At 74.5% G+C, this 57,671-nt stretch carries 39 protein-coding genes (1 of these 39 only partly in view); 17 read left to right on the forward strand and 22 right to left on the reverse strand.

What is annotated here, in order from left to right; genetic code table 11:
* The 4 genes from WME98_RS30225 to WME98_RS30240 form a co-directional block, all read right to left on the reverse strand.
* Positions 1 to 70, reverse strand: partial view of a tetratricopeptide repeat protein gene (locus WME98_RS30225; protein WP_437945188.1) — the 5' end (the start) only. The gene continues 551 nt to the left of window position 1, outside the view; only the first 70 of its 621 coding nucleotides appear in the window; the start codon lies at positions 68 to 70; its stop codon lies beyond the left edge, outside the window.
* A complete protein-coding gene (locus tag WME98_RS30230) occupies positions 70 to 1,449 on the reverse strand; it encodes a serine/threonine-protein kinase (RefSeq protein ID WP_437945189.1) in 1,380 nt (459 codons plus the stop codon). Before WME98_RS30230 ends, WME98_RS30225 begins: the two co-directional genes overlap by 1 nt.
* 199 nt (positions 1,450 to 1,648) lie before the next feature.
* Complete coding sequence (locus WME98_RS30235) at positions 1,649 to 3,019, reverse strand: GDSL-type esterase/lipase family protein (RefSeq protein ID WP_437945190.1); 1,371 nt, start codon at positions 3,017 to 3,019, stop codon at positions 1,649 to 1,651.
* Entirely contained in the window at positions 3,016 to 4,158 is a 1,143-nt protein-coding gene (locus WME98_RS30240; protein ID WP_437945191.1) for an SDR family oxidoreductase, read from the reverse strand. The genes WME98_RS30235 and WME98_RS30240 overlap by 4 nt, the downstream gene beginning before the upstream one ends.
* Before the next feature lie 187 nt (positions 4,159 to 4,345).
* Here WME98_RS30240 and WME98_RS30245 point away from each other — a divergent pair, with 187 nt between their 5' ends.
* The 3 genes from WME98_RS30245 (at position 4,346) to WME98_RS30255 (ending at position 10,781) form a co-directional block, all read left to right on the forward strand.
* Positions 4,346 to 7,978 carry a protein kinase domain-containing protein gene (locus tag WME98_RS30245; protein ID WP_437945192.1) on the forward strand — a complete coding sequence of 1,211 codons (3,633 nt, stop codon included), beginning with the start codon at positions 4,346 to 4,348 and terminating at the stop codon, positions 7,976 to 7,978.
* Positions 7,979 to 8,094: 116 nt separating this feature from the next.
* Entirely contained in the window at positions 8,095 to 9,831 is a 1,737-nt protein-coding gene (locus WME98_RS30250) for a hypothetical protein (protein WP_437945193.1), read from the forward strand.
* On the forward strand, positions 9,828 to 10,781 hold the full coding sequence (locus WME98_RS30255; protein ID WP_437945194.1) for a 3D domain-containing protein: 954 nt from the start codon (positions 9,828 to 9,830) through the stop codon (positions 10,779 to 10,781). The genes WME98_RS30250 and WME98_RS30255 overlap by 4 nt, the downstream gene beginning before the upstream one ends.
* Positions 10,782 to 11,171: 390 nt before the next feature.
* Here WME98_RS30255 and WME98_RS30260 read toward each other — a convergent pair whose 3' ends face one another.
* From WME98_RS30260 to WME98_RS30300, 9 genes are all read right to left on the reverse strand, one after another.
* Positions 11,172 to 11,891 carry a PEGA domain-containing protein gene (locus tag WME98_RS30260; RefSeq protein WP_437945195.1) on the reverse strand — a complete coding sequence of 240 codons (720 nt, stop codon included), beginning with the start codon at positions 11,889 to 11,891 and terminating at the stop codon, positions 11,172 to 11,174.
* 618 nt (positions 11,892 to 12,509) lie between these two features.
* On the reverse strand, positions 12,510 to 13,286 hold the full coding sequence (locus WME98_RS30265; RefSeq protein WP_437945196.1) for a PP2C family protein-serine/threonine phosphatase: 777 nt from the start codon (positions 13,284 to 13,286) through the stop codon (positions 12,510 to 12,512).
* A gap of 188 nt (positions 13,287 to 13,474) precedes the next feature.
* Positions 13,475 to 13,828, reverse strand: coding sequence for a hypothetical protein (locus WME98_RS30270; protein WP_437945197.1), 354 nt, complete (start codon positions 13,826 to 13,828; stop codon positions 13,475 to 13,477).
* Positions 13,829 to 13,966: 138 nt separating this feature from the next.
* The gene (locus WME98_RS30275; protein WP_437945198.1) at positions 13,967 to 15,550 is read right to left on the reverse strand and encodes a hypothetical protein; all 1,584 of its coding nucleotides are present in this window, start codon (positions 15,548 to 15,550) and stop codon (positions 13,967 to 13,969) included.
* A 30-nt stretch (positions 15,551 to 15,580) separates the two neighbouring features.
* Positions 15,581 to 16,648, reverse strand: coding sequence for a PEGA domain-containing protein (locus WME98_RS30280; RefSeq protein WP_437945199.1), 1,068 nt, complete (start codon positions 16,646 to 16,648; stop codon positions 15,581 to 15,583).
* 2 nt (positions 16,649 to 16,650) lie between these two features.
* On the reverse strand, positions 16,651 to 17,766 hold the full coding sequence (locus WME98_RS30285) for a hypothetical protein (RefSeq protein WP_437945200.1): 1,116 nt from the start codon (positions 17,764 to 17,766) through the stop codon (positions 16,651 to 16,653).
* Between the two features lie 89 nt (positions 17,767 to 17,855).
* The gene (locus tag WME98_RS30290) at positions 17,856 to 18,563 is read right to left on the reverse strand and encodes a sigma-70 family RNA polymerase sigma factor (RefSeq protein WP_437945201.1); all 708 of its coding nucleotides are present in this window, start codon (positions 18,561 to 18,563) and stop codon (positions 17,856 to 17,858) included.
* Entirely contained in the window at positions 18,556 to 18,819 is a 264-nt protein-coding gene (locus tag WME98_RS30295; RefSeq protein ID WP_437945202.1) for a hypothetical protein, read from the reverse strand. The genes WME98_RS30290 and WME98_RS30295 overlap by 8 nt, the downstream gene beginning before the upstream one ends.
* A gap of 35 nt (positions 18,820 to 18,854) precedes the next feature.
* Entirely contained in the window at positions 18,855 to 20,921 is a 2,067-nt protein-coding gene (locus WME98_RS30300) for a protein kinase domain-containing protein (RefSeq protein ID WP_437945203.1), read from the reverse strand.
* Positions 20,922 to 21,974: 1,053 nt separating this feature from the next.
* Between WME98_RS30300 and WME98_RS30305 the strand changes: the two genes are divergently transcribed.
* The 3 genes from WME98_RS30305 to WME98_RS30315 all read left to right on the forward strand — a co-directional run bounded on the left by WME98_RS30305 (position 21,975) and on the right by WME98_RS30315 (position 30,110).
* Positions 21,975 to 22,877 carry a hypothetical protein gene (locus WME98_RS30305; RefSeq protein ID WP_437945204.1) on the forward strand — a complete coding sequence of 301 codons (903 nt, stop codon included), beginning with the start codon at positions 21,975 to 21,977 and terminating at the stop codon, positions 22,875 to 22,877.
* Between the two features lie 199 nt (positions 22,878 to 23,076).
* On the forward strand, positions 23,077 to 25,902 hold the full coding sequence (locus tag WME98_RS30310) for a protein kinase domain-containing protein (protein ID WP_437945205.1): 2,826 nt from the start codon (positions 23,077 to 23,079) through the stop codon (positions 25,900 to 25,902).
* On the forward strand, positions 25,899 to 30,110 hold the full coding sequence (locus WME98_RS30315) for a DnaJ domain-containing protein (RefSeq protein ID WP_437945206.1): 4,212 nt from the start codon (positions 25,899 to 25,901) through the stop codon (positions 30,108 to 30,110). The genes WME98_RS30310 and WME98_RS30315 overlap by 4 nt, the downstream gene beginning before the upstream one ends.
* A gap of 6 nt (positions 30,111 to 30,116) precedes the next feature.
* Here the strand turns inward: WME98_RS30315 and WME98_RS30320 are convergent, their stop codons facing one another.
* Positions 30,117 to 32,000, reverse strand: a complete 1,884-nt coding sequence (locus WME98_RS30320; RefSeq protein ID WP_437945207.1) for a S41 family peptidase — start codon at positions 31,998 to 32,000, stop codon at positions 30,117 to 30,119.
* A 479-nt stretch (positions 32,001 to 32,479) separates the two neighbouring features.
* Here WME98_RS30320 and WME98_RS30325 point away from each other — a divergent pair, with 479 nt between their 5' ends.
* Positions 32,480 to 33,307: a sigma-70 family RNA polymerase sigma factor gene (locus WME98_RS30325; RefSeq protein WP_061621450.1), complete on the forward strand. Its 828-nt coding sequence runs from the start codon at positions 32,480 to 32,482 to the stop codon at positions 33,305 to 33,307.
* Positions 33,308 to 33,399: 92 nt separating this feature from the next.
* Here WME98_RS30325 and WME98_RS30330 read toward each other — a convergent pair whose 3' ends face one another.
* On the reverse strand, positions 33,400 to 34,221 hold the full coding sequence (locus WME98_RS30330; RefSeq protein ID WP_236644465.1) for an MBL fold metallo-hydrolase: 822 nt from the start codon (positions 34,219 to 34,221) through the stop codon (positions 33,400 to 33,402).
* Between the two features lie 465 nt (positions 34,222 to 34,686).
* On the opposite strand from WME98_RS30330, the gene WME98_RS30335 reads away from it, so the two are divergent.
* From WME98_RS30335 to WME98_RS30345, 3 genes are all read left to right on the forward strand, one after another.
* Positions 34,687 to 35,232, forward strand: coding sequence for a YdcF family protein (locus WME98_RS30335; protein WP_437336297.1), 546 nt, complete (start codon positions 34,687 to 34,689; stop codon positions 35,230 to 35,232).
* Between the two features lie 2 nt (positions 35,233 to 35,234).
* On the forward strand, positions 35,235 to 37,691 hold the full coding sequence (locus tag WME98_RS30340) for a peptidylprolyl isomerase (protein ID WP_437945208.1): 2,457 nt from the start codon (positions 35,235 to 35,237) through the stop codon (positions 37,689 to 37,691).
* A gap of 181 nt (positions 37,692 to 37,872) precedes the next feature.
* Entirely contained in the window at positions 37,873 to 38,997 is a 1,125-nt protein-coding gene (locus tag WME98_RS30345) for a glycosyltransferase family 2 protein (protein ID WP_437945209.1), read from the forward strand.
* Between the two features lie 55 nt (positions 38,998 to 39,052).
* Here WME98_RS30345 and WME98_RS30350 read toward each other — a convergent pair whose 3' ends face one another.
* The 3 genes from WME98_RS30350 to WME98_RS30360 form a co-directional block, all read right to left on the reverse strand.
* Positions 39,053 to 39,814 carry a YdcF family protein gene (locus WME98_RS30350; RefSeq protein ID WP_437945210.1) on the reverse strand — a complete coding sequence of 254 codons (762 nt, stop codon included), beginning with the start codon at positions 39,812 to 39,814 and terminating at the stop codon, positions 39,053 to 39,055.
* Between the two features lie 144 nt (positions 39,815 to 39,958).
* Positions 39,959 to 41,791 (reverse strand): MYXO-CTERM sorting domain-containing protein, encoded by a 1,833-nt coding sequence (locus WME98_RS30355; protein WP_437945211.1) that lies wholly within the window; start codon positions 41,789 to 41,791, stop codon positions 39,959 to 39,961.
* A gap of 100 nt (positions 41,792 to 41,891) precedes the next feature.
* A complete protein-coding gene (locus WME98_RS30360; protein WP_437945212.1) occupies positions 41,892 to 43,367 on the reverse strand; it encodes a PQQ-dependent sugar dehydrogenase in 1,476 nt (491 codons plus the stop codon).
* Positions 43,368 to 43,418: 51 nt separating this feature from the next.
* Between WME98_RS30360 and WME98_RS30365 the strand changes: the two genes are divergently transcribed.
* Genes WME98_RS30365 through WME98_RS30375 form a run of 3 tightly spaced genes read left to right on the forward strand, consistent with a single transcriptional unit; the run spans position 43,419 to position 46,554 of the window.
* Positions 43,419 to 44,261 carry an EboA domain-containing protein gene (locus tag WME98_RS30365; protein ID WP_437945213.1) on the forward strand — a complete coding sequence of 281 codons (843 nt, stop codon included), beginning with the start codon at positions 43,419 to 43,421 and terminating at the stop codon, positions 44,259 to 44,261.
* Between the two features lie 49 nt (positions 44,262 to 44,310).
* Complete coding sequence (locus tag WME98_RS30370) at positions 44,311 to 45,168, forward strand: TatD family hydrolase (protein WP_061622201.1); 858 nt, start codon at positions 44,311 to 44,313, stop codon at positions 45,166 to 45,168.
* A 12-nt stretch (positions 45,169 to 45,180) separates the two neighbouring features.
* Positions 45,181 to 46,554: an alkaline phosphatase family protein gene (locus WME98_RS30375; RefSeq protein WP_437945214.1), complete on the forward strand. Its 1,374-nt coding sequence runs from the start codon at positions 45,181 to 45,183 to the stop codon at positions 46,552 to 46,554.
* Positions 46,555 to 46,588: 34 nt separating this feature from the next.
* Here WME98_RS30375 and WME98_RS30380 read toward each other — a convergent pair whose 3' ends face one another.
* The 3 genes from WME98_RS30380 to WME98_RS30390 are packed head-to-tail and all read right to left on the reverse strand — an operon-like array spanning position 46,589 to position 50,027.
* Positions 46,589 to 47,470 (reverse strand): UbiA family prenyltransferase, encoded by an 882-nt coding sequence (locus tag WME98_RS30380; RefSeq protein WP_437945215.1) that lies wholly within the window; start codon positions 47,468 to 47,470, stop codon positions 46,589 to 46,591.
* Between the two features lie 2 nt (positions 47,471 to 47,472).
* The gene (gene eboE, locus WME98_RS30385) at positions 47,473 to 48,810 is read right to left on the reverse strand and encodes a metabolite traffic protein EboE (protein WP_437945216.1); all 1,338 of its coding nucleotides are present in this window, start codon (positions 48,808 to 48,810) and stop codon (positions 47,473 to 47,475) included.
* The gene (locus WME98_RS30390) at positions 48,807 to 50,027 is read right to left on the reverse strand and encodes a 3-dehydroquinate synthase (RefSeq protein WP_437945217.1); all 1,221 of its coding nucleotides are present in this window, start codon (positions 50,025 to 50,027) and stop codon (positions 48,807 to 48,809) included. The genes eboE and WME98_RS30390 overlap by 4 nt, the downstream gene beginning before the upstream one ends.
* A 254-nt stretch (positions 50,028 to 50,281) precedes the next feature.
* On the opposite strand from WME98_RS30390, the gene WME98_RS30395 reads away from it, so the two are divergent.
* The 4 genes from WME98_RS30395 (at position 50,282) to WME98_RS30410 (ending at position 55,897) form a co-directional block, all read left to right on the forward strand.
* Positions 50,282 to 50,875, forward strand: a complete 594-nt coding sequence (locus WME98_RS30395) for a polysaccharide biosynthesis/export family protein (RefSeq protein ID WP_437954037.1) — start codon at positions 50,282 to 50,284, stop codon at positions 50,873 to 50,875.
* Between the two features lie 2 nt (positions 50,876 to 50,877).
* A complete protein-coding gene (locus WME98_RS30400; protein WP_437945218.1) occupies positions 50,878 to 52,359 on the forward strand; it encodes an oligosaccharide flippase family protein in 1,482 nt (493 codons plus the stop codon).
* Positions 52,360 to 52,551: 192 nt separating this feature from the next.
* Positions 52,552 to 53,886 (forward strand): nucleotide sugar dehydrogenase, encoded by a 1,335-nt coding sequence (locus WME98_RS30405; RefSeq protein ID WP_437939120.1) that lies wholly within the window; start codon positions 52,552 to 52,554, stop codon positions 53,884 to 53,886.
* Positions 53,887 to 54,202: 316 nt separating this feature from the next.
* Positions 54,203 to 55,897: a SpoIIE family protein phosphatase gene (locus WME98_RS30410; RefSeq protein ID WP_020733221.1), complete on the forward strand. Its 1,695-nt coding sequence runs from the start codon at positions 54,203 to 54,205 to the stop codon at positions 55,895 to 55,897.
* A gap of 268 nt (positions 55,898 to 56,165) precedes the next feature.
* Here WME98_RS30410 and WME98_RS30415 read toward each other — a convergent pair whose 3' ends face one another.
* Positions 56,166 to 57,563, reverse strand: a complete 1,398-nt coding sequence (locus tag WME98_RS30415; protein ID WP_437945219.1) for a hypothetical protein — start codon at positions 57,561 to 57,563, stop codon at positions 56,166 to 56,168.
* Positions 57,564 to 57,671: the final 108 nt, after the last annotated feature.

The following is a 57,671-nucleotide window of genomic DNA, read 5'->3' on the forward strand; positions in this document are numbered from 1 at the left end:
CGAGCCCGAGCGCGGCGGCGCGCCGGCGGGGGCGCGCGCGCAGAGCGGGGATCCATGCGGCGCCGCTCATCAGAACCCGGGGCTCGTGATGCGGGATCTCGAGGCGCCGCGCGGCGCCTGCGAGCGCGGGGGCTTGTCCTCGGGCGCCGCCGTGATCTCGGGGCCGCCCGGGTCCGCCGAGGCGAGCTCGGGCGAGCCCATCGCGCCGCCGCGGCCCGCCGCCTTGACGGCGGGCGCGCCCGGCGCGTGCGGCGCGTCGCCCCCCGCCGCCCCGGTCGCGCCCGCGCCGCGCCGCCACGCGCCGCTCTCGGCGAAGGCCGCGGCCAGCACGGGGCGGAGGCTCTCGCGCGCCGCGCTCCCGGCCTCCTCGTCCGTCGGCGCGCGCAGCGCGGCCGAGCTGAGCGCCGCCGCCGCGAGCACCGCCGCGCCCGCGACCCGGAGCGCCGTGATCGCCCGCGCGCGCCGCGGCGCGTCCGGCGGCGCGGCGCGCGGCGCGCTCCCGAGCGTCGTCGCCTCGCGCCACCGGGGCGCCCGCGCGCCCGAGGTCCAGAGCCGCCCGAGGGCGCGGAGGGCGAGCCGCGGGGGCGCGGCGAGCGCGCCGCGGGGGCGCGTCGTCTCGAGCGACCGCCGGCCCACGGACGCCGGCGAGAGGATCACGATCGGCGCGGGCGCGCTCGCGCCGAGGTCGTCGAGCGCGGCCGTCAGATCGGCGCGCAGCGAGGCCGCGTCCGGGTAGCGCCGCGCCGGGTCCTTCTCGAGGCAGCGGGCGGCGATCTTCCGGAGCCGCTGCGGGACGGAGGGCGGGAGCGGCGCGGGATCGGTCTCGAGGATGCGCCGCAGGACCGCGTGGTGGTTGCCCCCCCGGAACGGCTGCGCGCCGCTGAGCGCCTCGTACAGCATCACGCCGACCGCCCAGATGTCGGCGCGCGCGTCGATGGTGCGCTTGCCCAGGGCCTGCTCCGGGCTCATGTACGAGGGCGTCCCGAGCAGCTGCCCGTCGACGGTGATCGCGTCGCCCGCGTCCGTGAGCTGGCTGATGCCGAAGTCGACGATCTTCGGCACGATCCCCTCGCCGGGGACCATGGCCATCACGATGTTCTCCGGCTTGATGTCGCGGTGCACGACGCCCTCGGCGTGGGCGGCCGAGAGCCCGCAGCAGACCTCGATGAGGACGGGCACGACCTCCTCGGGCGGCAGCGGCCGGCTCGGGACGAGGCGATCCGCGAACGGCGAGCCCCGCAGGAGCTCCAGGGCGAGGAAGAGGTAGCCCTCGTCCGGGAGCTCCCCGGCGTCGACCACGCCGACGATGTTCCGGTGCTGGAACTTGCCGATGATCTTCGCCTCGCGGATGAACCGCGCGACGACCTGGTCGTCCCGGAGCGCCGGGGACAGCTTGAGCGCGACGTCCCGGCCGATGAGCTCGTGGCGCGCCCACCAGACGCTCGCCATCCCGCCCGAGCCGATCGGCCGAATCAGTCGGAAGCGACCTCCTGCGACGTCCCCGGCATGCAGCATGTGCCCCCTTCGCCCATCGCGCGTGAGAAGCCTTCACGCCGATCGGGCACCGAGAGCCGAAAGGCACGAGCAAGGCCACGGGCCCCTCGATCCGCCGTCGCCGTCGGACGGCGCCGCCCCGCGGACGCGCGCGTCAGGGGCGGTAGCGCTCGAGGATCTCGTTCGAGAGCTTCACGCCGAGCTCGCGGTAGCCGCGGAAGGTCAGGTGGACGCCGTCGCGCGACGCGCGCGGCGGGCGCTCGCGGTACCAGGTCTCGATCGAGCCCCGCCCGCCCATCGCCTCGTAGGTGTCCCAGAACGCGCAGCCGCCCTCCCGGGCGGCGTCGCGCAGCACGTCCCGGACGACGGGCGTGCGCTCGGGCGTGTCCCTCCGGTCCGTGGGCGCGAGGACGAGGCAGTCTGCGTCCGGCTCGACCCTGCGCGTGCGCGCGAGCAGCTCGGCGAGCTGCTTTGCGTAGAGGGACGGATCCGTGGTGACATCGCCCGCCTCGTTCGTGCCGTACTCCAGCACCACGAGCTCCGGCGAGCGCCGCCCGAGCTCCGCGGCCCAGGCGAGCTCGTTCCACCGCAGCGGCGTCGCCAGGCGGGCGCCGTTGATGCCGAGCGTGTCGAGCACCACCCCGGGCTTCGCCTCCGGATCGGCCTCGACGACGAGCCCGCACAGCTCGGGCGCGCCCGACGGCACGACGCCGAGCTTCGTCGCGCCGACGCTCGCGAGCTTCGCGTGCTGCAGCGCCCCGGGGTCGTCGCCCGCGGCGCCGCGGAGGATCTCGCTCGGGCCGCCCTCGATCGTCACCGCGAGCTCGTCGGTCGGCGCGCTGGACCGGAAGCACACGTCCCAGAGCAGCCGCGTGGACGGCCCGGCCCCGGTCACCGTGATCTCCGCCCGCGCCGGGCCCTGATGCGCGCTGAAGAGGATCCCCCCGAGCCCGAAGACGCCGTCGTCGACCGGCGTGGAGCCGCCCGGCGCCTTCGGGCGGGTCCGCCACTTGCCGTCGGCCGTGAGCCGCGCGCCGTCGTGGCGGTAGGCGGCGTAGCCGAGGTGCACGAAGCCGACGCCGCCGTCGCCGAAGCGCCGCTGGAGCGCCGTGCGGACCGCGCCGCTCCAGAAGTCCGCCGCGGCGTGCGAGTCGCCGAGCCAGGCGACGCGCACGTGGTCCTTGCGGCGCCCCTGCTCGAGGGCGCGGAGCGCCGCGAAGAAGTGGGCGTAGGGCCCGTCCTCCGGGCGCAGGAGCTCCAGCTCCGGCGGGCGCGCCAGCGGGGCGTCGCCGACGCGCGGCGCGGCGGGCGCGGGGGCGGCGGCCTCCGCCGGGCGGGGCGGGAGCGCCGCGGGCGTGGGCGGCGCGGCCCCCACCTCGGGCGACGGCGGCGCGACGTGCTCGCGCGTCGAGCTGCAGCCGAGCGCCGCGGCCGCGAGCAGCGCCGCGGCGAGGCGGCGCGGCGGCGCGACGAGGCTGCGCTCCGGGACGTCCGCGCGGGCCGCGGCGCAGGCTGCGCCGCTCACGACAGCGGATCCTCGATGTCGAGCTCGGCGTCCGCGCTGGCCTCGATCTCCTGGCGCTCGCGCCGCTCGCGGACGCGCTCCTGCACGGCGCCGACGAGCACGTCGACGTACGACTCGAAGGGGGGGCAGGCGATCCCGGCGCCGCCGAGCGCGAGGTCGGCGTTCCGGGCGTCGTAGCGCACCGGGGTCATCAGCTGCTCGACGAAGGCGCGCGGGCTGCGGACGAAGCGCTCGATCCCGGGCGTGCGGAGCAGCGCCTTGGCGAGGTTCGACGGGATGTGGCCGCGCGCGGCGCGGCGGCCGCTCGCCCGCGCGATGAGGTCGAAGACCCGCCGCGCCGACAGCGGGTGCGGGTCGGCGATGTGGAACGTGCGGCGCGGCGCGAGCCGATGCAGGCCGATCGCGTGCGTCGCGCGGACCACGAAGTCGATGGGGACGATGTTGAGCGCCACGTCCCCGCGGCCGGGCATCGGGATCGCCATGTCGGCCGGCGCCGCCATGATGAGCAGCACGAGGAGGTACAGCCCGTCGAGCCGGTCGATCTCCCCGGTCGCCGAGTCGCCCACCACCGTGGTCGGCCGGACCACCGCCGCCGGCACGTGGCGCATCGCCCGCCGCACGAGCACCTCCGCGCGCATCCGCGTCTCCTCCACGGGGTTGCGGAACGCCTGACCCGCCTCGAGATCATCCTCGTACACCGTACCGGTGCGATCTCCGGCCACGAACGCGGTCGACTGGTGCACGAGGCACTGGAGCGAGGTGCAGGCCCGGGCGAGCTCGAGCACCTCGGCGGTCCCGACGACGTTCTGGGCGTGGGCGGTGCTCCGGTCGGCGCCGGCGTGGCCCACGTGCGCGAGGTGGTGGATCCGGTCGACCTCGCGCGCGAGCTGCCGGAACTCGGCGCCCGACAGCCCGAGATCCATCGCCGCGACGTCCCCCTCGATCAGCACGACGCGCTCGCGATCCGCCGGCGCGAGCGCGTCGCGCTCCGCGCTCGCCTGCGCCGACGACTTCGCGAGCACCACGGCATACACGAGCGCGCGCGGCTCCGCCGCGAGGACGTGCTGCAGCATCTTCCGCGCGATGAACGAGGGGAAGCCGGTGATGAGCACCACGCTGTCGTAGCCGGGGCGAGGCATCGACCAGAGCTTACCGCAGCGGTGCGCCTGCTCCGCAGCTTTCCGCTGACGCCGCCTCGGACGCGCGCGGAGCGACGGGGGCATATGGCGGCGGCGCGCGCCGGGCGCCGGCCGGGGTCGCGCGCCGCCGCGGCGCCGAGGGCTGCCCCTATCCCCGACCGCGGCCCCACGTATAATCGCCCGGTTGATGCGCCCGGGAGTCACGGTCGCGGACCGTTTCAGGATCGAGGGCCTGGCGGGATCGGGCGGGATGGGCTCGGTGTACCGGGCCACCGACCTGACCGACGACAGCCCGGTCGCGCTGAAGATCCCGCACCGCGGGGACGAGCATCAGGAGCGGCGGCTCGAGCGCGAGGCGCAGCTGCTCGCCGGGCTGCGCCATCCGGGGATCGTCCGCTACGTCGCGCACGGGGTCACCGCGGATCAGCAGCGGTACCTCGCGCTCGAGTGGCTCGACGGCGAGGATCTCGCCGCGCGCGTGGCGCGCGCGCGGCTCAGCGTGGACGGCGCGGTGACGCTGCTGGAGCGCCTCGCGGGCGCGCTCGGCGCGGCGCACGAGCGGGGCATCGTCCACCGCGACGTCACGCCCGGGAACATCTTCCTGCCGGGCGGCGCGCTGGAGGGCGCCAAGATCGTCGATTTCGGCATCGCCCGCGCCGGCGCGGGCGCGGGGGCCTCCGCGGGGCTGCCCGCGCGCGGGCACGACGGCGGCGTCCTCCGGGAAGGCGAGGGCGGGCGCAACGGGGTGACGCTCGGGACGCCGGGGTACATGGCGCCCGAGCAGGCGCGCGGCGACGCGCACGTGGACGCCCGCGCGGACGTGTTCTCGCTCGGGTGCGTGATCTGGAACTGCCTCACCGGCCGGCCGCCGTTCGCCGGGGACCAGGTGATGGCGATCCTGGCCAAGGCCGCCCTCGTGGGCCCGCGCCGGCTCTCGGAGCTGCGACCCGACGTGCCCGCCGCGCTCGACGAGCTGGTCGCGTGGATGCTCGAGAAGGACCCGGACGGCCGCCCGCGGGACGGGAACGAGGTGCTCGCGAGCGCGGCGCAGCTCCGCGTCGCCCGCGAGCAGGCCAGGGATCCCGGCGAGAGCGGCACGCCGAGCACGAGGCCCCGGGCGCTGGCCGAGAGCGCCGCGGGCGAGCCGCGGCTCATCAGCGTGGTGCTCATCCACGGCGCGCTCCCGGGCGATGGCGCGGGCGCCGGGCCCGGCGCGCCGGGCGCCGCTCGGCCGCCGCCGCAGCTCCAGGAGCCCGCGCCGAGGGCCGCGACCGAGGCGGCGGTCCGGGCCGCGGTCGCGCCGTTCGGGGGGCGCGTCGACCGGCTCGCCGCCAGGTGGCTCCTCGTCACGATCCCGGGCGAGGCGGATCTGCTGGCGGAGCCGCCGCGCCCCGCCGGGGCGCAGGCGAGGGCGCCGACGGACCAGGCGGCGCACGCGGCGCGCTGCGCGCTCGCGCTGCGCGCGCTGCTGCCCGCGGACGTCTCCATCGCGCTCGCGACGGGCCAGGACGTCGCCTCCGGCCGCTGGCCGGCGCGGCAGGTGATCGATCGCGCCGCGGCGCTGCTCGGCGCCCGCCCGCGCGCCGGGGGCGAGCGCGCGGCGGCCGGCGGGAGCGACGGGAGCGGCGGCGTGCTGATCGACGACGTGACGGCCGGCCTGCTCGCGCTCGGCCGCGGCGAGATGGAGCGCCTCTTCCCGGAGCTCTGCGCCGGCGCTGGCCCCGCCGAGCCTCGGCCCGGCGAGCGCTCTCCCGGCGCCCCGGGGCAGCTCGCCCGCGAGGCGCTCGGGCCGGGCGCCGCGGCGGAGGCGCGCGCCGACGGCCGCGCGCCGGTGCGCGCGTTCTACCTCGAGGAGCTGATCCGGTCGGTCGCCCGCGGCGACGCCGAGGGCTCGCCCGAGACGGTGCTCGCGATGGCGCACGCCCGCCTCGACGATCTGCACCCGGCGGTGCGCCGCATCCTCCGCGCGGCGAGCATCTTCGGCGAGGCGTTCTGGCGCGGCGGCGTGGCCGCCCTGCTCGGCGGGGCGCAGGGCGCGCAGGACCTGGACAGGTGGCTCCTCGAGCTCGCCGCGCGCGCGCTCATCGAGCGGCGGCCCGCGTGCAGGTTCCCGGGCGAGGAGGAGTACGCGTTCCGGCACGCGCGCCTCCGCGAGGCCGCCTACGCGACGCTCACCCGGGGCGACCGGCTCCTCGGCCACCGGCTCGCGGGCGCGTGGCTCGAGGAGGCCGGGGAGCGCGACGCGCTCGCGCTCGCGGAGCACTTCGACCACGGCGGAGAGCACGGCCGGGCGATGCAGTGGTTCCTGCGCGGCGCCGAGCAGGCGCTCGAGCGCGGCGATCTCGCCGCGGCGATCGCGCTCGCGGAGCGGGGGGCGCGGCACGGCGACCTCTGCGATCGACTCGCGGGCGAGGAGCCGGCCGGGGACCAGGGCGCCCCGGCCGGCCCGAGCGGCGCGCGCGAAGGCGACACGCTGAGCGCGCTGCGCCTGGTCCAGGCGGAGGCGCACCGCTGGCGCGGCGAGTTCGAGCAGGCCCAGCGCTGCGCGGCCCAGGCGGCGCGGCGCCTGCCCCGCGGCGCGCCGCTCTGGTTCCGCGCCGCCGACGAGCTGATGAGCGCGAGCGGCCGGAGGGGCGACTACGTGCTCACGACCTCCTGGGCGAAGGAGGTCGCCGCGTGCGGCGGCGCCGCGGCCGCGGAGGGCGCCCCCGGCGACGCGGGGGTGCCGGGGAGCGCGCCGGCCGGGAGCGCGCCGACCGGGAGCGCGCCGCCTGGAAGCGCGCCGCCCGGGAGCGCGTCACCTGGAAGCGCGCCGGCCGGGGCCCGCATCGCCGCGGACATCCGATCGGCGCGCGTCATCGCCCTGTGCTCGGCGGCGCGCCAGCTCTTCCCCGCGGGGCGCTACGCCGAGGCCGACGCGCTGATCGCGCGGGTCCGCGCCCTCGCGGGGGATCTCGCGACCCTCGCGCCGCGCGCCGCGGCCGAGGTGCACCGGCTGCGCGGCGCGCGGGCGCGGCACCTCGGCGATCCCGCGGGCGACGTGGCGGGCTACGCCGCCGCCATCGACGCGTTCGAGCGGGCCGGCGACGTCCGCGACGCGTGCAACGCGCGCGTCAGCCTCGGCTTCGCGCTCCTCGAGCTCGGCGACTTCGAGCGGGCCGGCGAGGAGCTCACCGCCGCGCTCGCGGCGGCCGAGCGCATGGGGCTGCGCACCGTCGCCACGCGCGCCCGGCAGAACCTCGGCCGCGTGCTCGCGGCCAGCGGCCGGCTCGACGACGCGCTCGCGCTCTCGCGGCAGGTCATCCTGGAGGCCCGCGCGCAGGGCAACCTGCGCTTCGAGGGCGGCTCCCGCATCTACGCCGCCCTCATCGCCCACGCCGCCGGGGACTTCGCCGCGGCCGAGTCCGACGCCCGCGACGCCGCGGAGCTCCTCCAGGTCGTGCCCCCCGCCCGCGCCGGCGCGCTCGCCGCGCTCGCGCGCGCCCTCTCCGCCCAGGGGCGCGCCGACGCCGCGCTCTCGTCGGCGCGCGAGGCCGAGGGCATCCTCGCGCGCTACGGCGGCATCGAGGAGTTCGAGTCGCTCGTCCTCGTGGCCGTCGTCGAGGCGGCGCGCGCCGCGGGCGACGCCGAGGGCGCCCGCGCCGCCGCGGCCCGGGGCCGCGACCGGCTCCTCGCCCGGGCCGCGGAGATCCCGGAGCCCGCCCTGCGCGAGAGCTTCCTGCACCGCGTCCGCGAGAACGCGATGCTGCTCTCGCTCGCGCGCATCTGCCTCGGGGAGTCCGCGGGGGTCGCCGCGGCCCGCCGCCCCTCGAGGCCCTGAGAGGCCCTGACGCGCCCCCGCGCCGCGCCGCAGCGCGCGGCGGTTTTGCAGGTTCGTGGTCGACCGCGGCAGGAAGGCGCTACGGTTCGGGCGTGAGCGTACGATCGACCTCCGCCATGTCCCGGCGCGCCGCCGCGCTCCTGGCCCTCGTCCTCGGCCTGAGCGCGGGCGCCCTCGGCTGCAAATCGCGGGGCGCGCCGGACGACGCCGGCGTCCAGGGCCCGAGCCCCGTGCCCGCGCCGGCCGGGCTCATCGCCGAGGCGTTCCTGCCGACGCCCGACGCCACCTGGGCCAAGGTGCGCGCCCTCCTCGGCGGCTCGGCGGCGCTCCTCCCGGGCAGCGTCGGCGCCCTCGCCGCGTCGCTGCTCGGCCTGCCCATCGCCGTCGCGTCCGAGATCGACGGCAACGTCCCGGCGCTCGGCGTGGCCGTGGACGCCCCCGACCGGCCGCGCCCCCGGGCCGCGCTCGGCCTCCACGTGAAGGACGGCGCGCGCCTGATCGATCAGCTCACGCGGGGCGAGGGGGCGCGCTTCCGCGCGACGCCCGACGCGGCGACCTCGATCGCGCTGCTCGAGCCGCTGCAGGGGGCGAGCCCTGTGGCCCTCGGCGTCCTCGGCAACTACCTGCTCGTCGCGGAGACCCCGGGCGACCTGACCGCCCTGGGCCCCTACGTCGCGCGGACGATGCCGCAGGCGCAGGTGCCGAAGGAGGATCTCGCGATCGAGCTCCCGCGGCACGCGCTCGAGGGCCCGGTGCTCAGGGCGGCGCGGAGCGCCTGGGACAGGGCGCGCGGGCCGGACGGCGCGCCGGCCGCCACCGCGGTCCCGCTCGCCCCGATGGTCGAGGGCGCGCTCGCGGTGCTCGGCGATCTCGAGCGCGCTCGCCTCACGCTCACGCTGGACGAGAGCGCGCACCTGCGCGCCTCCGGGACGCCGAAGCCCGGGGGCGGCCCGGCGTCCAAGGCGTCGGCCGATCTCGCGGTCGGCGACGTGACGCCGCTGCTCGATCTGCCCGCCGACGCGCTCGTCGGGATCCTGGTCCGCGACCGGGCCGCGTCGCGCGCCGAGAACGTGCCCAAGCTCGTCGACGCCGTCTCGGGGCTCGTCGAGGGCGGCCTCCCCCCCGCCGAGCGGGAGCGGATCGGCGCCGCGATCCGCGCGGCGTCGGACGCGCGCGGCGAGTGGTTCGCCGGCGGGGTCCGCTTCGACGGCGCGGGCCCCACGGCGTTCGTGCGCGCCGCGGTGGCCGACCGGGCCAAGCTCGAGACCGCGATCCAGGACCTCGTCGGGACCGCCGAGCTCCCGCCGATCCAGGCGGCGCTCAAGCGGGAGGGGTTCCGGGTCTCCGCGGGCAAGGCCGAGGTCGCGCCGCAGGGCGGCGAGGTGCGGCGCGTGCGCATCGAGCAGACCGCCGCGGCCGGCCAGCCCGGCGGCGCGGGCGCGCCGCCGGCGCGGCCGGCGCGGAAGGGCGCGCCGGGCGCGGGGCCGCCGCCCGCGATCGAGCTGCACTACCTGATCCGCGACGACGGCCTCTTCGCGTCGGTCGGCAACGATCCGAGCGCGGGGCTCCGCAGCGCCGTCGCCGCGATCCAGGGGGAGAGCCTCGGCGACGTCCCGGCCATGAAGGCCGCGCTGGCCCCGCTCGGCGCGGACATCGCGTTCGCGCTGGTGCTCGAGCCGCTGCGGCTCGTCGCGAACCGCCTCGGCCAGCCGGGCGCGGGCGATCCGGCGCCCGTGGTGATCGCCGCCGGCGCCGCGCCGGCCGGCGCCGGCGCCCCCGCCGCGCTCTGGGCGCGCGCCGACGTCGCCGCCGCGGCGATCCGGGAGCTCGCGCGTTTCGGAGCCGCCTTTTGACGAGCGCGGCGCCCGCCGTGCGCGGGCTCGGCGCGCTGCTCCTCGCGCTCGCCGCGGGGTGCGCGGCGAAGGGCGGCGCGGACTGGGTCCAGGACGGCGCGAGCGATCCGCGGATCGCGCGCGGCGGCGGCGGCTGGCTCCACGCGCCGCCGCCGGGCGAAGGCGATCGCGCCCCGGGCGCCGGCGCCGTGGGCCGCGACGCCGCCGCGCCGGGCGAGGCGGCCGACGCGGCGCGCGCCGACCCGCGCGGCGCCGCGGGCGCGGCTCCCGCGGAGGACGAGCCCGCGATCCTCGTCCGCGAGCACGGCCGGCCCGCGCGCGCCGCACCGTCCCCGCGCGCGGCGCGCGCGGCCGCGGCGCCGGGGCTCGCGCCCGGGCTGTTCCGGAACACCTACTACGACTTCCCGACCGAGGGCGGCGGGCCGAAGGACGCGGTGCTCTACGACGCCGCGTGCGCGCCGCTCGCGAGCGTCCCGCGCGCGTTCCACGACCAGGTCTGCGTCCAGGGGAGCGGCCGGCTCGCGTCGGGCGACACGGTGAGCTTCGCGCGGCGCGGGTGCGCGTGCGCCGACGTCTGCCCGCGCACCGACCAGCAGGTCTGCTTCGAGCGGCTCGACCCGCGGCGCTTCCCGTACGGCCGCGGCGCGACCGGGCGCCCCATCACGCCGCTGCGCACGGTCGCGGTCGACTCGAGCGTCATTCCGCTCGGCACGGCCCTCTACGTGCCCGAGCTCGTCGGCCTGCCGCTCCCTGGCGGGGGCCGCCACGACGGCTGCTTCGTCGCCGAGGATCGCGGCATCAAGGTCGTCGGGCGGCAGATCGACGTCTTCACCGGCGACCCGGCGGTCACGGAGCGCCTGAACGCGATCTTTCCTTCCAACCGCGGCGTGCGTGTGGTGCTCCACGACGCCCGGTGCCGCGCGCTCGGGGGCGCCACGGGGCCGTCCTAGCCCTGCTGCGGGAAGTCGCGCTGCGAAGCCGACCGCCATGACGTCAAGGGCACCAAGAAACCACGGGAACAGGAGGGCGAAATCCAACGATCGCGTCCACGTTGACGCGAACGGGAGGCGAAGCTCGGTCTCGTCCCGCGGATCCGGCACGCTCGATCCGGATTCGAAGAGGAGGGACAGGAAATTCATGGATGCCCTCCCCCCGGCGGTGCTCGGCGCTTCGCGCCTCCGCGCCGCCGGCCCCTCCCAGGTCCCGCGCTCCGCGCGGGACGGGAGGGGTGCGTCTCTCGTCACCACCTCTCACACCTCGATCACCTGTCGCGCTCGATCGGCTCCGCGCGAGGTCGCGATGCCTCACGCGCGCCGCCTCGGCGTCTCGAGGCTGCGCGCTCATTTCATCAACGGTCCGACTCCGCGGCGACATGGCTCGTCGCAGGTGACGCCTCCTTTGCCGGTGCATCCATCGTGGGGGGGCACCTCCGTGCGCGACGGACGCAGGTGCACCGTCAGTCCAAGCGTCTCCCCCGCCGTCATCTCGATGACATGCCGTGTCGGCATGTAGCCCGCGAGGTCCGTACGGATCTCATGCCGACCCGGCTCCAGGAACACCGTATACAAGAGCGGGCTCCGCCCCCTCACGCATCCATCGACCGTCACCTGCGCGCCTTCCGGCTCTGTCACCAGGTTGAGGGTCACGATCCTGGCCAGCACTTCGTTCAGCCTCACCGAGGCCTGCTCCAGCAGCGCCGTCTCCTCGGGCGTCGGCTCCGGGGACGAGGACTGCTGCGCTGGCTCGGTGCTGTCCGCTCTCGAGTAGCTCGTGCGCTCCTCCGCCTGCGTCGTCCGCTCCGCGGGCGTTTCCTGCAGCGACAATGACGGGTGGATCGGCGTTGTCGTGGCATCCCCGGACCGAACGGCGCATCCGGCGAGGGAAGCTCCGGCGGCCATCACGAGGATGCCGAGCCGTGGCGTGGAGAGATGAGAGATGCCCGCGCCCCGGCGGTGCTCGGCGCGTTGCGCCTGTGCGCCGCCAGCGCCTCGCGCGTCCCGCACTCCGCCGGCTACGAGAGTGGATGCTTTGCTCGCTACCTTGATGATCCATGTTCTCATCGCTGCTCTCATCCCACGCGTTGCCTTCGATACACCGCGCTCTGCAGCATGCCGCACCTCGTTCCCTGCGGAAACCGAGATCGCGCGCTCCACACGGCGCTCGGCATGGCCGCACCGGAGCGCTCCCGCAGCCGCGCGGCCGTGCTCGGCTTGTCCGCGTGGTCCACGCGGACGCTCACGCGCGGCTCTCGCGGCGGGGGCCCTTGCCTGGTCCTCTCCCAGGCGGCGTACGCCTGCCAGTATGCCTGTACCTCGTCGCGCAGCTCGGGTTCGACGTACACCACGCCCGTCTGGGAGGCGGGGTGACCCGCGGGCGGGCTCGCTCCTGGCGCCGGGCTCGCCGGCGCGCCCGCGCCCGCCTCTCGGCCTCCGCGCTCGTCCTGGTCGGTGAGCTGGATTGATCCTGAGAAGAGAGAGAAGAGAGAGAAGAGGAAGAGGAGCAGGGGAATGACAGATGCCCACCCCCGGCCCGTGCTCGGCCCTTCGGGCCTGCGCGCGGTCCGCCCCTCCCAAGTCCCGCGCTCCGCGCGGGACGGGAGGGGTGCGTCCATCGCCGCCGTCTCGGTTGTCCACGCGAGCGACAGCTCCAGCCGCAGCATCGTGTCGCTGTCGCGCACCTCACCCACCTCCGAGGCGCGCCAGCACGCACGTCACGTTGTCCGGCCCGCCGTGCTCGTTGGCGAGGTCGACGAGCAAGCTCGCCGCCAGGCCCAGGTCGCGATGCGCCTCGAGAATGCCGGCGATCTGCCCCTCCGGCACCGGCCCCCAGAGCCCGTCCGAGCAGACGAGGAAGATGTCGCCCGGCGCGGTCGCCTCCACGCGCGACTCGATGGCCACGCTCTCGTCGCACCCGAGCGCCCGAGTCACCGCGTTGGCCCGGTCGCTCAGCGCCTCGATGGCCGCGAGCGCGCCGTCGCCGTCGCGGAGCAGCTCCTCCAGCAGCGTGTGATCCCGCGTGAGCCGCTCCAGCCTGCCGCCCCGCATCCGGTAGACGCGCGAGTCGCCCACGTGGGCAATGTACGCCATGCCCGCCCCCAGCAGCACGCCCGCGAAGGTCGTGGCCATGCCGCGCATCTCGTCCTGTTGCTGGCTCGTCTCGTAGATCGCCCGGTTGGCGCGCCGCACGCTCATCACCAGGCGCACCTCATCCCGGTTATGCGGCCTCGCCGTGCCGTAGGGCCACGTGTCCTCGAGATCGCCGTCCTCCTCGATGCAGCTCTTGACCACTTCGATGGCCATGCGTGATGCGACCTCGCCGGCCGCGTTGCCCCCGAGTCCATCGGCCACCATGAACAGCCCGAGGCATGGCAGCGCCGCGAAGCTGTCCTCGTTGTGGCTGCGGCGGCGGCCCACGTCCGACTGTGCTGCTGCCTCGATGGCGAGCTGCGGATACACGATCGTCCTCCTCGCGCGCTCGTCGCCAGGACGAGCCGAGCCAAGGCGCGCTGCGCTGCGCAGCGCGCCGGGTCATTTCTCCGGGGCAGCGCACCGCGGCGCTGCCCCGGGTCGTCAGCGCACGCGAGCCGTGCTCGTGGCGCTCGCGTGCTCTCCTGAAAGGGCGCCGCTCGTGCGGCGCCCCTCGATCACGTCTCTTCGGGCTCGGCCCGCGGCGGTCGCACGAGCTTCAGGGGTCGCGGCATGCCGCCGCTTCCGCTGAGGCTCCGTGGCGGGCTGCCGGACGGCGTGGCGTGCTCGCCATCGTCCCGCACGCACACCTTCGGCCGCGTCTTCGAGGGCGGCGCGAGGGCCTCGACGGCCTCTCCGCGGGCGGCGCGCTCCGCCATGCAGCAAACGCAGTAGCGCGCCGGGTCCCAGTCGACGTCCTCGAGGCCCATCTTCCGCACCCACGACAGCTCCCACATCAGCGTCGGGCTGACGTGGATCACGTTTCCCGAGCGACGCATGCCGCTGCTGTGGAACCACCGACGCTTCGACATGGGCGCACCTTTCGCGCTGAGGGCGCCCATGTTGCCGCCGATGAAGCTGCTCGCCAAGCGGTGTCCCGGTGAAACCCGTGGGGTGCTGCTGACTTACGTCTGGCCTCGTGAAATCGTCACGAAAAAACATGATGGCTCTCACTGCCCGCAGCTCTTGCCGGTGGCGAAGTCCCAGCAGCTCCCAGCGCTCCCCGACGCGCCGGCGCTCGTCGGTGGGCCGCCGGGCGCGGCGCTGCCGCGGTCACCGGGCGTGCCAGGGGTGAACTGCACCGCCGGCGCGTCGCTCGGTGTCACGGCATAGGCGATGCCTACGGCGTGGCCGCCCCGGCCGCCGGCGCCGGGGCCGCCGGCTCCGCCTCGGCCGCCTCGACCGCCGTCGCAGCCGGGGATGGAGGGGGGCTTTGCCGATGCCGTTCCACCGGAGGCACCGGCGCCGCCGTTGGCCCCGTTCTGCCCGTCAGCTCCATCTCCGCCCTTGCCCGCCTTGCCCACGGCGACGGTCACGTCGGTCAGCACCAGCGTCGTGCCCAGGCTGAGGATGCCGATGCTCGACCCGCCGGCCTTGCCGCCACCCCCTCCTTTCCCGCCGCACCCGCCAGCACCGCCGCCGCCGCCGCTGGCGCCGGGGCCCTCCACGATGTCCGCGCCTGGCTGGCAGAACAGCCCCGCCTTCGCGCCGCCGCCGCCACCTCCCCCTTGACCTCGGGTGCCGCTGATGCCGTTGCCCCCGTCGCCGCCCGCGATGCCGTCCAGCGTCAGCGTCGTGCCGCTGTCGGCGAGGCCGGCGACACCGGCTGCACCTGGCACGCCATCTTCGCCGCGCCTGCAATTGCCCGCTGCGTCCGTCTGTCCCACGCCGCCGAGCCCGTACTCCTCGGGGTTCTCCTCTGGCAACGGCGCGCCGTCCTTCCCGGGCTGCCCGTTCCCATCATCCATCCCCGGGCTTCCGCCGCGCCCGCCTCGGCCGCCGCTCGTCTCGCCGTCCTCGCACGTCGTCACGCCGGCCTCGCCGCCGAGGACGAGCTCGCACGCGTTCGACACTGCGCCCGCCGGTGCTCCCGCCTGCGGCGCCTCCGCCGGCGTCTCTCCCTTCGCGCCGTCCATCCCGTCGCCCGCGATCACATCCACCTGCGCGAGCTCCGCCTCCACATCCGCCACGGCCACGCCGATCGACGACCCGCCTGCCACCGTCGCGCTCGCCGCGCGCACCGCGAAGCTCCGCACCTTGGCCCCGCTCGCGCCCTCCGACAGCGTGAGCGCGATCTCGTCCGCGGGCGCCTCGATCGCGCTCCGCGCTGTCTTGCTCCACGTCCATCTCGCGCCGCAGTCGAAGCCCCCGATCACCTCGACCCCCGCGCTGATCGTCACGCTCTCCGCGAACGCCCCGCTCGCGCACGCCAGCACCCGCTTGCCGTTCGCGTTGGCGATCGCCTCCGCGAGCGACGCGTACGGCTTCTCCCTGGTGCCGTCGCCGCCCTGCGCCGCGCTCGCGCTCGCGAACACCGCGCACTCCTCCGTCACCGTGCTCGCATCTCGCGTCGGGTCCGCTTCGCACGCCGGGCTCACGTCGCCTCCACCGCCTCCGGCGCCACCGAGGGCGCATTGGGTAAGCGTGTGCTCGCAATCGTCGAACAGGGGGAAGGGGAAGCAACCCGCCAGGGCTGCGCTCGCGACGAGCGATCCCACGACGAGCACCGATGCATAACGAGCAGTACGACGCATGATTCTCTCTCCTCGATCCACGGCGTCCGCTCAGAGCGTTCCGGCCACCGAAATCCCGACGCTGTCAGCCCCCACGAGCGGCGTCACCCGCACGCGCCCATGTGGCGCCGACGGTTTGGTCGAGAGCCCGTAAATCAGCGTCCCAGCGCCGGCCGCCCCGGCGCCCACGAAGCTCCAGAACGCCGCGTTGGTCCAGCGTCGATGCACCGCGAACGCGTCTTTCAAGTCAGCGCATGCTCCGCTTGGCGGGTTCGCACGCGAGCACGCAGCTGCCCCATGGTCGCGGACAACGGCGTCGCGCAGTTCCTCGGCATCGCTGCCCGTCGCGTTCGCTACCAACGTGAACACCACGCCCGCGACCGCCGCCGCCCCCGCCGTCGCTGCGCCGCCGATCAGCAGCGCCGTCCTCGGTCCGCGGGCGTGCTCCTCCGGGTCGCGGGCCAGCGGCGCGACGGTCGTCGCCGGCAGCTTCGGCGGCGGCGCGCTCCCCGCCCTCTTCGTGAGCTCCAGCCCGTTCTCGATCGTGCCGCCGGCGCTGAGCTGCACCGTCATATCCTTCGTCTCGTAGTCCTCGTGCCTCACCGAGATCGTGTGCGTCCCCGGCTCGACGAACAGCGGATCCGCGAGCGGCGTCTGCCCTCGCAACGCGCCGTCCACGAACACCTGCGCCCCGTCCACGTCCGTGCGCACCACCAGCGTGCCCACCTTCGCCTGCGCCTCCGCGTACATCGCCGCGCCACGCCGCCGCTCCGCCGCCGTGCTCGTCGCGTCCTCCGCCATCTCGCGCACGTACCTCGCGAGGTGCTCGGCGGCGTCGCGGTACCGGCCCAACTTGAGCTCGGAGGCGCCCAGGTTCCCGCGGATCGTGTAATGGGGGTTTAGCGACAGCGCCGCCAGGAACGCGGCCCGCGCTTCGGCCCAGCGGTCTCGCGCGAAGGCGTCGACGCCCTCCTTGAACAGCTTCCGAGCCTGCTGGGTCATCGCGGCGACCTCCGCCTCGTGGGGCGCAGCGTTCGGCTGTGCCCTGCCGGGCGCGGTCCACGAGAGCAGGGCGAGAAAGCCGGCGACGGAAGCGATGCGTCGAATGTGCCTGCGCATGATCAGAACTTCGGCTCCGTGTGGGGGGCGCTCTTGGCCGGTAGATCGAGGGACTCGTTGGTGCTGGCCGCAGGCGTCGGTGATGGTATCTCGGCCGACGAGTTGGGCGCCGCTGCGGAGGCGAGGGGTGCCTGGGGCGGCGTGTCGGCCGTCGTCACGGGTGAAGGCTGCCGCCTCGGCGGCGGCGCCTCGGGCGCCCTCGGTGCCGGCGCGTGCGTCTCGGGAGCGGGCCTCCGGCGCGCACTGCCCACGGCTCCAACGCGATCCGGCACGCCGCCAGGCGCGGCGCGTTCGGCGGCCGACTCGTGCGCAGTGCCCGCTGGAGCGCTCTCCGCGATGGCGGCCGCCGCGCTCTCCGCGCGCGGGTCGCTCGTCGCCGCGTCGCCTGCCGCTGCGCCGCTCGCCGCTGCCGCGCCGCTCGCCGCCGGGTTGCTCATCGCTCGCTCGCCGCTCGCTTCCGCCGCGCCGCTCTCCGCGCCCCGCGCCGCCGCGCTCTGCGCCGGCGCCTTCTCCTTCACGCCGCACATCGCCGCGGCCCCGATCCCCGCCACCAGCGCCAGCGCTGCCACGGCCGTCGCGGCGCGCCGCGCTTTCCCCGGCCCGGCCGCCGCCTCGTCCTTCTCCTCGGCCGCCGCGCTCCCCGGCCGGCGCGCCGGCGGCAGCGCGTTCTTGTCGATCACCGCCGCCGCCGCCTCGTCCCCCGCGCAGCTGCTCCCGCCTGCGCTCTTCTCCGCGGCGCTCTTCTCCGCGGCGCTCTTCTCCGCGGCGCTCTTCCCGCCGGCGCTCTTCCCGCCGGCCCCGCGCGCCGCGTCCTCAGGCGCCATCGCCTCCCGCAGCCGCGCGGCCGTGCTCGGCTTGTCCGCGTGGTCCACGCGCACGCTCACGCGCGGCTCTCGCGGCGGGGGCCCTTGCCTCGTCCTCTCCCAGGCGGCGTACGCCTGCCAGTACGCCTGTACCTCGTCGCGCAGCTCGGGCTCGACGTACACCACGCCCGTCTGGAAGGCGGGGTGACCCGCGGGCGGGCTCGCTCCTGGCGCGGGGCTCGCCGGCGCGCCCGCGCCCGCCTCTCGGCCTCCGCGCTCGTCCCGGTCCTCGTCCTTCACAGCCTCGCCTCCCATCCGTGCCGCCGGCCCTTCACGGCGTTTCATCGCCCCTGCGCGTCCGAATTCTCATCTTTCTCATCGCTCATCGAGCCGCGCCCGCCCGCTCACAGCTCGTCCTCGCGCGGCGGCGCCTCGGTCACCCCGGCCGCATGCAGCAGCTTGCCGAGCCGCACGATCGCGCGGTCGTGGACGCGGTACACGCCCGGGTGCGGGAGCCGGAGCGCGCCGCCGACCTCCTTGAGCGGCTGCCCCTCCACGTAATGCATCGACAGCACCTCGGCCTCGCGCGGCGTCAGCCTCTCCAGGGTGCTCCGGAGCAGCGCGTGGGCCCGCTCGTGGCGCTCGCGCCGCGACAGCGCCTCCTCGCCGGTCGCCGGCTTCGCCACCCCGGCGGCCGTCGCGAAGACGCTCGCCGCCACCCCGTCGACATGGTCGAGGAGCCGCTCCTCCGCCTTGCCGTCGACGTCGGTCATCACGTCGCCGTACCGCCGCTTCCGCGCGATGTAGTCGTACCCGCCCTGCAGGCAGAGCGCGATCACCCGGTCCTGCTCCCGCGCCTCCCGGAGGTACCCGTCGAGCATCGCGCCCCGGATGCGGTGCCGCGCGAAGCGCGGGAAGCTGTCGTTCTGCGCCGGATCGTAGGCGAGCGCCGCCTCGATGAGCCCCGTCCGGCCGAGCGACATCAGCTCGTCGAACGAGAGGTGCTTGCGCAGCCTCGGCGAGAGCCGGCGCGCAACGCCGCTCACCTCGTGCAGCGCCGACGCCGCGAGCGCCTGCTGCGCCGGCGTGAGCTTCTCCCTGAGCTCATCCATCCTCGCCGCCCCCCGCCTTGCGCCGGGGCTCCCCGGCGCCGTCGCGCGCCTCCACGCCGCTCCCGAGCGGCGCCGCGCGAGGCCGCGCCCGCTCCAGGAGGTCCCGCCCGACCTCGTCCTCGGTGAGCGCCTCGACGAGCAGCTCGCGCATGGCCTCGATCACGTCGCGCGGCGCGATCCCGCGGTAGGGCGCGAGCGTCCGCTCGACGACCTCGTCGAGGTAGGGATCGGTCGCGCTGGGTTCGTCGGTCGGCATCTCGTCGCTCCTTGGTCGTGGCGCTGCACGCACCCTCAGAAATTCGGCTTGTCGCCGAACGGCATCTTTTCCCCGTTCCGGGGCGGGGCCGGCCTGGCGGGCGCGGGGGCGCGCCCGCGCGAGGGCATCGGGTAGATGTCCTCCTCCTCGTCCGGGTAGACGCCCCTCTCCTCGTCGCGCCCCTTCGACTTCGACGTGAACAGCCAGTCCCACGGGCGCCGCGCGGGCGCCTGCGCCGCCCCCGCGACCGGACGCGCCCGTGTCGCCGGCGCGCTCGCCCGCGGCGGCGCGCTCGCCCGCGGCGGCGCGCTCGCCCGCGGCGGCGCGCTCGCCTGCGGCGGCGCGCTCGCCTGCGGCGCCGCGCTCGGTCCGGACGCCATCCCCCCGGAGTCTGCGCCGGGGGACGGTGCGGTCTCGGGCGCCTCGACCTCGGGGGGGTCGGCCGCGCGCGCGGGCGCGCCGGTCTCGGCCGCGCGCGCGGGCGCGCCGGTCTCGACCGGGCGCGCGGGCGCGCCGGCCTGCGCCGTGCGTGCGTCGCGTCCGTCCGGCGATGTCCCGGTCCCGCGCGCGCCGCTGGGCGAGGGCTCCGCCGGCACCGTCCCGGCGGCCGCGCTCGAGGTGGGGCGCGCGGGCGCCGCCGGCGCAAACCTGCCCGCGGCCGCGCCCCCGCCGGCGGGCGCCGCCTCCGCGGGGCGCTCGCGGCGCGCATGGAGGTACAGCGCGGTCACGGCGCCCGAGATCGGCATCGCCAGCACCGCCGCGGCGACGCAGCGGCGCAGGAGCTGCGCTCGCCAGCGCCGGTCGGCGACGCGGTCCGTCAACGGCAGCCCGGCCGTCGAGCCGCTCGCCCCCTGACCGCCCGGCGACGATCGCACCGTGAGAGGCCCGGGGGTCACGAGCAGCGGCCAGCCCGGGTCGCCCGCCGGCGCCGCGCTCGGCGGCGGATGCGACGGAGGCGCCGGAGGCTGCGCCGGCCGCGCCGCCGGCGTCGCGCCCTCCTCGCGCGCCCCGCCCCCGCCGAGCTCGGCCGAGGCCGCCGGCCCATGGAGGATCACCCGGCTCTCGTCGGGCCTCGGCGCCGTGAGCAGCCGCTCGGGCGACTGCGGCGCGTGATGCTCCCGCCGGGACCCCGGCTGCCCCGGCTGCGCCGTGTCCGGGCCCCCGGCGAGCCGGCCGGCGCGCACGTCCGACTGGTAGCGCTCCCGGAGCTCGCGGAGCGCGCTCGCCGCGGCGCCGGCGTGCCGGAAGCGCGCGGCCGGGTCCTTCGCCATCCCGAGCTGGAACACCGGCCAGAAGTACGCCGGGATCCACGGCGCGACCTCGTGCAGCGGCCTGGGCAGCCACAGGAGGTGCGCCGTCACGAGCTGCTTCTCGTTGGGGAATTCCGAGAGGCCGCGGCCCGCCGCGAACACGTAGCGCCCGGCCAGGATCTCGTAGAGAACGAGCATCAGCGCGTACACGTCGCTCGCCGGCGTGCACGGATCGCCGTAGCACTCCTCCGGCGCCATGTACGCCGTCGTGCCGAACCGCTGGCCCGGCTGCGTGCTCGGCAGGCCGTCGACATGGACCTTCGCGATGTTCAGGTCGAGCAGCTTGACGTCGCCGTGCCGGTCGACGAACACGTTCTCCGGTTTCACGTCGCGGTGCACGATCCCGAGGTCGTGCGCCGCCGCGAGGCCGTCGGCGATCTCAATCCCGATGTGGAGCGCCCGCGCGATCGGCAGCGGCGACTCCACCTGGCAGAGCCGGCGGAGCGACTGGCCCTCGAGCAGCTCCATGGCGATCCAGACCGTGCCGTCAGGCAGCATGTTGGCGCTGTGCACGGCGACGATGTTCTTGTGCCGCAGCCGGCAGAGCGCGATGGCCTCCTTGCGGGCGCGCTCGCGCACCTGCTCGGAGCCGGCGTGGTGGGGGAGCAGCAGCTTGAGCGCGACCCGCCGCTGGGTGAACTCGTCGACCGCCTCGTAGACGGCGCCGAGGCCGCCCCAGCCGAGCATCCGCACGAGCCTGTGGCCCGCGACGACGCTGCCCGGAAGATAGGGAGCCGGGGGCGAAGGCGTCCCGGCAGGGTCGTCCGCTGCGCTGTGCTCGCCCTGACTCATCCCACCCACCACCGCATCAGGAGTGCGGCGACCATACCAAAGAACGCCGCAATCGACGCGACGATGAGCCAGCTCACCGCCAGCTGACGGGGGCGCGGGGCGACCGCCCGCGCGCGCGGCGGCGACTCCGCCCTCGAGGGGCGCGGCGCCCGGCGGACCGGCGGACAAAGCACCTCGATCACGATGGGTTGCGTGGCGACCTGCGGCGCGATCGGAGCGGGCGGCAACGGAGCGGTCGCCACCGGAGCGGTCGCCACGAGAGCGGTCGCCACGAGAGCGGTCGCCACGGGAGCGGTCGCCACGGGAGCGGTCGCCACCGGAGCGGTCGCCGGCCGAGGCGGCGGCCAGGGAAGCGCCGATCGCGGCGTGAAACCGGCGAACAGCGGCTCGGTGACCAGCGGGGCTGGAGGCGCGGCGCCGCGAGCCACCGGCTCGGTGACGCGGTCGTCGGCCGGGGCGCGCCCGTCGACCGGCACGGTCGCGAGGTGGTGTTCGATCGAGCTGCGGGCGGCTGTCACGACCATGTTCCTCGTCGGAGCACGCGCGGACACGACGGCAGCCGAAGCACCTCGGGCCCAGGCACGGGCGAAGGCGGTGGCCGTCCTCCTGGCGTTCGCGCGGATCTATCGACGTGGAGGCGTGGCTTTCTCAAGAAATGGATCGATCGCTGGAACCATCGGCGACCAGGCGCCGGGCGCTCGGACGCCATCCGGACACGCGGCCCGTCATCCGGACACGCGGCCCGTCATCCGGACATGCCCCCCGGCCATCCGGACGCGGCCCCCGGCCATCCGGACGCGCCCCCCGGCCATCCGGACGCGCCCCCCGGCCATCCGGACACGCGGCCCGTCATCCGGACACGCGGCCCGCCATCCGGACGCGCCCCCCGGCGTTCCGCATACCGCCGCTCTACCTCATCGCTCCGGATGTCCCCCGCGCGCGTCCGGACCAGCCCCTTTCGTGCTGGATGCTGGACATCGCCGCGAGCGAGCTCATCCTTGCCGCGCCGCGCCGGAGAGGCGCGGACGCAGGAGGAGGGAACAAGCAATCGCCATGGCAAAGCAGGGAAAGGACTACGATCGCTGGGTCAAGGCCGCCGCCGAGACGGGGCGGACCGACAACCCGCTGAAGGTGCCGTACGACGTCGCCGTGCGCGAGGCGGTCGCCGCCGCGGCGTTCGTGGAGAAGTACTGGGAGCCCGACGGCGATCGCCCCGGCCTCAAGCGGGTCAAGAACCGGCTGCCCGCGTCGACCAGCGAGGATCTGCTCTCCATCGTCCACGCCGTGCAGGAGGCGCAGACGCGGCTGCTCCTCATCGTCGATCCCGCGGTCACCGATGTCGGAGAGCGCGCCCGGTTCGTCGTCGATGAGCTCGAGTCGGCGCTCGAGTTCCTGCTGGACGACGACGTCGACGAGCCCGCCGACGCGCAGCTCGCGCGCATCAAGGAGTTCCACGCGCAGGACGGCCAGCGCTCCAGCGCCCTCTCGCAGGCGCTCCGCGATTACGCAGGGCTCGCGGAGGCGCTCAAGGACCGCCTGGTCGAGGCGGACGAGGAGTTCGACGTGCGCCTCATCGCCGAGGCCAGGAAGCTCGCGGAGGATCTGCAGCGGCGAGCGATGGAAACGGTCCCCGAAGGCGTCGCCTCGGCCGCCGCGGCCACGATCCGCAACCAGATGTTGCACCTCATGGTGGACCGCGTTGCCGCCATCCGGAAGACCGCAGCGCACGTCTTCCGGCGTCACCCCGAGATCGTCCGCGAGGTCACCAGCGCCTACGAGCGGCGCCGGCGCGTGGCGGCGCGGCGCGAGAAGGCCCGCAAGGCCGCCGAGGCCGGACCGGCCGACGGCAAGCCTGCGACGGCGCCGGCGCCCGCGACCCCCGCGCCCGCGGCGCCCTCGCCCGCGGCGCCCGCGCCCGCGCCCCCCTCGCCATCGGCCGGCGCTCGCCCCTCGTAATCCCGGCCGGCTCGACGCCCGCGCGGCACCTCGTCGCATCCCCGGCCGGACTTCCGGCGGGCGGAACGAGCTCCCGTGCCAGGGCTCGCCCTGCTCCCGCCCGGCGCCAGGAAACGGTAAGGCGCACTGCCTGCCCCCCGAAATCCGGAACCTGGCGAGGGCGCGGAGGTGATACGATTTCCCGCCTTCCGGTGGCCGAATGACCTCACGTGGCGTCATCCCCGAGTCCGTCATCCCTCCTCCCTCGGAGGTCTCGGACGCCCCGGACGAGAAGCAGCGGGCGCGCGCCCGCGTCGGGATGACCCTCAAGAACAAGTGGCGGATCGACGCCCTCCTCGGCGTGGGCGGCATGGCGTCGGTGTACGCCGCCACCCACCGGAACGGCTCGCGCGCCGCGCTGAAGATCCTGCACGCCGAGTTCGCGCGGGACGTCGGCATCCGCGACCGCTTTTTGCGCGAGGGGTACGTCGCCAACAAGATCGATCACCCCGGCCGGGTCGCGATCCTCGACGACGACATCACCGAGCAGGACGAGCCGTTCCTCGTCATGGAGCTGCTCGACGGCGAGACCGTGCAGCAGCTCTGGAAGCGCAAGAGCCGGAAGCTCCCCGTCGCCGAGGCGCTCTGGATCGCCGGGGAGGTGCTCAAGACGCTGGAGAGCTTCCACGCCGAGGGCATCGTCCACCGCGACCTGAAGCCCGCGAACATCTTCATCACGAAGGACAACGTGGTGAAGCTGCTCGACTTCGGCGTGGCCAGGCTGCGCGGCGCGCCCGGCGACAAGACCAAGGCGGGCACGGCGCTCGGGACCCCGTCGTTCATGGCGCCGGAGCAGGCGATGGGGCTGACCGAGGGGGTCGACGGGCGGGCGGACCTCTTCTCGATCGGCGCGACCCTGTACGCCGTGCTCAGCGGGCAGCGCCTGCACCAGGGCCGCTCGGACAACGAGGCGTTCATCCTCGCCGCGACGACGCCGGCCCCGTCGCTCGCGCGGATCGCGCCCGAGCTGCCCGCCTCGGTCATCGGCCTCGTCGACAAGGCGCTCGCCTGGGATCGGCGCAACCGCTTCGACTCGGCCGCGCAGATGCGGCAGGAGGTGCTGCGCGTCCTCGAGGAGCTCGGCGCGTCCGTCCCGCGCCGCCCCGCGCCGCCGAGCACGGGGCGCCCCCCGCCGGACGAGTCCCCCACGGCCGTCGGGATGCGACCGCCGGCGGAGCCCGCGCCCCAGGAAGAGCCGGGGGACGCGGAGCCGGACGACCCCGCGGTCACGCGCCTCACGGAGGTGTTCCGCCGCATGGAGCGGCTGCTCCCGGCGGTGCGCCACTACGGCTGGACCCACCCGGACGCCGACAACAAGCTCCGCGCGACCTTCCAGGCGATCGTGGAGGCGCTGCGCGCGGACGGGGGCCTCGTCCACTGGGCGCTCTCGCCGTACGCCTTCGAGCACCGCCGGCGGACCGTCTGGGAGCCGCAGCACCCGCTCGATCTCGTCCCGTACAACCTCTTCGCGGCCGGCGTGCGGCGCGTGCAGCTGCTCCCGGGCATCACCGAGGAAGAGCTGCGCGCCTTCTGCGAGGTGCTGCTGCTCGATCCGCTGCGCGACCTCGCCCCCGAGGACGACGTCGCGGCGGCCCTGTGGGAGCGCCGCCTCGAGCACGTGCGCTACGACGTCGTGAGCGTCTTCGCCGAGGGGGACGCCGCCGATCGCGAGCAGTTCTGGCACGAGGCCGACGACGTCGAGAGCATGGCCCGGCGCGCCGCCGAGGAGCGGGCGAACCGCGCCGAGGCGGCCGCGATGGTGATCGACACCGACGCGGCCGCGCTGCGGGCGGCGCGCCGCGCCGCGAGCGCGCTCGCGCTCGACCCGGTCGCGCAGCGCGCGCTCGGCACGCAGCTCGTGCTCAGCCCGGATCGCTGGAGCGAGCGCTTCGTCGAGATCGTGGCGGACGCCTTCCTGAACGCGAAGCGCTACCAGGACGTCGAGCTCGTCACCGAGCCGATGGCCGCCTCGGCGCGCGATCTCATCCTCGCGCGCCGCTTCGACGTGCTCTTCGGCATGCACGACGCGCTGGAGAAGGCGCTCGACGCGCTCGCGCCGAGGCAGCAGGGCGGCGCGCTCGCGACGGAGCTCGCCCGGGGCATGTTCCCGCCGGACACGATGCGGCTGCTCCTCCGCGAGGCGACGCGCGTCGTCGCGCCGGGCGCCCCCGGCGCCGCGGCGCCGCCCGCGCCCGTGGACCTCGATCTCGTCGCGCAGCGCCTCGCGCCCATCCTGCACAAGCTCGGCAGCGAGACCCTGCCGGTCGCCATGGAGGTCGTCGGGCACGTCGGCCACGAGCCCCTGCGCCGCGCGCTCCTCGGCCACCTCGAGCGCACGCTGCCCGGGCACGAGGAGGGGGTCGTCGACGCGCTCATGACCCTGGATCTCGACGTCGCTCGCCCGATCCTCAAGATGTTCGCCGCGTCGCGGACGCAGGGCGCCCTCGGCGCGCTGAAGCGCCTCTCCGGGTGCGCGAACGCGGCGCTCCGCTGCGAGGCGATCGCCCACCTCGCGACGAGCCCCGAGCAGATCCGGGACGAGCTGCTCTCGCTCGCCGAGTCGGCGCCCCCGGAGGTGCGCGTCGCGGCGCTCCGCACGCTGGCGCACCACCAGGTCCGCGCGGCCGGCCCGCTGCTCGTCCGCCGCGTGCAGGACAGCTCGTTCCACCAGCTCACGCTCGACGAGCGGCGCGAGTTCCTCGGCGCGCTCTACACGCTGAACCCGGCGCGCGGCGAGTCGGTCGCCGTCGAGCTGCTCCAGCGGCACGGCCTGCTCGCGGACGACGCCGCGGAGCAGACCCGCTGCCTCTCGGCCGAGCTGCTCGGCCGCGAGGCGCGCTCCCAGGAGGCGCTCGACGCCGCGCTCGCGGCCTCGAAGCGGCGACCCTGGAACAGCCAGGCGCTGCGCGACGCCGCGAGCGCCGCCGCCGAGGCGATCGCCGGCCGCCTCGGCAAGCGGATCTCGACGGTCGGAGATCTCCCGTGACGGCTCCCCAGGTCGACGTCATCAGCCAGAACGTGTCCGAGAACATCCGGCGCGAGCAGGCGCGCGATCTCGCCGCCAGCGTCGTGCAGGCGCTCTTCCGGCTGGTGAAGCTCTCGACGCTGCACGCCATCGACAACCAGGCCATGGTGCGGCAGGTCGAGGAGACGGTCTCGCTGGTCCAGGACTTCGGCCAGCGCTCCGGCCACAACGTCTCCATCCTGTTCACCCGCGGCTCGGTCTTCGTCTCCGGGCAGCTCCTCAAGGCGAACCGCGCCGTCTACGAGGGCGCGCTCGAGCTCGGCGACATCCTGGGCCGCTGCGGCTACTCCGAGATCGGGATCGCGAAGGACGTCCGCGCGAGCGACCTCTACGCGCTCGCCTCCGCGCTCGCGGAGGCCCTCCGGAGCGCGAGGCCGGCGCTCGCGGACCGCCCGGCGCCGCGCGTCCGCCTGCGCGCCGTGGACGAGGAGGTGCTCCGCCGCGAGGTGGCGGTCGATCGCGAGGGCGACGAGACGTCGGCGATCGTGCGGACCTACGCGACGGCGATCGTGATCCTCCGCCGGTTCTACGACGACCTGCGGCAGGGCCGCTACGCCCTGCGGCAGGGCGTCAAGCGCATCACGCAGCGCCTCGTCGATCTCTCCGCGAACGAGACGCCGGCGTTCCTCGGCGTCACCGCGCTCCGCAACCAGAACCACGACGACGCCGGGCGCGCGGTGAACACCGCGATCCTGAGCCTCGCCATGGCCCGGCAGATCACGGGCGACGTCGTGCTCCTGCAGCGGCTCTCGATGGCGGCGCTGCTCTTCGACATCGCGCGGCCGCGGCTCACCGGCGTCGCGCGGAGCGGCGGCGGCGGGCTCGTCCCGCAGCTGAGCGAGCAGCAGGACGCGGACGTCCCGGCCGGCACGGCGGTCGTGCTGACCGCGCTCGGCCTCGTCAACGAGCCCAGCGTCACGCGCACCGTGGTCGCCTACGAGGCGCACTGGGTGCGCCGCCAGGCCGCGCTCGGCCCGGTCTACCGCGGCCTCCGCCAGCCGACGCTGCAGGCGCGCATCCTCGCGACCGCCCGCGCCTTCAACGACCTCCTGACGCCCGCGCCGGGCGAGGCGCCGCTCTCCGCCGACGAGGCGATCGCCAAGCTCGAGCAGGAGGCGACCGATCCGGCGGACCGCGCGGTGCTGCGGCTGCTCGTCGGCGCGCTCGGCATCTTTCCGACCGGCACGCTCGTGGAGCTCTCGACCGGCGAGGTCGCGCTGGTGGTGCAGACGCCGGCGCACCCGGCCCGCTACTCGCAGCCGCGCGTGCGGCTGGTCCTCGACGCCTCCGGCGGGCCGATCGGGCGCGCGCTCGAGGTCGATCTCGCCGAGCGGCCTCGCCAGGGCGAGCCGACGCGGCACATCCGCCGGATCGTCGCGACCAGCGACGACCCCGCCGCCGCGTCGATGCGCGCCCACGCGGCCGTCCAGGAGGCGCCGCAGGTGTCGCTGAGGACGCCGACGATCCCTGCAGAGCCGCCCGTCCGCTCGGCGCAGGCGCCGGCGTCGCCGCTCGCCAGCCTGCGCATGCCGCCGCCGCAGCCGATCACGCGGCCCTCGTCGCCGACGCTGCCGATGACCAGCTCGCCGGCGAGCCGGAGGACGCAGCCGCGGCCCGGCGACGCCGGCCGCGGGCCCGCCTCGCCGCCCGAGGCCGCGCCGCCGGTGCCGGTCGACGACGGCGGCGCGGAGGCCAGGATGCTCGCGGATCTGCCGCCGGCCCCGTCCGGCAGGCTCTCGCCCACGTTGCGGCCCGGGCGCACCACCGCGCGCTGGCCGGATCCACCGCAGCCGCAGGAGCCCGCCGCGCCGGCGGACCCGTACCCGCCCCCGAAGGGCGCTCACGGAGAGGAGTCGTGGTCGGTGCAGACAGACAGCGATCATCCGGACGAGGTCCCCGAGGAGAGCGCGCGGCCGGCCGCGCTGCGCGCCCGCGGCTGGGGAGAGCAGCCATCGCGGCGCGAGCGCGATCCGGTGTCGGAGCTGCCGCCCTCGGCGATGGCCGGCCCCATCGCCGTGCTGTCGCTGCCGGGCGAGCCGCCGACCGCGGAGGGCGCGCTCGCGCGCACGCCGCTCGTCCACCTGCTCGTGTACATGCTCGACCGGCGCCTCACCGGCACCGCGTGCTTCATCGACCCCCAGGGCGTCCGCCACGGCATCTTCTTCAGCGACGGCGTGCCGGCGAAGATCTGGACCGGGACGATCGTCGCCCCGCTCGACCGGGTGATCCTCGAGCTCGGCCTCCTCGACGAGGCGACCCTCCGGGAGACGCTCCGGGACATCACGAAGCGGCGGGTGCTGCACGGCCGGCTGCTCGTCTCCCGGGGCCTGCTCGACCGGGAGACGGTCTTCGGCGTGCTGCGCGAGCAGCTCGTGCGCAAGCTCGTCGCGCTCTACGATCTCCCGCCCGAGACGCGCTACGCCTACTACGACGGCCAGAACCTGCTGTCGTCCTACGGCGGCCCGGAGCTCATCGGGTGCGAGCCGCTCGCGGTGATCATGGCGGGCGTTCGGCTCCACGCCGACGATCCGCTGATCGACGCGACCCTCGACCGGATCCAGAGCCGGCAGCTCGGCCTCCACGTCGAGGCCGAGATGAAGCGGTTCCAGCTCCACCGCGACGAGGCGGCCGTCGTCGACCTCCTGCGCACGCGGCGCATGACGCTCGCCGAGCTCGTCGGGGCGGGCGTCGCGCAGGAGCGCGTCGTGCGGCTGACGATCTACGCGCTCGCGATCACGCGGCACCTCGATCTCGGCGCGCCGGGCCGGCGCCCCGTCGGGCTCGGCGCGCCCGCCGGCTCCGGCCGGGAGCGGTCCGCCAGCGCCGCCCCGGCCGACGCGGGCCAGGCCCAGCGCGAGCCGGCCGGCGCGGCGGCGCGGTCGCCGCGCCCCACCTCGGGCTCGACGGCGCCCGCGGCGCGCGCGGCGCGCGGCGAGGCCGACGGCCGCGCGTCGCCGCGGCCGTCCGACGCGCCGGCGCCGTCCAGCAGGCGGTCGGGGTCGCCGTTCGCCGAGCCGATCGCCCCGCGCCGGTCGACCGTGCCGCCCCCGTCCGGGGCGCCGGACGGCCGCGGCGTCGCGCTCCCGGGCCCGGCGGCGCCCTTCGATCCGCGCGCGGCCGGCGGCGATCCGGGCGGCGCGCCCCGCGGCGCCGAGCCGAGGGTCCCGAAGCAGCCCCTCGCGCCGTCGTTCGCCGGGGCGCGCGCGCAGCCGCCGATGCAGCAGGCGCCCACCGTCAAGATGGCGGCCGTCGGCGCGGAGGGCCGGGCCGCGCGGGCGGGGCGGACCGAGGCGGCGTCGCCGCTCCCGCCCCCGCGCGCGCAGGAGCCCGCGAGGCCGCAGGCGGGCGCCGCGCCTGCCTCCGATCTCCCGCCGCCGCCGCGCGCCGCGCTGAGCCCCGAGCTGGCCGCGCGCCGCGCCGAGATCGAGGCGCGCGCCGCCGCGATCGACGGCGAGAGCTTCTTCCAGATGCTCGGCGTCACGGACGACGTCCCCCCGGAGCGCGTGCAGAGCGCCTATTTCGCGCTCGCCAAGCAGTGGCACCCCGACCGGACGCCGCCGGAGCTCCAGGACGTCAAGCCGCTCGTCGCGCGCGTGTTCGCCCGCATCAGCGAGGCCTACCAGACGCTGAGCGACCCCAAGCGGCGCGCCGAGTACCTGCAGGGGCCGAAGGAGGCCGCGCCCCCCGCGGAGGACGAGGAGAAGATCGCCCGCGTCGTCGACGCCGCGCTCGAGTTCCAGAAGGCCGAGATCCTGCTCAAGAAGAACGACCTCGCCGGCGCCGAGATCCGCGCGCGCCGCGCGCTGAACGCCGACCCGGAGCAGCCGGAGTACATGACGCTGCTCGTCTGGATCCAGGCGCAGCGGCGCGGCGAGCCGCCCGCGCTCGCGGAGGGGGCCACGAGCGCGCACTACGACGACCTGATCCAGACGCTGGACGTCGTCCTGCGGAAGGAGCCCCGCTACGAGCGGGCGCTCTTCTACCGCGGCATGCTCCTCAAGCGCTCGGGCCGGATCGACCGCGCGATCCGCGATTTCCGCCTCGCGGCCGAGATCAACCCGAAGAACCTCGACGCGATCCGCGAGGTGCGCGTGCAGGAGATGCGCAGCCGCACGACCAACGACCCGACGCCCGCCGGCGGCCTCCTCGGCAAGTTCTGGAAGCGCTGACGCGCGTCAGCGCGCCGCCGCCGGCGCGGCGCCGAGCGACCGCAGCGCGCGGCAGATCGTCTCGTCGCGGCAGGGCCCCACCCGCCCCGCGTGCGCCGGCCAGGGCACCTCGCGCACGCGGTGCAGATCGCGCACGTCGGGGCCGCGCCACGGGCCGAGCGCCCGGTCCACGCGCGCCTCCCGCTCGTTCGTCGCCGGCAGCGAGAGCTGCACCTGCGGCACGATGCCGACCTTCTGCACCGGCGCGCCGTCCGGCAGCGCGTAGAGCAGCGTGGTGAGGCGCAGGACGCCGACGTGGGCGTCGTCGTCGAGGTACTCCTGGGCGCACCCCTTGCCGTAGGTGCGATCGCCGATGACCACGCCGCGCCGGTAGCTGCCGAGCGCGCCGGCGATCATCTCGGCCGCGCTCGCGGAGTCGCCGTCGACGAGCACCGCGAGCGGCCCGCTCCACCCGCGCTCCGTGGGCACGTCGGGCGAGCGCTCCACCTCGACGCCGCCGTCGCGGCGCCGCATCGGGAACAGCGGCACGCCCGGCAGGAACAGCCCCAGCGCGGCGATCGCCCCGTCGGTCGAGCCGCCGCCGTTCGCGCGCACGTCGAGCATCACGCCCCGCGTGTCGCCCTGCGCGCGCGCGCGGTGGAGCGCCGCCGCGACCCGGTCCCCGAGGTCGTCGGGGACGTCGGGGATGCTGATCACCGCGACCTTGCCGTCGCCGAACCGCACCAGATCGAGCGGCAGCTCCGCCGGCGCGGCCTCTGCGGGCTGCGGCCCGATCGGGTGCGGCGCCACGCTCAGCTCGAGCGGCGCCGCGGCGCCGCGGCGGAGCAGCGCCACGCGCGCGGTCGTCCCGGGGCGCACGTCGGCGAGCACGGCGAGCTGCTCGGCCTGCTCGACGCTCATCCCGGAGATCGGAAGATCCTGGATCCGGATCACCACGTCGCCGTCCGCGAGCGGCGGGAGCGCGCCGCGATCGATGCGCACCCCGATCGCGGTGCGCGTCATCTCCTGCCAGAGCCGGGCCGGCGGGTGCGCCTCGAGATCGAGATCGTAGATGGAGACCTCCTCCTCGAGCGGCGCCCAGGCGCCGTGGGCGTCCAGCTGGGGCACGTAGGCGCGCACCGCGGCCGCGATCACCGTGCGCGCCCAGCCCTCGTCGCTCATCGAGGGCGCCGCGCGCTCGCGCACGGCGTCGGCGTAGCGGGCGAGCGGCTCCCCGAAGTGCGCCCGCAGCGCGCCGACCTCCCGGCCGAGCTCGCGCGCGAGATCCCGGGCGCTCCGCGTCACCTCGCCGTCCTCGAACGGCGCCGCGGAGATCAGCGCCCACGCCTCGGCGGCCGTCGCGGGCGGGCGGGCCAGCCCGCGGCGGTAGCCCTCGTCGAAGACCCCGTCGAGCTCGCGCGACCACCGGGACAGCTCCTGGCCCACGCGCAGCGCCGCCGAGCACGGCCCGCTGCCCACGGGCGCCTGCAGATCGGCGAGGAGCGCGGCGGCCTCCCGCCGCAGCGACGCCCCCACGGGCGCATCGGGCGCGACCGACCACAGCCCGTGCGGATCGAGCCAGTCGGACGTCGCCTCGGCAAACTTTGCGGGATCGATGCGGAGCGGCGGGGCGGCCAGCGTGGTGCGGGCCTGGGCGACGATGGCGCGCGCCTGCTCGCAGCCGAGCGAGGTCGGCGCCCCGGTGGGCACGGCGATGCCGCGGTCGAGGGCGTTCGGGTCGCAGCCGACGCCGTCGATCTCCTCGTCGTCCGGCGCGAGGGCGTGGAGCAGGGGCCGCGAGAGCCCGTGCCGCGCCTTCGCCGCGGGCGTCTCCGCCTCGCGCGAGAGCAAGGCGAGCGTCGCCAGGCAGGCGGCGATGCACGCGACGGAGCTCGCGACGCGTGTCCTCACTGCTCTCCGGATATCACGACGCGGGCCGCGCGGGCAGGGGCGACCGCGGTCATCGGCGCGCGGGCCGCGCGGGCAGGGGCGGCGACTGCGGTCATCGGCGCGCGCGTCGCGGGGGCAGGGGCGACCGCGGTCATCGGCGCGCGCGACGCGCGAACGGCCCTGCGGGCGCTGCCCACGCCCTCCGCGCGGGCGGCCCGGTCCGCGCCCGAAACCTGGACGCAACATCCCGTTCTCATTCGCCGCTCGCGCGCCGTGGATCTGCGCTCAACGCCGCGCATCCGTGCTCCTCCGCTTTCCCGCAAAGCTTTCGCGTCCCTCCGGGGATCCGAACACGTTGCGCATTCCAGCGCAAAAAAAGGCGATTTCGTAGGGTTTATCCCGGCATCGCGCCTGCATCTGGCCTGGTGCCGCCCACCGGCTCGCAGGGTCTCTCGACCCGCGTCCTCCTTGATCGGCGCGCGGCGGAGAACAAAGAGACCATGAGCACCACCTGGGATCGTGCGGCATTCTCGGCTTATCGTACAGAGCTCGCGAACTACGCCACCCTGAGCCCGGAGGCCGAGCGGGAGCTCGCGCTCCGCTGGCGCGCTGGTGACCGGGACGCGGGCCGGCGCCTCATCGAGGCGTGCCTGCCGTTCGTCATGACGATCGCGCTCGAGTACCGCCGGTGGGGGCTCCCGATGGAGGACATCGTCCAGGAGGGGAACATCGGCCTCCTGAAGGCGGCGGAGCGCTTCGATCCGGACCGCGGCTGCCGCCTGGCGACCTACGCGGCCTACTGGATCCGGGCGGAGATCCGCGAGCACGTGGCGCGGGGGTACCGGATCGTGCGCCTCGGCTCGTCGAAGAGCGAGCGCCGCGCGCTGCGCATCTACCGCAAGACGCACGAGAAGGACCCGGCGGTGCTGGCGGAGCTGAGCGGCCTGTCGGAGGAGCGGGCGGCCGAGCTCTTGCCGCTGCTCATGGCGCGCGACGTGAGCCTGGAGCGCTCTCCGAGCGACGACGGCGTGGCCCCGATGGAGCGGCTCGCGTCGAGCTCGCACACGCCCGAGGAGGAAGCCTGCGCCGCCGACGAGCGCGAGCAGCTCTCGCGCGCGCTGCAGAAGGTCGTGAGCGAGCTGTCGCCCCGCGAGCGCCGCATCATGAGCCAGCGCTGGCTGACCGACAGCCCCGTGACGCTCGAGCAGCTCGGCGCCGACTTCGGCGTCAGCAAGGAGCGCGTGCGGCAGATCGAGGAGCGCGCGAAGAAGCGGATGCGCGCGCGCATCGAGGAGATCACCCGCGAGCCGATGGCCAAGAGCGCGTGATCCGGAGAGAGCGCTCGGGGTGGGCGGCGAGCGACGCCGCCTCCTCCAGAGCGCCGAGCGGCGCCCGCCCCCACGGCCGGCGGGGCGGCGCGCTAGATCTCGATGACGGTGCCTTCGCGCGCGGCGATGGTGTTCGGGAAGAGCTCGCGGGCGCGCATTTCCTTCTCGCGCACCATCGCGTCGGTCTGGTTGGGGTCGTGGTGGTGCAGGACGAGCTGCTTGGCGCCCGCCGCCTTCGCGAGCTCGCAGCCCGCGACGAACGTGGCGTGACCCCAGCCCGTCTTCGGGCCGCCGCCCACCTCGCCCGCGTACTCCTCGGGCGTGTACATCGCGTCGAAGATCAGCACGTCGGCGCCCATCGCGAGCTTCTTCAGCTTCGGATCCACGATGGCGTAGTGCTCGGAGTCGGTGATGTACACGACGACCTTCCCCTCGTGCTCGACGCGGTACGCGTAGACGCCGTTCGGGTGGTTGCCGCGCGCGTTGGTCACGCGCACGTCGTCGTTCGGGCCGATCGTGACCACCTCGCCCTCGTAGAGATCGCGGAACGTCATCGCCGCGCCCATCTCCGTGAGGTGCACCGGGAAGCTCGGGTAGTCCATCTGCCCGGCGAGCGTCTCCTCGAGCGTCCGCGAGACGTTGAGGCCGCCGTAGAGATGGATCTTGTTCCCGCGCACGAACGCGGGCGTGAAGAACGGGAAGCCCTGGATGTGATCCCAGTGCACGTGACTGAAGAACATCCAGGCTTCGAAGGGCATCTCCTTGACCAGCTCCTGGCCGAGGAGACGGAGCCCCGTCCCGCCATCAAGGATGACCAGCGTCTCGCCGGCACGAATCTCGTAGCAGCTCGTGTTGCCGCCGACTTCGACCGTGCCTGCACCGGGCGTGGGGATGCTTCCGCGAACCCCCCACATCTTGATCCGCATCCTGCCTCGCTCGCTGAACCCCGCCCGTTTCAAGGTAGAGCTATTAGATTCCGAGCGCGGGCAGCGTCAAGCCGGCAGGTGCACCGGGAGCAAGGAAGGTCGCAGACGTGGAGACCTGGCCGGGGGAGCAGGGGCACGGCGCCAATGTAGTTGCAGGGTAGGCGGCAGCCCAGCGACGGGCCGCAAAAGCGCCAGGAAGCTGGCCACGTCTCGGCATGGAGCCCGTGGCGCGGGGGCTCGCAGGCGGGGCGGGGGAGGCCGCGGCGGGGCGGGGGAGGGGCGGCCGCGGTGCGGGCGGCGGGGCGGGAGGCCGCGGCGGGGCGGGAGGCCGCGGCGGGGCGGGAGGCCGCGGCGGGGCGGGAGGCCGCGGCGGCGTCCTGGCGGCCGGAGGGCAGGGCACGCCCCGCGCAGCAGACGCGCGACGGCCACGGCCGATGGGCTATGGTCGGGCGCATGCCGCTCCACGCGGACGCCATCGTCGTCCTCGGCTGCAGGATGCTCCCGTCCGGGCGCCCGGCGGCCCCCGGCGCGCGCCGCGCGGCGCGCGCGGCGCAGGCCTACCGCGACGGGGTCGCGCCGTGGGTGATCGCCAGCGGCGGGCGGCGCTGGGGCGCGCAGATCGAGGCGCGCGTGCTCTCCGCCGAGCTGCTGCGCGCCGGCGTCCCGGCCCGCGCCATCCTGCAGGACCTCTGGTCGCTGACGACGCACGAGAACGCGATCTTCAGCGCGGCCCTCCTGCGCCGCATGGGCGCGCGGCGCGCGGCGATCGTCACCTGCCCCTGGCACATGGCGAGGGCTCTCCAGAACTTCCGCGAGGTCGGGATCGACGCCTGCGCGCTGCCATCGCCGCACGTGCGCGCTCCGATGGTTGCGCGCGCGTGGCTGCGCGGTCACGAGGTGGTCTCGATGTGGCTCGACGCGCGCGCGATGCGCCGCCGGCAGATCCTCTGCGAGAGCGCCGACTGGCTGCTCGACGGCGCGCGCCGGGGTGAGACGTGATCATGCCGAGAAGGCGACCCTCCCCGCTCCTCGCTCTGCTCCTCTCGCTCGCCGCCTGCACCGAGCAGCCCGCGCCCGGCCCCGCGCCGGACGCGGGGAGCTCCGCGGCGGCGCCGGCCCCGAGCGCCAGCGCGACGGCGCGGCTCGACGCCCTCCTCGCCGCGGAGCAGCGCCGCGCCGCCCTGGAGGTGAGCGCCGCCGATCAGCAGAGCCGCGACGTCGACGTGCGGCGCGCCGCCGCGCGGGCGCTCGCGCGCATCGGCGGCGACGCGGCGCGGCCCGGGCTCGCGCGCGCGCTCGCCGACGAGGACGACGAGGTGGTCGCGTGGGCCGCCTACGGCCTCGGGTTCTCGTGCAAGGGCCACGAGGCGGAGACGGTCTCCGCGCTCGTCGCGCGCGCGCTCGCCCGCGACGCCCGCCCGGCTCAGGCGGCCGCGCCGGGCGCCGCCGCGTCCGCGAGCGGCGCCGTGTCCGCGAGCGCCGCCGGGTCCGCGAGCGCCGCCGGGTCCGCGAGCGCCGGGTCCGCGAGCGCCGGCGCGTCCGCGAGCGCCGGCGCATCCGCGAGCGCCGGCGCGTCCGCGAGCGCCGGCGCGTCCGCGGGAGCGCCGCGGCTCGACGCGGGCGGCGCGCTCGCCCGGGCCATCGGGCGGTGCGGCGCTGAGGCGTCGGAGCCGACGCTCGTCGCGTGGCTCGAGGGGCCGCGCGAGCGCGCGATCCACGCGGCGTACGCGCTCGGGGATCTCGCCGCGATCAAGCTCAAGCTGCGCGAGGAGACGCTCGTCGCGCTGCTCAACCTCGCCGCGGGCAGCGCGGCCAGCCCGCCGGTCCCGGAGGCGCTCTACCCGATCGGGCGGCTCGAGCACGTCCCGCTCACGGTCATCCCCCGCATCCGCGACGTCGCCGCCGCGCGGCTCGCGGAGGCGGGCGACGCGCGGCTCTTCGCGGTGCGCGCGCTCGGCCGGGCAGGGGAGGCGGCCGCCCCCGAGCTCGCGCGCGTGCTCGGCACGAAGGGCGTGTTCGCCCCGAGCGAGCGCGCCGAGGCCGCGCGCGCGCTCAAGCGGCTCGGCGCGCCCGGCCAGCGCGCCCTCGCCGACGCGCTCCCCGCGCTCGTCCCGAGCGCGGATCCCATCGCGCTCACCGGCCTCGTGGGCGAGGACCTCGGCGTGCTGCTCACCGCCCTCGACGCGCTCGGATCCGCGGGCGCCGCGCGCAAGCCGCTCCGCGAGCTCGCCGCCCTGCCGCCGCCGCCGAGCGCGCCCGCGGCGATCCTCCGCCGCCTCGCGTGGCTCCGCTGCGGCGCGGCCAAGCTCCTCGCCGGCGCGAACCACCGCGATCCGCTGCTCCTCGGCTGCGACGTCACGGCGCCGCCGGATCCGGGGAGCAAGCCGGACGCCGCCGCGCCGGTGCGCGGCTCGATCGGCGCCCGGGCGGTCGTCGAGGTGATCGGCCGCGAGGCGATCACGGGCGCGCGGCTCGCCGCGTACCGCGCCTACGCCGGGTCGGGCGATCTGCGCGCGCGGGAGGCCGCGATCGACCTCATCGCCTCGCACGAGGAGATCGACGGCGCGCCCGACCTGCTCGCGAAGGCGCTCGCCGCGGAGGAGCCGGGCCTCGTCGCCGCCGCGGCGGAGGTCATCGCGCGGCAGCCCCAGCGCGCGTCGGAGGCGCCGGCGCAGGGGAAGCGGAAGCGCAAGCGGCGGCTCGACGACAAGGGCGCGCCCGCCGCGGTCACGTCGCCCGCGATCGAGGGCGCGCTGCTCTCGCTCCTCGACCGCCCCGGCGTGCGCGACGATCCGGAGCTGATCGGCGCGGTCATCGACGCGGCGGGGGCGCTCTCGCTCAAGCAGGCCGAGGCGCGGCTCGAGGAGCTCTGCCGCTCGAGCTACCCCACGACGCGGGCGCGCGCGGGGACGGCGCTCGGCGTGCTCCGCGGCCGCAAGATCGCGTGCGACGCCGGGCCGCCGGGCGACGCCGGGCGGCCGGCTGCCGCGCCGCCGGCCGGCGAGCTGCCGGCGGAGGCCGCCGCGCTCGCGCGCGCGCCGGCGGCGCTGACCTTCGACACGGACGCCGGCGAGCTCACGATGACGCTCGACCCCGCGCTCGCGCCCGTCGCGGTGACCCGCTTCGTGGATCTCGCGCGCTCCGGTTATTACGACGGCAAGATCGTCCACCGCGTGGTGCCGGGCTTCGTCACCCAGTTCGGCGCTCCGTTCGGCGACGGCGCCGGAGGTCCGCCCGGCAGGCCGGCGCTCCGCTGCGAGACGTCGCCGGTCCCGTTCGAGCCGCTGCGCGTCGGCGTGGCCCTCGCCGGCCGCGACACCGGATCGAGCCAGCTCTTCGTCATGCACGCGCGCGCGCCGCACCTCGACGGCCAGTACGCGGCGGTCGGCGTCGCCGCCGGGCCGTGGGCTGCGCTCGTGGACGGGGACGTCATCCGGAGCGTGAAGGTGCGCGACTGATCGCGCGCGGCGCGCGTCACCGCTCGCGACGCGCATCACCGCGCGCGCCGCTCGCGACGCGCGCCGATGCGACGAGCGACGAGCGACGTGCGACGCGCGCGCAAACGCAAACCGCTGGGGCTCGGCGGCGTCCCTCCATGTCGATTGACAAGCGCCCCCGACCGGCGCTTTACAGTGTAGCGTGGTCATCGCCTCCTTCCTGGCCGTCGCGGTGCTCGTGTACACGTACTTCGGGTACCCGATCGTTATCGGCATCCTGGCGCGCCTCTGGCCCGCGCAGCGGAAGGACGACCCGAGCTACGTCCCCACGGTGACGGCGTGCATCCCCGTCTACAACGCGGCGTCGTATCTGCCGGCGAAGGTCGAGAGCCTCTTCGCGCTCGACTATCCCAGGGACAAGCTGGAGGTCCTGCTCTACTCGGACGGGTCGACCGACGACACGGTGCGCGTGGCCCAGCAGCTCTCGGAGCGCGACCCCCGGGTGAAGGTGATCGTCAGCGAGTCGCGGCGCGGCAAGCCGATCGGCGTGAACACGATGCTCAGGGCCGCGACGGGCGAGGTGCTGCTCATGACGGACGTCCGCCAGCCGCTCGTGCCCGGGGCGCTGCGCGCGCTCGTGCGGCTCCTGGCCGATCCCGGCGCGGGCTGCGTCTCCGGCAACCTGGTGCTGAAAGGCTCGGCGGGCTCGGGGGCGTACTGGCGTTACGAGAACTGGATCCGCCTCCAGGAGGGGCGGTTCAGGAGCATGGTCGGGGTGACCGGCCCCATCTACGCCATCCGCCGCGCCGACATGAGCCAGCTCCCGGAGGGCGTCATCCTCGACGACATGTGGGTGCCGATGCGGCTCCGGCTCGAGGGCCGCTCGATCCTCTTCGCAGAGGACGCGATCGCGTACGACGACGCCTTCGGCGACGAGCGCGAGTTCGGCCGCAAGGTGCGCACGCTGGCGGGCAACTACCAGCTCTTCTCGCTGCTCCCGGCGCTGCTCGTCCCGTTCCGGAACCCGTCCTGGTTCGAGATCTTCTCTCACAAGCTGCTTCGCCTCGTGTGCCCCTGGGCGCTCGTCGCGCTGCTGCTCACGTCGACGGCCGCCTGGGTCGGCGCCGAGGCGAGCGGCGACGCGTCGTGGACGCTCTACGCGGCGCGCGCGCTGTTCGGCGGCCAGGCGGCGTTCTACCTGCTCGCGGCGCTCGGGGGCGCCGCGGGCAAGCTCGGCGCGCTCGCGCGCACGTTCGTGGTGCTCAACGCGGCGGCCGTGGTCGGCCTGTGGCGCTTCGTCCGCGGCTCGCAGAAGGTCACCTGGTAGCGCGGGGGCGCGGCCGTGATCGCCGCGGCCCGCGCGTTCGCGGCGATCGCGCGGGCTACGGCTCGAGCAGGCCCACGAGCTCGTGGGCGGCGCGGTGCGATCGCAGCAGGGCGAGCGACGACGGGAGCAGCCGCCCCAGGCCCTCGTGCGGCGGCGCCTGGAACCTGACCGGCGCGGGGAGGACGTCGAGGCCCGCGCGCTCGAACATGCGGAGCGAGCGCGGCATGTGGAGCGCGCTCGTCACGAGCACCACGGCGTCGGGCGAGAGGCTGCGCGCGATCCGGGCGGAGTGGAGCGCGTTCTCCCGGGTGTCGCGCGACTCGGTCTCGAGGATGATCTTCTTCCTCGGCACGCCCAGCTCGACGAGCAGGTCGGCCATGGCGCCCGCGAGCTCGGTGGGCGCGCGCCGGAGGTCCCGCCCCGAGACGATGACGTGGCCGAAGCCGTAGGTGCGGTAGACCCGCGCGGCGCCGAGGCCGCGCTCGATGCCGTCCGCCGTCTGCCGTTCCAGGGCGGGCGTGCCGAACTCGTCGGCGTCGATCCCGGCGGTGAGGACGATCAGGACCCGCCGCTCGGGCGAGCTCTGGGCGAGCTCCGGCCGCAGGTCCCGCGGCGCCGTGCTCATCCGGCGCGAGATCGCGCTGGAGACCGCGGGCAACGAGAGGAGCCACAGCGCGAGCCAGGCGCTCCACGCGAGCGCCCGCCCGACCTTCGACCAGCGCGCGCGGTACGGAAAGCCGCCGCCGGAGAGCGCGAGGCCGATGCCCGCGACGACGAGGAGCACGAGCAGGGGATCGACGAGGCGGGAGATGGACAAGGCGAGGCTCGCCGAGGAGGCGCTCGGCGCTTTATCTATGCTGTCGTCGGGGGGCGAGGCGAGCGAAAAGGGCGCGCCGCGAAGGTGGGGGACAGACGCGCGCGACGCGCCCGCCCCGGCGCTGCTGCTCGCGACGGACGGCGCTCAGCGCCGCCGGTGCGCGCGCCGCCGCCGGGCTGCGGCGGCGGCGAGGGCGAGCCCGGCGAGGCCCGCGGGGAGCCACCCGCCGTGGCCGCTCTCGGGCGTCCGGCAGCCGCACCCGCCCGCCTCGCGGGCTCCGTCCGGGCCGCTGCCGGTCGAGCTGTCGCCGCCGCCGCCGCTGGCGTCCCCGCCGCCGCTCGCGTCGCCGCCGCCGGTGTTGTCGGGCGCCTCCCCCAGATCGATCGACGCGTCGGCGCTCGCGACGAGGATCGGCGGCGCCTCGCCGGTCTCCTCGTAGATGGCGTGGAGCCGCTCTCCCAGGTCGTCCGTGACGTTCTCGGAGCGCAGGAAGTCGATGTATTCCCTCGTCATCGACTGGTAGTAGACGCGCGCCGAGAGCGTCTGGGCGCCGAAGGCGCCGGCGGGGACGGTGAGCGTGAAGCGCGCCTCGTCGTAGTTGCGGTATCCGCCGTTCCCGTCGCCGAAGTCGATCTCCGGCGTCGGCTGGGTCTTCTGCGACGGCACGAAGCCCTTCGGCGGGATGCGGGTGTCGGAGATGATCATGTCGTGGAGCGCGAGGTGCTCCTCTTTCTCCCCCGCGCCCGCGTCGCCGTCCCAGCGCCCGTGCACGGCCCGGTACTCGTGGGTGGGCGGCTCGTGCTGGATCTCGCCGGTGTCCGCGTCGTAGCCGCCGAGCAGCGGCCGCTCGACGCCGTCCTCGCCGACGAGGAACACGGCGATCCAGGCGCGCCGGCTCTCGGCGTAGCCGGTCGGGAACTTGTGGCCGGTGAGGTTCTCGACGCGGACGGCGACGGTGATCTCGTCGCCGGGCCTCGCTTCCTCGGGGGCCTCGACGAGCGCGACCGAGGCGGCCGAGGCGAGGCTCTCGAGGGTGCGGTCGAGCGCGAGCTGGAAGGACGCTTCGCGCTCCGCGACGTACTCCTTCTCGGCCGCCATGACCGCCTGGATGCCCCAGTGGTTGCCGCCGACGAGGACGTGATCGCGCGGATCGGTGCGGAGCGGGCCGAGATCGGCCACGGCCAGCTCCCCGGTCTTCCTCTTCATGTGGCAGTCGACGCAGCTCCGAGGGTCCGCGCCGCCGTCGCGGAAGTCGCTGGAGGCCCACTCCTCGAAGGTCGTATCGAGCGGAAACTCGATCGTGGTCTCGGTGCCGTCCGCGTTCCTGAGCATGACCTCCGGGTTCGTGACCTGGTGGCATTGCCCGCAGAACTGCGAGCTGGCGAGCATGGGGTCCCGCTCGCCGACGTGGGAGTTCGACTCCACGTTCTCGTAGGGCCCGTACATCACGGGCGTGCTGGTGAACCCGGCGGCCTCCGGCGTGGTGTCGAACACGAGCTGCGCGTTGCCGAGGTGGTACGACGGCTTATCGTCCTCGCCGAGGGTCGGCTTCGCGCGGTGGCACACGTTGCAGCTGACGCCCTGGCCATCGACGATCTTCCCGTCGGACGCGGCGTTCGGGTCGAGCCCGGAGCCGTCCGGCGGCGTCGCCCTCCCGTTCACGAAGCCGACCGGCGTGTGGCAGCGCAAGCAGAACGTGCCGATCCCCGGCACGTCCTGGTTGGCGATCGTGAGCGCCGCCTTGAAGACCGGATCGCGCCACGCGTTGGCCATCATGGTGCCTGCCCACGTGTCCGTGGGCATGTAATCCAGCGGGTCCTGGCCTTCCGCGCGGTGGCATCCAGCGCAGCGCTCGGCGGTGCCGAGGTTGTTCGGCTGCGGCATCGCGCCCGCCTTGGTCCCCTGGAGATCATCGATTCCGGCTGCTGCTCCGCCGCTCAGCAACCCGAGCGCGAGCACCCAACCAACCCCCAACATCGACTTCTTCTGCATAGCGCGGATCCAGATCTGGCAAGCTGCTCTTCGGACAGCGTGAACCGACGATGAACGGCGTGATGGCCTCGCGGCGCGGGACGACCTATTCCGGATCGATCCGGAAGATCTTGCCGCCGTAAGAGACGATGTAGAGCTCGCCCGCGGCGTCCTCGCCGAACGAGGCGAGGCCCTCGATGGTGCTCACGGAGTTGAGGTCCTGGCTGAGCTGGGTGCCGAGATCGGTCGGGCTCGAGGGCGTGGCGACGCCGTCGCGCCAGGTGAACATCCACACCCGGTCCGACGCGAAGTCCCCGTACAGGTACTTGCCCCGGAGCGCCGGGATCTTGCTGCCGCGGTAGACGTAGCCGCCGGTGACCGAGCCGTCGCCGTTGTCGTGATCATAGCGCTTGACGGGCGGCGTGATCATCGGCGAGGTGCACGGAATTCCCTGGTCGCTCTGGAGGCAGACGTCCCCCTCGGTGACGCTCCAACCGAAGTTCTTGTGGCCCTCGCCGCGCGGCTGGACGTTGATCTCCTCGAACAGGCGGCCGCCGACGTCTCCGATGTAAAGATCGCCCCGGCAGCGGTCGAAGCTGAAGCGCCACGGGTTGCGCAGCCCGTAATTCCACACGAACGGGTCTCCGCCGGCGACGTTCCCGGCCGGCGGCGTCGGGTGGTTGTCGACGTCGACGCGGAGGATCTTCGCGTACTTCACCTCGATGTTCTGCCCGTTGTTGTCCGGGTCCGGATTCGAGGTGTCGCCGCCGCCGTCGCCGACGCCCACGTAGAGCATTCCATCGGGACCGAACGCGAGCATCCCGCCGTTGTGGTTGCCGACCAGCACCGGGAACGAGAAGAGCTCGCGGACCTGCGCCGCGTCCGCCTGGTCCGGATTGGACGCCGAACGCTTGAACTCGCGGAGGGCCAGCGTCCTCGACCTCGTGTTGTGGTAGACGAAGAACCGCCCGTTGGTCGCGTAGTCAGGGTGGAACGCGAGCCCGAGGAGACCTCGCTCATCCTCGTCGTACTGGATCTGCTGGACCTGCGCGGTGATATCGAGGAACGGGGTGCTCTGCACCACGCCTCCGCTGATGAGCCGGATGGTCCCGCCCTGCTCCACCACGTAAAGCCGGCTGGCATCTTCCGGCTCGCTCGTCACGAACACGGGACTACGCAGGCCGCTCGCCACCTCGGTGAGCTTGAGCGGCGGCACGGTCCCGCCCGGCTCGTCGCACTCGATCGTCCCACTCCCGCCCGCGCCGGTTCCGGTCGTCGCGCCGGCGCCCGACCCCCCCGTCCCGCTCGTCGTCGCCGCCGGACCGCCTCCGCTGCCCGTCGCGGAAGCGTCCGTGCCCGTCGTGGCGCCCGTGCCCGTGCCCGTGCCCGTGCCCGAGCCGGGCCCCGAGCCCGGCCCCGTGGTGGCGCCGCCGCCCGTGCCGGTTCCGCCAGGACCGGCCCCTCCGCTGCCCCCTGGTCCGCTATTTTCATCGCTCCCGCACCCATTCAAGGTGAAGCTCAGACCGACGACGGCGGCCGCGATGGGCATGAAAGACAAAAGGAAACGCTTCTGGTCCATCATGCCGTAGGAGACTATCCGAACAACGCGCCCATTGGTATAAATTTCCACCTCATGGCGCCGCATCTCGCACGTCGCACGTCGCGATTCCGCATCCACCCGGGAACGGTGAACGCAACTACAATGCAAGACGCTTCCCTACTGCTGCTCGAAATCCTGTCACGCCGGATTCCGTCTGCGGCCGGCTCCTGGCGAAAACGCGTCGAGCAGGTGACCGGGATTGGTGCGCGCGCCCGGCTCGTGCGCGAGGCGCCTGGTGCGGTGGCCGGCGAGACGTCCACCTGGTTCGATCGCGACCAGTTCCTGTCGACGTTCACCGCCGCTGCGCGCGCGCTCGGCAAGGCGCCGCTCGCGCTTCAGGCAGACGAGCGCGACGCGCTGGAAGCGGCGTTGGGGTCCAGGGCGGCGGAGGGCTGGCGGCTGGACGAGCTGGGCCGGGTGACCCTGCTCGCGCTCGTGTCGAGGCGCCTGCCCGAAATCGAGGTCGAGTCGCTGCTCTGGACTTGCTATCAGCAGGGCGATAGCCGGGAACGGCAAGCGCTCCTGCGGGCCCTGCCGCTCGTGACCGGCGCGGAGCGCTCTCTGCCGCTCGCGGTCGACGCGTGCCGCACGAACGAGCTGCCCGTGTTCGAGGCGATCGCCTGCGAAAACCGTTACCCGGCGGCGTATTTTCCGGACCTCAATTTCAACCAGATGGTCCTCAAGGCCATGTTCATGGGCGTCGCGCTCGCGCGGATCGTCGGGCTGGAGCGGCGGCGAACGAGCGAGCTCGCCAGGATGGCAGAGGACTTCGCGAGCGAGCGCAGGGCGGCCGGCCGGAGCGTCCCGGCGGACATCGGCCTGCTCACGCCCGAGCACGAGCACGAGCACGAGCGCGCGACGCGCATCCCCGAGTGAAGCGCGCGAGGCGGAGGGACAAGTGAAGCTATTCGATCCCCATATCCACATGACATCGCGGACCACGGACGACTACCAGGCGATGGCCGACGCCGGCATCGCCGCCGTCCTCGAGCCCGCGTTCTGGCTCGGTCAGCCGAGGACGCACGTCGGCACGTTCGAGGACTACTTCGCGTCCCTGCTCGGCTGGGAGCGCTTCCGGGCCAGCCAGTTCGGCGTCCGCCACCTCTGCACGCTGGCGCTCAACCCCAAGGAGGCCAACAACCCGCGCGTCGCCCAGGGCGTCATCGATCTCTTGCCGCGCTACCTCGACAAGGAGGGCGTGGTCGCCGTCGGCGAGATCGGGTTCGACGACATGACGCCCGAGGAAGAGAAGTACTTCGCCCTGCAGGTCGAGCTCGCGCGCGCGCACGATCTTCCCATCCTCGTGCACACGCCTCACCGCGACAAGAAGCGGGGGACCGAGCGGACGCTCGCCCTGGTGCGGGAGCTCAAGTTCCCCGAGGAGCGCGTGCTCGTCGATCACAACAACGAGGAGACGCTGCCGCTCGTGCTCGCGACCGGCTGCTGGGCCGGCCACTCGATCTACCCGAACACGAAGATGGACGAGGACCGGATGGTCGCGCTGGTCAAGAAATACGGCGCGGAGCGGATCCTGATCAACAGCGCGGCGGACTGGGGCGTGAGCGATCCCCTGAAGGTGCCGAAGACGGCGGCGCGGATGCGCGAGAACGGGATCGCGGACGAGGTGATCCAGCGGATCGTCTGGAAGAACCCGCTCGCCTTCTTCGCCCAGAGCGGCCGGCTCGATCTCGCGGAGTTCGGAGAGGCGCCCGCCGTGGACCAGCGCGCGCTGTTCGAGGGCAACTCGGTCCTGCGCGGGCAAACCCCTGTCGTGCAGGGCTGACCGAGCGCGCCCATGCACCGCACCGTCGTCCTCAACGTCGTCGGGCTCACCGGCGATCTCCTCGGCGACGCCACGCCGAACCTGCAGCGGCTCGCGCGCGAAGGGGCGATGCGCCCGCTGGAGACCGTGCTGCCCGCGGTCACGTGCGCGGTCCAGTCGACCTTCACGACAGGCCTCCTCCCGAGCGGGCACGGCTGCGTCGCCAACGGCTGGTACTTCCGCGACATCGCCGAGGTGAACCTGTGGCGCCAGGCGAACCAGCTCGTGGCGGGGGAGAAGATCTGGGAGGCGGCGCGCCGCCGCGATCCGACCTTCACCTGCGCCAAGCTGTTCTGGTGGTACAACATGTACAGCTCGGCCGATTACGCGGTGACGCCGAGGCCGATCTACTGGGCGGACGGGCTCAAGCTGCCGGACATCTACACCGAGCCGGCGTCGCTGCGCGATGAGCTCGTCTTCCGGCTGGGCGAGTTTCCGCTCTTCAACTTCTGGGGCCCGAACGCGGATATCCGGTCGACGGCGTGGATCGCGCGGTGCGCGCGCCACGTGTACGACACGCGGCGGCCGACGCTGACGCTCGTCTATCTCCCGCACCTCGATTACAACCTCCAGCGGCTCGGGCCGGACGATCCCGCCATCCAGGACGATCTGCGCGCCGTGGACGCCGTGTGCGGCGAGCTGATCGACCACGTGCGCAAGGACGGGGCGCGGGTGATCGTCCTGTCCGAATACGGCATCACGCGGGTGTCCGGGGTCGTGCACATCAACCGGGCGCTCCGGGAGCAGGGCCTCGTGCGCGTCCGGGTCGAGCGCGGGCTCGAGAAGCTCGACGCCGGCGCGTCCGAGGCGTTCGCGGTGGCGGACCACCAGGTCGCGCACGTCTACGTGCGCCGCCCGGAGCGCGTCGCCGAGGTGAAGGCGCTGCTCGAGGCGCTGCCCGGCGTGGACGTCGTCCTCGACGAGGAGGGCAAGCGCGCCGCCGGCCTGGATCATCCGAGGTCCGGCGAGCTCGTCGCCGTCTCACGCGAGGATCGATGGTTCAGCTACTACTACTGGCTCGACGACGAGAAGGCGCCCGAGTACGCGAGGACCGTCGATATCCACCGCAAGCCCGGCTACGACCCCGTCGAGCTGTTCGCCGATCCCGCGCTGCGCGCCCTGCCGGCCAGCGTCGCGTGGAGGCTGCTCAAGAAGAAGCTCGGGTTCCGGTACCTGATGGATGTGATCCCGCTTGACGCCGGGCTCGTCCGGGGATCCCACGGGCGGCTGCTCGAGGGGCCCGGGCGGGGACCCCTGCTCCTGTCCAGCTGCGGTTCGCTGCCGCCGGGGGAGAGCGTCCACGCCACCGACGTCGGCAAGGTCGTCTTGAGCCACCTGTTCGATTGATCGGCGGGGCGGGGGACCCTCGCCCCCCGCTGCCTCACGTCCCCCGCACCACCCGCTGCATCGCCAGCGTCAGCGGGAATCCCAGCAGCGACAGCGCCGCCGCGCCGTCGGCGCCCGGCGCCCCGGTCCGCGCGATGAGCACCGCGTCGAGCAGCGATATCCCGGCGATGAGCGTCACCACGGCGCGCGGGATCCGGTCCCTCCGCGTCCCCCGCAAGAGCCTCACCGCGTGGATCACGCAGCCCGCGAGCGCGCCGTACGCGATCGTCCCCACGAGCCCCGTGAGCGGCGCCCCGAGCGTGTAGAGGAACGGCACCGCCATGAAGCCGAGCGCCCACAGGCTGCGCACGGCCAGCAAGTTCTCCTGCTTCGCGATCGCCGTCAGCCCGATCAGGTAGAAGAGCAGCGCCATCCCCCCGCCGAGCACCGCGCTCCCGAGCTGCCCCCCCGCCGCGAGCGCCGCCGTCCCGTAGACCAGCACGCGGCACAGCCCCATGAGCGCCGGGCTCAGCGGATTCCCCTTGTGCCAGGCGTCGTACAGCACGATCGCCCCCGCGAGCAGCGCGCTCGCCACGGCCGGCGCCGCGCCCCGGCCCGCGAGGTGCGCGTGGCCGCCCACGAGCAGCACCCCCGCGCCGAGCAGGCCGTACCCCACCGCGAACACCTCGCGGGCGCTCACCAGGCCGGACGGGATCGGCCGCTCGGGCCGCTCGCGCGCGTCGATCTCCCGATCGAACGCGTCGTTTAGGAACATTCCGCCCACGTACATCAGCGACACCGCGAACCCCACCAGCGCCACCTCGGGCGCCCGCACCCCGGCCCCGGACAGCGCCATGCCGCACAGCACGTTCGTCCAGACCGTCGGCAAGTTCGAGACGCGGCCGAGCCGCAGATACACCCGCGCGCGTGAGCTCATCGTCACACCCTCTCCCCGCTGCCGGCGCCGAGGACGCCGTCATCGCCGCTCCCTTCCGCCACCATCCGCTCCTCCACCCAGCGGAGCTCCCGCGCCACCGCCTCGACCACGCCGCCGCGCCGCTGATCCTCCGGCAGGACATCCCAGGTATAGGTCTCCACCTCGAGGTGCTGTGTCGCGGGTACCTCCCGCAGGTGCGACAGCAGCGCCGCGAGCTCGGGCTGCGTCGTCGCGAGCGCGCCCTCGAACCCCCGGAAGATCGGCATGTGGAAGTGGATGCGCCACTCCTCCGGCCGCGCCTCCGGCGGCGCCGCGCCCGCGCCCTCGAGCGCGGACAGCGCCTCGGGCAGATCCAGGTAGCGGACGAGCTCGCCCCCGGCCGCGCCGCCGCGGCGCTCGACCACCTGGTGCAGGTACACGACGTCCTCCGCGTACGCGCGCAGCCGCGCCATCGTCGCCGGATCGCGCTCCGCCACGCGCGCGCGCAGCCCGGCGCTGATCTGCACCTTGTGCACGCCGACGCCCGCCGCGCGGAGCGCCGCGAGCGACGCCGGCGCGTCCTCGAACTCGACCGCCATGTGGCACGCGTCGAAGCAGAGGCCGAGGTGCTCGCGGAGCGCCTCCTCCGCGGCCGAGAGGCTCATCCCGGAGAGCGCCGCGAGCTCCCGCGCCCGCTCCCGCGCGAACACGTGCTCGGTGAAGAAGCCGATCGCCTCGGGCGTCGTCTCGAGGAAGCAGCGCGGCTCCGGCTCGAGCGCCAGCGCGACGCGCTTGCCCGTGCGGCGGCGGATCTCGACGAGGTGCGCCGCGTGCTGGACCAGCCGCCGCGCCATCGCCTCCGCGTCGTCCCGCCCGCGCACCCGCGGCCGGAACGCGCCGGGCACGGTGCTGACGCTGCCCATCAGGCCCTCCTCGGCCGGCAAGAGCGCGGCGAGGAGCGTCGCCAGGAGATCGCTGTACGCGAGGCGCTCGTCGGAGAGCCAGTCCGGCAGGTACACGCGCTCCTTCACGGGCCCGCCGTGGAAGCGGCCGTAAGGGAACCCGTTCAGCGTGAACACGTAGAGCCCGTTCCGCTCGAGAAAGTCGCGGAACGCCTCGAGCTCCGCCGGGGCCGCGAGCTCCGCCGCCGCCCGCGCCGAGAGCCGCAGGCCCACGCCCGAGCGGCGGCGCTCGGCGGTCCCCGCGCGCGCTGCCCCTCTGCCCTCCGGTCCTCCGGCCGCGCGCGACCAGATCTCGAGCAGGTGCGTCTCCAGGCTCCGCTTCACCTCGGGCCACGTCTCGCCCGGGTGGATGTTCGTGCAGTAGGTGAGGTGCGGCGCCCCCGCGCACGCGAGCCTCACGACCGCGCCGCCCCGGCCGCCCCGGCCGCCGCGAGCGCGCCCCGCCGCCCGGCGCGCTCGCGGAGCCGCGCGATCGCCGCGACGATGTGCCGCTCGTCCATCGCGTGCACCTCGCGCGCGCGCCCCACGTCCTCGAGGAGCGTCACCGTGAGCTCGCCGCCGAGGTGCTCGCGGAACTCGTCCAGCCCGTCGAGCACGCAGAGCCGCTCGCCGCGCTCGCCGCCCGGCCGGGCGAGCGCCAGCGCGTCGTCCCACAGCGCGAAGCCGAGCGCCTCGAGCGTCGAGACCACCGCGGCCGACGTCGCCTCGCCGCAGAGGCCGGCGAGCTCCGCGTACAGCGTGTCGATCGCGATGCCGATGGCGACCGCCTCGCCGTGACGGAGCCGGTGCCTCGTGAGCGACTCGAGCTTGTGCGCGGCCCAGTGCCCGAAATCGAGCGGCCGCGCGCTCCCGAGCTCGAACGGATCGCCCGCGGTCGCGATGTGCTGGAGGTGGATCTCCGCCGAGCGGCGCACGAGCTCCGCGAGCGGCGCGAGCGCGCCCGACGCGAGCGCGGGGGCGTGCTCCGACAGCCACGAGAACAGCCGCGCGTCCCGGATCAGCGCGACCTTCACCGCCTCGGCCATCCCGGCCACCTTGTCGCGCAGGGGCAGCGTCTCCAGGAAGCGCGGGTCGATCATCACCGCGAACGGCGGGGCGAACGTGCCGAGCAGGTTCTTCTTCCCGAACGCGTTGACGCCGTTCTTCACGCCGACGCCGGAGTCGGCCTGTGCGAGCACCGTGGTCGGGACGCGCACGACCCGCACGCCGCGGTGCACCGTCGCCGCCGCGTAGCCGGCCATGTCGAGCACCGCGCCCCCGCCGACGATCATCACGAACGACTGCCGATCCATCCCGAGCGCGTCGAGCCTCGCCTGCAGCGCCGCCGTCGCCGCGGCGTCGTTCTTCGCCGCCTCGCCGCCGGGCACCACGATCGGATCGGCCGCGAGCGCGAGCCTGTCCGCGTGCGCGCCCACGTACCGCGCGATGTCCTCCGCGAGCGACGGCCACGCCGCGGCGACGCCGCCGTCGATCACCGGCAGCACGCGGTGGCGCCGGCGCGGCTCCTTCGAGGCGATGGCGGACGCGAGATCGCCGTTGCTCGGCGAAAAGACGCCGTCCGTGAGGTAGACGGGGTACTCGAAGGGGACGGCGATCCGTTGGACGTGAAGCAGCATCAGAGCCGAGCTTTGAGAGCGGCCATCGGGCCGTCAAGCTCGTTCCGCGCGAGGATCCCGCGCCCTGCCGCAGGATGAAAACTTCCCCTTGGCGGCGGACGGCCTTCCTGCAATGCTGGCCCCGCTCGTGAGCTGCGCGGCCCTACGGCCGCGATCGCCTCGTGATCGCAACCCTGTACTGCCTGACATCCTCCTCAATGCAGACGCCCATGGAAGGCACAACCCGTCCCACGAAACGGTCCTTCATGAGAGGAGTGCTTTTGACAGCAGCGGCAGCCCTCGCGCTCTCGGCCGGGTGCGCGCCCACGTACGTCTACAACCCGGCGAACTACGCGAAGGAGTACGATCCGCGCAAGCACGAATACGTGATCGGCGTGGGCGACCAGATCCGGGTCAACGTGTGGCGCATGGCCGACCTGTCGAGCGAGGCGCTGGTCAGGGCCGACGGGTACATCACGATGCCGCTCATCGGCGACGTCTACGTCTCCGGCAGGACGCCGACCCAGGTGCGCGAGGAGCTGAAGAAGCGGCTCTCCGAGTTCGTGAAGGACGAGACGGCCGTGATCACCGTCGCCGTGACCGGGATCAACAGCTACCGGTTCGTGGTCAGCGGCAACGTCGCGCGCGCCGGCATCTTCAACGCGAACTACTTCGTCTCCGTCTCCGAGGCGCTCGCGATGGCCGGCGGTCCGAACCAGTTCGCCTCGACCGATCAGATCCTGCTCATCCGCATGGATAGCCCGGGCAAATACCGGCACATCCCCATCAACTACGACGATATCGCCTCGCGCAAGCGGCCCGAGCAGGATCTCGTGCTCAAGGCGGGCGATACCGTCTTCGTGCCCTGATCGTGGCCGGCTCCTCCGCGCTCGCCCGCAAGGCCGTCCTCGGCGCGGTCTGGACGATCGCGACCGGGCTCGGCTCGCGCGTCATCGGGCTGATTGGCACCCTCGTCCTCACCCGGTTCATCGCGCCGGACGTGTACGGCGAGGTCTCGGCCGCGTCCGTCGTCATCATGACGGCGCACTTCGTGTCGAGCCTCGGCATCGGCCAGTACATCGCGTCGCAGCCGCAGCTCGACCGCCAGACCGTCTTCAACGCCACAGTCTATTTCCACGCGGCGGGGCTGCTCGCCATCGGCGTCATCTATCTTCTGCGGGAGCCGATCGCGGTGCACCTCGTCGGCGCGCCCGGGATGCTCGAGTTCATGCCCGGGCTCATCGTCGCGATGCTCATCGATCGGATCTGGTACGTCCCCGATCGCCTGCTCATCCGCGAGATGCGCTTCCGCAGCGTCAGCCTCCGCAACGCGGCCGGCGAGCTCACCTACACCGCGGCGTCGGTCCTCCTCGCCGTGCGCGGCTGGGGGGGCAACGCCATCGTGGTCGCGACGCTCCTGCGCGCCCTCGTCCGCGTCGTCACCACGGTCCCGGCGGTGAGCCTCGCCGAGTGGCTGACGCCGAGCCCGCTGTCGCGCGAGAAGGCGCGCGACCTGTTCGCCTTCGGCATCCCGCTCAACTTCGGGTCGCTGGCGAACTTCGGGGCCTCGAAGTGGGACAACCTCGTCATGATCCGGCTGTTCGGCGAGCACGTCGGCGGGCTCTACAACCTCGCGTGGAACCTCGCCGACATCCCGGCCTCGCAGGTCGGCGAGCGCATCGGCGACGTGCTCGTCCCGTCGTTCTCGAAGCTCGAGCCGGAGCAGCGCAAGGTCGCCCTGGTCCGCGCGCTCACGCTGCTCTCGCTGCTCATCTTCCCGCTCGCCGTCGGCCTCGGCGCGGTCGCCCCGACGATCCTCAACGACACGTTCTTCAACGACGCCTGGGAGCCGGCCGGCCCGCTCCTCGCCGTGCTGTCGGCGCTCGGCGTCACCCGCCCGATCGGCTGGGTCATGTCCTCGTACATGCAGGTCTATGGCCGGACGCGGGCGATCATGATCCTGGAGTGGCTCAAGGTGGTCGCGATCGTCAGCGGCATCGCGCTGCTTGGCACGATCGGCGGCGTCCTCTGGGCGTGCGCCGGGGTGGGCGTCGCGTTCGGGGTGCACGCCCTCGGGAGCCTCTGGGTGGTGAAGCGCGCCGACGGCGTGCCGTACATGCGGCTGCTGCGCCCGCTGGTCCGCCCGCTGGTCGCGTGCGTGCCCATGGTCATTGCTGTGCTCGCCGTCCGTTACGCCATTCGGCCGCTCGGCGAGCTGCCCCGCGGCTTTCGCCTCGGCGCCGAGGTCCTCGCGGGCGCGCTGGTCTTCGCCGGCTCCGCGCTGATCATCGCGCGGCAGGCGTCGCGCGACTTCCTCCAGCTCGCCCGCGAGGCGGTGCGCCGCCGTCGCTGACGTGTGACGCGCGGTCGCTGGGTGACGGCTGACGGCCGCCAGCCGCCGGCCGTCGACGCTGCACGGTCGACCGCGGGACCCCTTTCGACAATCGAGCGAAATTTGGGGGCCTGTGGTAGCGTCGGGCCCCTCTCTTCAACATGGGTCGGGGTCCGCGTGGCGGCTCCCTTCCACCACTGGAGATCAAAGGAAATGGCAGAGACGCATCCCGCTGCGGTCGAGAGCCTCCTGGCGAAGATCAACTCGCGCGAAGCCCAGGTGGGCATCATCGGCATGGGCTATGTCGGCCTGCCGCTGGCGCTCACGTTCATCGAGAAGGGCTTCCGCGTGCTGGGCTTCGACGTCGACCCCGAGAAGGTCACCGCGCTCAGCGAGGGAAAGAGCTACATCAAGCACCTCGATCCCTCGCGCGTCGCGGCGGCATCCAAGACGGGTCGGTTCGAGGCGACGGCGGACTTCGGCCGGCTTGACGAGCCCGACGCCATCCTCATCTGCGTCCCCACCCCGCTGACCGCCCAGCGGGAGCCCGACATGAGCTACGTCGTCATCTCGGCCCAGAAGATCAAGGAGCGGCTGCGGAAGGGGCAGCTCGTCGTCCTCGAGTCGACCACGTACCCCGGCACCACCGACGAGCTGGTCAAGGGCATCCTCGAGCAATCAGGCCTCCGCATGGGCGAGGATTTCTACCTTGCCTTCTCGCCCGAGCGCGAGGACCCGGGCAACCGCGATCACAGCACCGCGACCATCCCGAAGGTCGTCGGCGGCGTGGATCGCGCGTCGCTGGTCCTCTCGCAGGCGCTGTACTCCCAGGCGATCGCGCGCACCGTGGCCGTGTCGTCGGCGCGCGCGGCCGAGGCGGCGAAGCTCACCGAGAACATCTTCCGGGCCATCAACATCGCCCTCGTGAACGAGCTCAAGGTCGTCTACGACGCCATGGGCATCGACGTCTGGGAGGTGCTCGACGCCGCCTCGACCAAACCGTTCGGCTTCATGCGGTTCAACCCGGGCCCGGGCTGGGGCGGCCACTGCATCCCGCTCGACCCGTTCTACCTCGCCTGGAAGGCGCGCGAGTTCGGCGTGTCCACGAAGTTCATCGAGCTCGCGGGCGAGGTGAACGTCGAGATGCCGCACTACGTCGTCAACAAGCTCCAGCTCGGGCTGAACGAGCGCGGCAAGCCGATGAAGGGCACGAAGGTCCTGCTCCTCGGCGTCGCCTACAAGAAGGACATCGACGATCCGCGCGAGAGCCCCGCGTTCGAGATCATCGAGCTCCTGCGTCGCCTCGGCGCCGTGCTCAGCTACCACGACCCGCACGTGCCCAAGCTGCCGCGCATGCGCACCTGGCCGCACCTGCCGGAGCTCTCGTCGGTGCCCCTCAACGAGGCCACCCTCAAGAGCCACGACGCGGTCATGGTCGTCACCGATCACTCCGTGGTCGATTACGACTTCGTGCTCAACCACGCCGCCCTGATCGTCGACGCCCGCGGCGTCTACCGCAACGTGCACCCCAAGGTGATCAAGGCCTAGCCGAGGACGCCCCGAGCGGCACGCGCCGGCGGGTGCGGCGGTTTGGTGACCGGGCACCCATCGGCGACGTCCTCGCCGCCTCGCCCTCCCGCGCCGCGGCGTGTCGCAAAGCGCCCGCGCTGTGGGCGCCGCGGCGCGGAAACGCTCGCGGGCGCCTGCGAGGCCCTGCGAACGCCTGAACAACGGCCTTCACGTACGCGGATCTCGCCGCGCTCGCGAAATCGCGAGCATCCCCTTGATGTCAGGGCGCCGGTTCGGTACCCATCGAAGACGGTCCATGTCCACGCCGCCGCCCATGGTCGGGCCAGGTCGAACGATGTCGCCTGCAGATGAGAACCTGGGCCCTGCGCCGTCGAGCTCGGATTGGAAGGGGCACCTGGAGATCCGGCTCGGCGATCTCCCGGGGACGCGGCGGCCGCTGACCGAGTCGCACATCGTCATCGGCAGGGCGCCGGGCGTGCAGCTCACGCTCGACCACTACACGGTCTCGCGGCGCCACGCGGAGCTCTTCTGCGATCCGTTCGGCCGGTGGTGGATCCGCGACCTCGGCAGCACCAACGGCACGCTCGTCAACGACGAGCGGATCAACGAGAAGGTGCTGAAGCCGGGAGATCGCATCGGGATCGGCGACTACATCCTCGAGTTCCAGCTCACGGCGCGCGCCCCCCGCGTGCCGCTCGACCCGGGCGGGCTCCATTTCGAGGAGGACAAACCGACCGCGATCCGCAAGCTCGGCGAGCTCGACCCGCCGCGGATCGCCGCGAAGCACCTGTTCACCCTGATGGACCTGTCGCGGCGGCTCCTCAGCATCGAGGACGCCACCGACCGGTTCGACGCGCTCTGCCAGCTGATGGTCCGGGAGGACTTCCACGGCAGCATGGCGCTCGCGCTGCGGCTCCGGCAGAACGGCGCGCTCACGATCCTGTCCGGGCCGCACCGCCCGTTCCAGTCGCTCCGGCGCGAGGACTCGGTCGCCCCGCCGTACATCTCGCGCCGCGTGCTCGCGGCCGTGCAGGACACGCGCGAGCCGGTGCTCGCCGGCAACCTGGTGAGCGACAGCGCCACGGTCGAGCTCACGATGTCGCGCGACGTCATGGCGCTCTGGGTCGTCGCCTGCCCGCTGCGCGTCGAGGAGCAGCTGATGAACCTGCTCTACGTGACCCTGCCGCCCGACTTCGGCAGCGTCGAGTGGCTCGGGCTCATCGCGCTCGCGGCGGAGGTCTACCAGCAGGCCGAGTCGGCGTGGGAGGCGCGGCGCCACGCGCAGGCGCACGCGGCGATCGAGCGCGAGCTCGAGATGGCGCACCAGATCCAGCGGACGTTCGTCCCGAAGCGGCTGGAGTTCAAGGCGCTCGACGTGGCGCTCGGCTTCGAGCCGTGCCGGTGGGTCGGCGGCGACTACGTGGACATCGTCCCGATGCCCGACGGCCGGCTGATGCTGGCGGTGGCGGACGTCTGCGGCAAGGGGCTCCAGGCCGCGCTCATCGGGTCGAGCGTGCACACGATGGTGCGGGCGACGGTCGACGCGGGCCGCGGCATCACGGGCATGATGGACCGGCTGAACGCCTACCTCTGCGAGTACCTGCCGGAGCAGTCGTTCGTGACGATGGTGGCGGTCGCCCTGGACCCGGCGACGGGCCGCATGGAGTGCGTCAACGCGGGGCACCCGCCGGCGCTGGTGGCGACCGCGGAGGGCGGCCTGCGGCACCTCCAGGCGGCGGTCAACCCGGCGCTCGGGATCGGGCCGGTGCCCATGGAGGCGCACCAGAGCGTGCTCGCGCCGGGCGAGGTGCTCGCGATGTACACGGACGGGCTCACCGAGCTGCGGAACTCGTCGAAGCAGATGCTCGGGCTGCACGCGCTCGGCACCGGCTTCGCCAAGCTGTGCGCGGCGAGCGCGGGGCGGCCGGTGGCGTCGATCGCCGACAAGCTCACGCAGATGCTCGAGGAGTTCCGCGGGGACCAGCTGCCCGAGGACGATAGGGCCTTCCTGCTCGCGCGGCGTACCTGACCCGAGGTCTTGCCGAGCTGCCCGGCCCCGGCGGAGGGGGCTACGGTGGGCGCGGGGCCGGGACGAGCGTCGGCGACGCGGTGCTGGTGGCTAGTACCGCGGGGCAGAACTCCCGCCAGGGATCTGTCTCGCGAGCGAAGAGAAATAAACGCAAAGGCGCAAAGGCGCAAAGGCGCAAAACTACAAATCTTTTTTGCGTCTTTGCGTCTTTGCGCCTTTGCGTTGAACTCTCTCTCCGGATCCCTGGCCGGACCTCTGGCGGGCGGAACTAGGGCGTGGCGTCGTTGGCCGACGGCTCCGTGCCCTCGGGCGGCTCGATCGGCGTCGGATCGCGGTGCGGCGGCCCAACGGGGCCCGCCGAGCCGAACGGCTGGGTCATCGTAATGCGCGAGCCGGGCTCCATCCGCCGCGGGAACGCGCCCGACACGGACACGAGGACCGCGTTCCGGACGATGCGCGTGTCGGGGAGCTCCGACGTCCTCGCCTCGGTGCGCTGGTTCGTGTGCTGGTACCGGAGCGCGAGCGCGAAATCCGGGATGGCGACGACGGGGCTCCAGAGCAAGGCCACGTCGGTGAGCACCGCGATCGTGGTCGGCCCCGTCACGAGCTCCCCGGCCGCGTTCGCCTCGAGCGGCTGCGCGATCTGACCGCCGGCCGAGCCCTCGACCGACAGGTGCCAGGCCGGGCGGATGGGCGCGGCGGCGCGGAGCGTCAGCTGGTGCGAGAGCTGGATCTGCTGCAAAAAGACGTTGGGCGTGGCCGTGTAGGCGTACGCGAGCTCGGCCTCGCCACGGTCGTGCGTGTAGCGCAGCGCCGCGAGCCCCGCCGGCCGCACGAGCGAGTCGGCGCCGCCGGTCAGGTCCGTCGCGACCACCCCGCCGACGTCGAGCTGGCTCGAGAAGCGGCGGCCGAGGTCGTGCTGCCAGCTCGCCACGAGCGTGGTCAGGAGCTGATCGCGATCCTCGACCGCGTCCGGGGTCGCGGGATCGGTGTCGGTCACCGGGACGTTGTCGAAGTGGGTGTAGCCGACCGAGAGCGCGCCGGACACGGTGTCGTGGCGGAAGATGCGCTGCGCGCTCAGCGTGTTCGACACGGTGAACGTGCGCTGCGGGAGATCCTGGAGCGGGTTGTAGACGAGGAACGTCGCCCCCTGCCCGAGCGCCCAGACCGGCGACGGCAGGAACGAGAACCCCTCGTTGAACGACGCCTGCACGAAGTTCGTCGTCCCGCCCGCGGTGCCCTGGATCGTCGTGGTCCCCGGCGTCTGCTCGAGCTGGAAGGTGTTGAGCTGGCCCTGCGACCCGGCCGCGCCGAGCGTCAGCGTGGTCCTCGGCGACGTGACGAAGCGGCCGGACCACATGGCCATGTTCGAGTACGAGCTCGCCTCCCAGTGCCGGAAGAAGAAGCTCGCCGAGAACGTGTACGACAGCGTCTGCGAGGTCCGCGGCGTCGTGTAGGTGAAGATCAGGCCGGGGCTCACGGTCCCGAAGCCGTCGGCGTCGGGGCCGGGCCCGGCCGGGGGCTCGGCCGCCGAGCTCACGTTGTCGGTGACGCCGATCGAGCCCGTGAAGACGCCCTGGAGATACGCGTCCTGCGCTCGAGCGTCGTCGTGGGTGAGGATCGCGCAGCCGAAGGCCGCGACCGCAATGCCTCGTCCGGAGCGCATGAGGGCCGCAAGGTAACAATGGAGCCGGCGCTCGGCTACGCCTCCCCGACCTTTCGAGCAGGGAAGCCGCGGGCCGCGCGCCGAGTTTCCTCGGGGCTCCGCCCCGAA

It is taken from the genome of Sorangium sp. So ce296 (assembly GCF_051529605.1).
Lineage (GTDB): Bacteria > Myxococcota_A > Polyangia > Polyangiales > Polyangiaceae > Sorangium > Sorangium cellulosum_D.

Excerpts from the sequence above, each read along its gene's own strand:
- WME98_RS30230 (WP_437945189.1), bottom strand. The coding sequence starts at position 1,449 with ATGGCGAGCGTCTGGTGGGCGCGCCACGAGCTCATCGGCCGGGACGTC.
- WME98_RS30240 (WP_437945191.1), bottom strand. The coding sequence starts at position 4,158 with ATGCCTCGCCCCGGCTACGACAGCGTGGTGCTCATCACCGGCTTCCCC.
- WME98_RS30245 (WP_437945192.1), top strand. The coding sequence starts at position 4,346 with ATGCGCCCGGGAGTCACGGTCGCGGACCGTTTCAGGATCGAGGGCCTG.
- WME98_RS30250 (WP_437945193.1), top strand. The coding sequence starts at position 8,095 with ATGTCCCGGCGCGCCGCCGCGCTCCTGGCCCTCGTCCTCGGCCTGAGC.
- WME98_RS30260 (WP_437945195.1), bottom strand. The coding sequence starts at position 11,891 with ATGAGAACATGGATCATCAAGGTAGCGAGCAAAGCATCCACTCTCGTA.
- WME98_RS30270 (WP_437945197.1), bottom strand. The coding sequence starts at position 13,828 with ATGTCGAAGCGTCGGTGGTTCCACAGCAGCGGCATGCGTCGCTCGGGA.
- WME98_RS30275 (WP_437945198.1), bottom strand. The coding sequence starts at position 15,550 with ATGCGTCGTACTGCTCGTTATGCATCGGTGCTCGTCGTGGGATCGCTC.
- WME98_RS30280 (WP_437945199.1), bottom strand. The coding sequence starts at position 16,648 with ATGCGCAGGCACATTCGACGCATCGCTTCCGTCGCCGGCTTTCTCGCC.
- WME98_RS30285 (WP_437945200.1), bottom strand. The coding sequence starts at position 17,766 with ATGGGAGGCGAGGCTGTGAAGGACGAGGACCGGGACGAGCGCGGAGGC.
- WME98_RS30290 (WP_437945201.1), bottom strand. The coding sequence starts at position 18,563 with ATGGATGAGCTCAGGGAGAAGCTCACGCCGGCGCAGCAGGCGCTCGCG.
- WME98_RS30295 (WP_437945202.1), bottom strand. The coding sequence starts at position 18,819 with ATGCCGACCGACGAACCCAGCGCGACCGATCCCTACCTCGACGAGGTC.
- WME98_RS30300 (WP_437945203.1), bottom strand. The coding sequence starts at position 20,921 with ATGAGTCAGGGCGAGCACAGCGCAGCGGACGACCCTGCCGGGACGCCT.
- WME98_RS30305 (WP_437945204.1), top strand. The coding sequence starts at position 21,975 with ATGGCAAAGCAGGGAAAGGACTACGATCGCTGGGTCAAGGCCGCCGCC.
- WME98_RS30310 (WP_437945205.1), top strand. The coding sequence starts at position 23,077 with ATGACCTCACGTGGCGTCATCCCCGAGTCCGTCATCCCTCCTCCCTCG.
- WME98_RS30325 (WP_061621450.1), top strand. The coding sequence starts at position 32,480 with ATGAGCACCACCTGGGATCGTGCGGCATTCTCGGCTTATCGTACAGAG.
- WME98_RS30330 (WP_236644465.1), bottom strand. The coding sequence starts at position 34,221 with ATGTGGGGGGTTCGCGGAAGCATCCCCACGCCCGGTGCAGGCACGGTC.
- WME98_RS30335 (WP_437336297.1), top strand. The coding sequence starts at position 34,687 with ATGCCGCTCCACGCGGACGCCATCGTCGTCCTCGGCTGCAGGATGCTC.
- WME98_RS30340 (WP_437945208.1), top strand. The coding sequence starts at position 35,235 with ATGCCGAGAAGGCGACCCTCCCCGCTCCTCGCTCTGCTCCTCTCGCTC.
- WME98_RS30355 (WP_437945211.1), bottom strand. The coding sequence starts at position 41,791 with ATGTTGGGGGTTGGTTGGGTGCTCGCGCTCGGGTTGCTGAGCGGCGGA.
- WME98_RS30360 (WP_437945212.1), bottom strand. The coding sequence starts at position 43,367 with ATGATGGACCAGAAGCGTTTCCTTTTGTCTTTCATGCCCATCGCGGCC.
- WME98_RS30365 (WP_437945213.1), top strand. The coding sequence starts at position 43,419 with ATGGCGCCGCATCTCGCACGTCGCACGTCGCGATTCCGCATCCACCCG.
- WME98_RS30370 (WP_061622201.1), top strand. The coding sequence starts at position 44,311 with ATGACATCGCGGACCACGGACGACTACCAGGCGATGGCCGACGCCGGC.
- WME98_RS30375 (WP_437945214.1), top strand. The coding sequence starts at position 45,181 with ATGCACCGCACCGTCGTCCTCAACGTCGTCGGGCTCACCGGCGATCTC.
- WME98_RS30380 (WP_437945215.1), bottom strand. The coding sequence starts at position 47,470 with ATGAGCTCACGCGCGCGGGTGTATCTGCGGCTCGGCCGCGTCTCGAAC.
- WME98_RS30390 (WP_437945217.1), bottom strand. The coding sequence starts at position 50,027 with ATGCTGCTTCACGTCCAACGGATCGCCGTCCCCTTCGAGTACCCCGTC.
- WME98_RS30405 (WP_437939120.1), top strand. The coding sequence starts at position 52,552 with ATGGCAGAGACGCATCCCGCTGCGGTCGAGAGCCTCCTGGCGAAGATC.
- WME98_RS30410 (WP_020733221.1), top strand. The coding sequence starts at position 54,203 with ATGTCGCCTGCAGATGAGAACCTGGGCCCTGCGCCGTCGAGCTCGGAT.
- WME98_RS30415 (WP_437945219.1), bottom strand. The coding sequence starts at position 57,563 with ATGCGCTCCGGACGAGGCATTGCGGTCGCGGCCTTCGGCTGCGCGATC.